57 protein-coding genes and 1 pseudogene (1 of these 58 running past the window's edge) are annotated in these 55,542 nt (G+C 29.1%); 33 read left to right on the forward strand and 25 right to left on the reverse strand.

The features are described 5' to 3' along the window. The 5 genes from mnmE to AC5SLZ_RS06865 form a co-directional block, all read left to right on the forward strand. A protein-coding gene (gene mnmE / locus AC5SLZ_RS06845; RefSeq protein ID WP_494615548.1) for a tRNA uridine-5-carboxymethylaminomethyl(34) synthesis GTPase MnmE crosses the window boundary here: on the forward strand, positions 1-134 show its 3' end. 1,198 nt of this gene lie to the left of the window's left edge; the window shows 134 of its 1,332 coding nt (coding positions 1,199-1,332); its start codon lies off the left edge, out of view; it ends in the stop codon at positions 132-134. Positions 135-251: 117 nt separating this feature from the next. Next, the gene (gene mnmG, locus AC5SLZ_RS06850; RefSeq protein WP_494615550.1) at positions 252-2,123 is read left to right on the forward strand and encodes a tRNA uridine-5-carboxymethylaminomethyl(34) synthesis enzyme MnmG; all 1,872 of its coding nucleotides are present in this window, start codon (positions 252-254) and stop codon (positions 2,121-2,123) included. After that, the gene (locus AC5SLZ_RS06855; RefSeq protein ID WP_494615551.1) at positions 2,123-2,806 is read left to right on the forward strand and encodes a 16S rRNA (guanine(527)-N(7))-methyltransferase RsmG; all 684 of its coding nucleotides are present in this window, start codon (positions 2,123-2,125) and stop codon (positions 2,804-2,806) included. The genes mnmG and AC5SLZ_RS06855 overlap by 1 nt, the downstream gene beginning before the upstream one ends. Continuing rightward, positions 2,788-3,582 (forward strand): ParA family protein, encoded by a 795-nt coding sequence (locus tag AC5SLZ_RS06860; protein WP_494615552.1) that lies wholly within the window; start codon positions 2,788-2,790, stop codon positions 3,580-3,582. The genes AC5SLZ_RS06855 and AC5SLZ_RS06860 overlap by 19 nt, the downstream gene beginning before the upstream one ends. Next, on the forward strand, positions 3,582-4,424 hold the full coding sequence (locus AC5SLZ_RS06865) for a ParB/RepB/Spo0J family partition protein (protein WP_494615554.1): 843 nt from the start codon (positions 3,582-3,584) through the stop codon (positions 4,422-4,424). The genes AC5SLZ_RS06860 and AC5SLZ_RS06865 overlap by 1 nt, the downstream gene beginning before the upstream one ends. Here AC5SLZ_RS06865 and holA read toward each other — a convergent pair. The 4 genes from holA to AC5SLZ_RS06885 are packed head-to-tail and all read right to left on the reverse strand — an operon-like array spanning position 4,414 to position 8,994. Further along, the gene (holA, locus tag AC5SLZ_RS06870; protein WP_494615555.1) at positions 4,414-5,406 is read right to left on the reverse strand and encodes a DNA polymerase III subunit delta; all 993 of its coding nucleotides are present in this window, start codon (positions 5,404-5,406) and stop codon (positions 4,414-4,416) included. The two genes, AC5SLZ_RS06865 and holA, sit on opposite strands and share 11 nt — an antisense overlap. After that, positions 5,406-5,855, reverse strand: coding sequence for a hypothetical protein (locus AC5SLZ_RS06875; RefSeq protein ID WP_494615556.1), 450 nt, complete (start codon positions 5,853-5,855; stop codon positions 5,406-5,408). Before AC5SLZ_RS06875 ends, holA begins: the two co-directional genes overlap by 1 nt. 1 nt (position 5,856) lies before the next feature. Next, entirely contained in the window at positions 5,857-8,391 is a 2,535-nt protein-coding gene (gene leuS, locus AC5SLZ_RS06880; RefSeq protein WP_494615558.1) for a leucine--tRNA ligase, read from the reverse strand. A 42-nt stretch (positions 8,392-8,433) separates the two neighbouring features. Next, entirely contained in the window at positions 8,434-8,994 is a 561-nt protein-coding gene (locus AC5SLZ_RS06885) for a DUF3576 domain-containing protein (protein WP_494615559.1), read from the reverse strand. A gap of 197 nt (positions 8,995-9,191) precedes the next feature. Here AC5SLZ_RS06885 and AC5SLZ_RS06890 point away from each other — a divergent pair, with 197 nt between their 5' ends. Then, entirely contained in the window at positions 9,192-10,163 is a 972-nt protein-coding gene (locus tag AC5SLZ_RS06890) for a porin (protein WP_494615560.1), read from the forward strand. 51 nt (positions 10,164-10,214) lie between these two features. On the opposite strand, the gene AC5SLZ_RS06895 is transcribed toward AC5SLZ_RS06890, so the two are convergent. Continuing rightward, positions 10,215-10,745: a thiamine phosphate synthase gene (locus AC5SLZ_RS06895; RefSeq protein WP_494615561.1), complete on the reverse strand. Its 531-nt coding sequence runs from the start codon at positions 10,743-10,745 to the stop codon at positions 10,215-10,217. Between AC5SLZ_RS06895 and AC5SLZ_RS06900 the strand changes: the two genes are divergently transcribed. Further along, positions 10,740-11,399: a YggS family pyridoxal phosphate-dependent enzyme gene (locus AC5SLZ_RS06900; protein ID WP_494615563.1), complete on the forward strand. Its 660-nt coding sequence runs from the start codon at positions 10,740-10,742 to the stop codon at positions 11,397-11,399. The genes AC5SLZ_RS06895 and AC5SLZ_RS06900 overlap by 6 nt on opposite strands. Here AC5SLZ_RS06900 and AC5SLZ_RS06905 read toward each other — a convergent pair. Further along, positions 11,396-11,890 carry a L,D-transpeptidase family protein gene (locus AC5SLZ_RS06905; protein WP_494615565.1) on the reverse strand — a complete coding sequence of 165 codons (495 nt, stop codon included), beginning with the start codon at positions 11,888-11,890 and terminating at the stop codon, positions 11,396-11,398. The two genes, AC5SLZ_RS06900 and AC5SLZ_RS06905, sit on opposite strands and share 4 nt — an antisense overlap. Positions 11,891-11,968: 78 nt before the next feature. Between AC5SLZ_RS06905 and AC5SLZ_RS06910 the strand changes: the two genes are divergently transcribed. Then, on the forward strand, positions 11,969-12,466 hold the full coding sequence (locus AC5SLZ_RS06910; protein WP_494615566.1) for a winged helix-turn-helix domain-containing protein: 498 nt from the start codon (positions 11,969-11,971) through the stop codon (positions 12,464-12,466). A gap of 101 nt (positions 12,467-12,567) precedes the next feature. Here the strand turns inward: AC5SLZ_RS06910 and AC5SLZ_RS06915 are convergent, their stop codons facing one another. From AC5SLZ_RS06915 to AC5SLZ_RS06945, 7 genes are all read right to left on the reverse strand, one after another. Next, on the reverse strand, positions 12,568-13,170 hold the full coding sequence (locus AC5SLZ_RS06915; RefSeq protein ID WP_494615568.1) for a TIGR02466 family protein: 603 nt from the start codon (positions 13,168-13,170) through the stop codon (positions 12,568-12,570). 35 nt (positions 13,171-13,205) lie between these two features. After that, positions 13,206-14,135 carry an adenosine kinase gene (locus tag AC5SLZ_RS06920; protein WP_494615569.1) on the reverse strand — a complete coding sequence of 310 codons (930 nt, stop codon included), beginning with the start codon at positions 14,133-14,135 and terminating at the stop codon, positions 13,206-13,208. Between the two features lies 1 nt (position 14,136). Further along, positions 14,137-14,790, reverse strand: a complete 654-nt coding sequence (nth, locus tag AC5SLZ_RS06925) for an endonuclease III (RefSeq protein WP_494615570.1) — start codon at positions 14,788-14,790, stop codon at positions 14,137-14,139. Continuing rightward, a complete protein-coding gene (gene dapB / locus AC5SLZ_RS06930; RefSeq protein ID WP_494615572.1) occupies positions 14,790-15,566 on the reverse strand; it encodes a 4-hydroxy-tetrahydrodipicolinate reductase in 777 nt (258 codons plus the stop codon). The genes nth and dapB overlap by 1 nt, the downstream gene beginning before the upstream one ends. Positions 15,567-15,603: 37 nt before the next feature. Then, positions 15,604-16,731, reverse strand: coding sequence for a molecular chaperone DnaJ (dnaJ, locus tag AC5SLZ_RS06935; RefSeq protein WP_494615573.1), 1,128 nt, complete (start codon positions 16,729-16,731; stop codon positions 15,604-15,606). A gap of 32 nt (positions 16,732-16,763) precedes the next feature. Further along, on the reverse strand, positions 16,764-18,710 hold the full coding sequence (dnaK, locus tag AC5SLZ_RS06940; protein ID WP_494615574.1) for a molecular chaperone DnaK: 1,947 nt from the start codon (positions 18,708-18,710) through the stop codon (positions 16,764-16,766). Positions 18,711-18,771: 61 nt separating this feature from the next. Then, a complete protein-coding gene (locus AC5SLZ_RS06945) occupies positions 18,772-19,407 on the reverse strand; it encodes a nucleotide exchange factor GrpE (RefSeq protein ID WP_494615576.1) in 636 nt (211 codons plus the stop codon). Positions 19,408-19,449: 42 nt separating this feature from the next. Between AC5SLZ_RS06945 and rdgB the strand changes: the two genes are divergently transcribed. Next, on the forward strand, positions 19,450-20,046 hold the full coding sequence (gene rdgB, locus AC5SLZ_RS06950; protein ID WP_494615577.1) for an RdgB/HAM1 family non-canonical purine NTP pyrophosphatase: 597 nt from the start codon (positions 19,450-19,452) through the stop codon (positions 20,044-20,046). Here rdgB and AC5SLZ_RS06955 read toward each other — a convergent pair. Continuing rightward, positions 20,030-21,184, reverse strand: a complete 1,155-nt coding sequence (locus AC5SLZ_RS06955) for an ABC transporter substrate-binding protein (RefSeq protein WP_494615578.1) — start codon at positions 21,182-21,184, stop codon at positions 20,030-20,032. The two genes, rdgB and AC5SLZ_RS06955, sit on opposite strands and share 17 nt — an antisense overlap. A gap of 34 nt (positions 21,185-21,218) precedes the next feature. Here AC5SLZ_RS06955 and rsmI point away from each other — a divergent pair, with 34 nt between their 5' ends. Together rsmI and AC5SLZ_RS06965 are read left to right on the forward strand one after the other, a co-directional pair. Beyond that, entirely contained in the window at positions 21,219-22,082 is an 864-nt protein-coding gene (rsmI, locus tag AC5SLZ_RS06960; protein WP_494615579.1) for a 16S rRNA (cytidine(1402)-2'-O)-methyltransferase, read from the forward strand. Then, positions 22,072-22,665 (forward strand): BON domain-containing protein, encoded by a 594-nt coding sequence (locus tag AC5SLZ_RS06965; RefSeq protein ID WP_494615581.1) that lies wholly within the window; start codon positions 22,072-22,074, stop codon positions 22,663-22,665. The genes rsmI and AC5SLZ_RS06965 overlap by 11 nt, the downstream gene beginning before the upstream one ends. 3 nt (positions 22,666-22,668) lie before the next feature. On the opposite strand, the gene AC5SLZ_RS06970 is transcribed toward AC5SLZ_RS06965, so the two are convergent. Then, the gene (locus AC5SLZ_RS06970) at positions 22,669-24,951 is read right to left on the reverse strand and encodes an NADP-dependent malic enzyme (protein ID WP_494615582.1); all 2,283 of its coding nucleotides are present in this window, start codon (positions 24,949-24,951) and stop codon (positions 22,669-22,671) included. Positions 24,952-25,078: 127 nt separating this feature from the next. Between AC5SLZ_RS06970 and murJ the strand changes: the two are divergent. The 4 genes and pseudogenes from murJ to AC5SLZ_RS06990 all read left to right on the forward strand — a co-directional run bounded on the left by murJ (position 25,079) and on the right by AC5SLZ_RS06990 (position 29,350). Further along, a pseudogene (gene murJ, locus AC5SLZ_RS06975) lies at positions 25,079-26,607 on the forward strand (murein biosynthesis integral membrane protein MurJ). Positions 26,608-26,610: 3 nt separating this feature from the next. Continuing rightward, positions 26,611-27,612, forward strand: a complete 1,002-nt coding sequence (trpS, locus tag AC5SLZ_RS06980) for a tryptophan--tRNA ligase (protein WP_494615583.1) — start codon at positions 26,611-26,613, stop codon at positions 27,610-27,612. A 52-nt stretch (positions 27,613-27,664) separates the two neighbouring features. Further along, on the forward strand, positions 27,665-28,204 hold the full coding sequence (locus AC5SLZ_RS06985) for a NifU family protein (protein WP_028036129.1): 540 nt from the start codon (positions 27,665-27,667) through the stop codon (positions 28,202-28,204). A gap of 9 nt (positions 28,205-28,213) precedes the next feature. Next, positions 28,214-29,350 (forward strand): glucosaminidase domain-containing protein, encoded by a 1,137-nt coding sequence (locus AC5SLZ_RS06990; RefSeq protein ID WP_494615585.1) that lies wholly within the window; start codon positions 28,214-28,216, stop codon positions 29,348-29,350. Here AC5SLZ_RS06990 and AC5SLZ_RS06995 read toward each other — a convergent pair. Next, on the reverse strand, positions 29,347-30,363 hold the full coding sequence (locus AC5SLZ_RS06995; RefSeq protein WP_494615586.1) for a polysaccharide deacetylase family protein: 1,017 nt from the start codon (positions 30,361-30,363) through the stop codon (positions 29,347-29,349). The two genes, AC5SLZ_RS06990 and AC5SLZ_RS06995, sit on opposite strands and share 4 nt — an antisense overlap. On the opposite strand from AC5SLZ_RS06995, the gene AC5SLZ_RS07000 reads away from it, so the two are divergent. The 12 genes from AC5SLZ_RS07000 to pnp are packed head-to-tail and all read left to right on the forward strand — an operon-like array spanning position 30,356 to position 43,287. Further along, positions 30,356-30,742: a peptidase M22 gene (locus AC5SLZ_RS07000; protein WP_028036132.1), complete on the forward strand. Its 387-nt coding sequence runs from the start codon at positions 30,356-30,358 to the stop codon at positions 30,740-30,742. The genes AC5SLZ_RS06995 and AC5SLZ_RS07000 overlap by 8 nt on opposite strands. Before the next feature lie 8 nt (positions 30,743-30,750). Then, positions 30,751-31,161, forward strand: coding sequence for a Fur family transcriptional regulator (locus AC5SLZ_RS07005; RefSeq protein WP_028036133.1), 411 nt, complete (start codon positions 30,751-30,753; stop codon positions 31,159-31,161). Between the two features lie 3 nt (positions 31,162-31,164). Beyond that, the gene (gene miaB / locus AC5SLZ_RS07010) at positions 31,165-32,493 is read left to right on the forward strand and encodes a tRNA (N6-isopentenyl adenosine(37)-C2)-methylthiotransferase MiaB (RefSeq protein WP_494615588.1); all 1,329 of its coding nucleotides are present in this window, start codon (positions 31,165-31,167) and stop codon (positions 32,491-32,493) included. 3 nt (positions 32,494-32,496) lie between these two features. Next, entirely contained in the window at positions 32,497-33,492 is a 996-nt protein-coding gene (locus tag AC5SLZ_RS07015; protein ID WP_028036135.1) for a PhoH family protein, read from the forward strand. Beyond that, complete coding sequence (gene ybeY, locus AC5SLZ_RS07020; protein WP_494615590.1) at positions 33,485-33,946, forward strand: rRNA maturation RNase YbeY; 462 nt, start codon at positions 33,485-33,487, stop codon at positions 33,944-33,946. Before AC5SLZ_RS07015 ends, ybeY begins: the two co-directional genes overlap by 8 nt. Before the next feature lies 1 nt (position 33,947). Continuing rightward, the gene (lnt, locus tag AC5SLZ_RS07025) at positions 33,948-35,492 is read left to right on the forward strand and encodes an apolipoprotein N-acyltransferase (protein WP_494615591.1); all 1,545 of its coding nucleotides are present in this window, start codon (positions 33,948-33,950) and stop codon (positions 35,490-35,492) included. After that, the gene (gene metK, locus AC5SLZ_RS07030; protein ID WP_494615592.1) at positions 35,485-36,654 is read left to right on the forward strand and encodes a methionine adenosyltransferase; all 1,170 of its coding nucleotides are present in this window, start codon (positions 35,485-35,487) and stop codon (positions 36,652-36,654) included. The genes lnt and metK overlap by 8 nt, the downstream gene beginning before the upstream one ends. 59 nt (positions 36,655-36,713) lie before the next feature. After that, positions 36,714-38,306 carry a transcription termination factor NusA gene (gene nusA / locus AC5SLZ_RS07035; protein WP_494615593.1) on the forward strand — a complete coding sequence of 531 codons (1,593 nt, stop codon included), beginning with the start codon at positions 36,714-36,716 and terminating at the stop codon, positions 38,304-38,306. Between the two features lie 10 nt (positions 38,307-38,316). Beyond that, positions 38,317-40,533, forward strand: a complete 2,217-nt coding sequence (infB, locus tag AC5SLZ_RS07040; protein ID WP_494615594.1) for a translation initiation factor IF-2 — start codon at positions 38,317-38,319, stop codon at positions 40,531-40,533. After that, positions 40,533-40,901, forward strand: a complete 369-nt coding sequence (rbfA, locus tag AC5SLZ_RS07045; protein WP_028036141.1) for a 30S ribosome-binding factor RbfA — start codon at positions 40,533-40,535, stop codon at positions 40,899-40,901. The genes infB and rbfA overlap by 1 nt, the downstream gene beginning before the upstream one ends. A gap of 12 nt (positions 40,902-40,913) precedes the next feature. Continuing rightward, positions 40,914-41,162, forward strand: a complete 249-nt coding sequence (gene rpsO / locus AC5SLZ_RS07050; protein ID WP_023649167.1) for a 30S ribosomal protein S15 — start codon at positions 40,914-40,916, stop codon at positions 41,160-41,162. A gap of 52 nt (positions 41,163-41,214) precedes the next feature. Further along, positions 41,215-43,287 (forward strand): polyribonucleotide nucleotidyltransferase, encoded by a 2,073-nt coding sequence (pnp, locus tag AC5SLZ_RS07055; RefSeq protein WP_494615596.1) that lies wholly within the window; start codon positions 41,215-41,217, stop codon positions 43,285-43,287. 109 nt (positions 43,288-43,396) lie between these two features. On the opposite strand, the gene AC5SLZ_RS07060 is transcribed toward pnp, so the two are convergent. The 3 genes from AC5SLZ_RS07060 to fabA are packed head-to-tail and all read right to left on the reverse strand — an operon-like array spanning position 43,397 to position 45,897. Continuing rightward, positions 43,397-44,182, reverse strand: a complete 786-nt coding sequence (locus tag AC5SLZ_RS07060) for an enoyl-ACP reductase FabI (protein ID WP_494615597.1) — start codon at positions 44,180-44,182, stop codon at positions 43,397-43,399. A gap of 3 nt (positions 44,183-44,185) precedes the next feature. Beyond that, positions 44,186-45,397 (reverse strand): beta-ketoacyl-ACP synthase I, encoded by a 1,212-nt coding sequence (gene fabB / locus AC5SLZ_RS07065; protein WP_494616232.1) that lies wholly within the window; start codon positions 45,395-45,397, stop codon positions 44,186-44,188. Beyond that, positions 45,397-45,897: a bifunctional 3-hydroxydecanoyl-ACP dehydratase/trans-2-decenoyl-ACP isomerase gene (gene fabA, locus AC5SLZ_RS07070; protein WP_028036145.1), complete on the reverse strand. Its 501-nt coding sequence runs from the start codon at positions 45,895-45,897 to the stop codon at positions 45,397-45,399. The genes fabB and fabA overlap by 1 nt, the downstream gene beginning before the upstream one ends. A 94-nt stretch (positions 45,898-45,991) precedes the next feature. Between fabA and AC5SLZ_RS07075 the strand changes: the two genes are divergently transcribed. The 4 genes from AC5SLZ_RS07075 to AC5SLZ_RS07090 all read left to right on the forward strand — a co-directional run bounded on the left by AC5SLZ_RS07075 (position 45,992) and on the right by AC5SLZ_RS07090 (position 48,936). Then, positions 45,992-46,420 (forward strand): transcriptional repressor, encoded by a 429-nt coding sequence (locus AC5SLZ_RS07075; RefSeq protein WP_028036146.1) that lies wholly within the window; start codon positions 45,992-45,994, stop codon positions 46,418-46,420. A gap of 106 nt (positions 46,421-46,526) precedes the next feature. Next, on the forward strand, positions 46,527-46,943 hold the full coding sequence (locus tag AC5SLZ_RS07080) for a rubrerythrin family protein (RefSeq protein ID WP_028036147.1): 417 nt from the start codon (positions 46,527-46,529) through the stop codon (positions 46,941-46,943). A gap of 65 nt (positions 46,944-47,008) precedes the next feature. Next, complete coding sequence (locus tag AC5SLZ_RS07085) at positions 47,009-48,340, forward strand: heterodisulfide reductase-related iron-sulfur binding cluster (protein WP_028036148.1); 1,332 nt, start codon at positions 47,009-47,011, stop codon at positions 48,338-48,340. 2 nt (positions 48,341-48,342) lie between these two features. Then, positions 48,343-48,936, forward strand: a complete 594-nt coding sequence (locus tag AC5SLZ_RS07090; protein WP_028036149.1) for a DUF3501 family protein — start codon at positions 48,343-48,345, stop codon at positions 48,934-48,936. On the opposite strand, the gene AC5SLZ_RS07095 is transcribed toward AC5SLZ_RS07090, so the two are convergent. The 6 genes from AC5SLZ_RS07095 to ubiE all read right to left on the reverse strand — a co-directional run bounded on the left by AC5SLZ_RS07095 (position 48,929) and on the right by ubiE (position 54,040). Further along, positions 48,929-49,243, reverse strand: coding sequence for an SH3 domain-containing protein (locus tag AC5SLZ_RS07095; RefSeq protein WP_494616233.1), 315 nt, complete (start codon positions 49,241-49,243; stop codon positions 48,929-48,931). The genes AC5SLZ_RS07090 and AC5SLZ_RS07095 overlap by 8 nt on opposite strands. A gap of 127 nt (positions 49,244-49,370) precedes the next feature. Next, positions 49,371-50,126: a HesA/MoeB/ThiF family protein gene (locus AC5SLZ_RS07100; protein WP_028036151.1), complete on the reverse strand. Its 756-nt coding sequence runs from the start codon at positions 50,124-50,126 to the stop codon at positions 49,371-49,373. Beyond that, positions 50,123-50,560: a dUTP diphosphatase gene (gene dut / locus AC5SLZ_RS07105; RefSeq protein WP_028036152.1), complete on the reverse strand. Its 438-nt coding sequence runs from the start codon at positions 50,558-50,560 to the stop codon at positions 50,123-50,125. Before dut ends, AC5SLZ_RS07100 begins: the two co-directional genes overlap by 4 nt. Beyond that, positions 50,560-51,759, reverse strand: coding sequence for a bifunctional phosphopantothenoylcysteine decarboxylase/phosphopantothenate--cysteine ligase CoaBC (gene coaBC / locus AC5SLZ_RS07110; RefSeq protein ID WP_028036153.1), 1,200 nt, complete (start codon positions 51,757-51,759; stop codon positions 50,560-50,562). The genes dut and coaBC overlap by 1 nt, the downstream gene beginning before the upstream one ends. 8 nt (positions 51,760-51,767) lie before the next feature. Next, positions 51,768-53,336, reverse strand: coding sequence for a 2-polyprenylphenol 6-hydroxylase (gene ubiB / locus AC5SLZ_RS07115; protein ID WP_494615599.1), 1,569 nt, complete (start codon positions 53,334-53,336; stop codon positions 51,768-51,770). Continuing rightward, complete coding sequence (gene ubiE, locus AC5SLZ_RS07120) at positions 53,336-54,040, reverse strand: bifunctional demethylmenaquinone methyltransferase/2-methoxy-6-polyprenyl-1,4-benzoquinol methylase UbiE (protein WP_028036155.1); 705 nt, start codon at positions 54,038-54,040, stop codon at positions 53,336-53,338. The genes ubiB and ubiE overlap by 1 nt, the downstream gene beginning before the upstream one ends. A 31-nt stretch (positions 54,041-54,071) precedes the next feature. On the opposite strand from ubiE, the gene mutM reads away from it, so the two are divergent. Beyond that, positions 54,072-54,935 (forward strand): bifunctional DNA-formamidopyrimidine glycosylase/DNA-(apurinic or apyrimidinic site) lyase, encoded by an 864-nt coding sequence (gene mutM, locus AC5SLZ_RS07125; protein WP_494615601.1) that lies wholly within the window; start codon positions 54,072-54,074, stop codon positions 54,933-54,935. A gap of 50 nt (positions 54,936-54,985) precedes the next feature. Further along, positions 54,986-55,246 (forward strand): 30S ribosomal protein S20, encoded by a 261-nt coding sequence (rpsT, locus tag AC5SLZ_RS07130; RefSeq protein WP_028036157.1) that lies wholly within the window; start codon positions 54,986-54,988, stop codon positions 55,244-55,246. Positions 55,247-55,542 lie beyond the last annotated feature (296 nt).

A 55,542-nucleotide genomic window follows, 5' to 3' on the forward strand; every position in this document is an offset into this window, starting at 1 on the left:
ATGAAGCTGAAGATTTTGATAAAGCTGCAGAAGATTTAAGGTTAGCCACTAGACATCTTGGTATGATTGTTGGAAAAGTTGATGTTGAGGAGATATTAGGTAGTATTTTTAACGATTTTTGTATAGGCAAATAATAATCTATTTTCCTTGTTTTTGTACTCTTTTTTTTGCAAAAACGTTAATAATTAAAGTTTATTTAGTCAAAACTATACGACCCTTGTAAATATAATAATCAGTTATAAATTTAGCTTATGAAAAACAATTTATCATTTGATGTTGTGGTAATAGGTGGCGGTCATGCAGGATGTGAAGCAGCCGCAGCGTCTGCAAGACTAGATGTTAACACTGCCCTATTCACTCATAAGATAGAAACAATTGGGGAGATGTCATGTAACCCAGCAATAGGGGGTTTGGGTAAAGGTCATTTGGTAAGAGAAATTGATGCTCTAGATGGTGTCATGGGTGAGGTTGCAGACAAATCAGGTATTCAATTTAGATTATTAAACAGAAGTAGAGGTCCAGCTGTAAGAGGACCAAGAACTCAATCAGATAGATCATTATATCGTAAATATATGCAAAAAAAACTTGCAAATTACTGTAATTTAAGCATTTTTGCTGATCCTGTAACAGAGTTTATTTTTAATAAAAATACAATAAATGGCTTTATAACTAAAGAAGGTAAAAAGGTTCTATGTTCTAAGCTAATTCTAACAACGGGGACTTTTTTAAATGGTTTGATACATATAGGTGATGAAAGAACACCTGCTGGAAGATATGATGAGAAACCTTCAACGGGATTAAGCGAACAATTAAAAAAGTATAATTTTAAAATAGGAAGATTAAAAACAGGAACCCCTCCACGACTTGACTCAAGAACAATTAATTATGAAAATTTAGAAGAACAGTTTGCTGATGACGATCCTTATTTTTTTTCTTTCTTAACTAAAAAAAATATTAACAAACAAGTTTCATGTCGTATGACTTACACTAACGAGAAAGTTCATAAAATTATTAAAAAAAATTTATCTAAGAGTGCCATGTACTCTGGTAGTATACAGGGTGTTGGACCAAGATACTGTCCATCTATAGAAGACAAAATTGTTAAATTTGCTGATAAGGGTCGGCATCAGATATTTTTAGAGCCAGAAGGGCTTAATGATCATACAATTTACCCAAATGGTATTTCAACATCACTTCCATCTGAAGTTCAACAAGAAATATGTAACAATATCAATGGTTTAGAGAATGTATCTATTATACGACCTGGCTATGCCATAGAATATGACTATATAGATCCAAGAGAACTATTTTTAACACTTGAGACTAAGAAAATTAGCAATCTTTACCTAGCTGGACAGATTAATGGAACAACAGGATATGAAGAAGCGGCAGCTCAAGGTCTTATGGCTGGGATAAATGCAGCTTTATCATTTAAAAAATCAGAACCTTTCATTCTTGATAGATCTGATGCTTACATCGGAGTAATGATTGATGATTTAGTAACTAAAGGTGTTGCTGAACCTTATCGAATGTTTACATCAAGAGCAGAATATCGATTAAGTCTTAGGTCAGATAATGCGGATCAAAGATTAACTGCTAAAGGAATAGAGATAGGGTTAATTGCTAATGTTAGAAAAGCTCTATATTTGGATAAATTTAATCAAATTAATCAAATCAAAGTAAAAATGAGTAAATTAACTATATCACCCAATAAAGCTGATAAATTTGGTATAAAAATAGCAAAAGATGGGGTTTTAAGATCTTCTAATGAAATATTAGCTCAAAAAGGGGTTGATATGATTAAAATAAGAGAAATATGGCATGACATACCTTTCTTTAGTAGTGAAATAGATGAGCAAGTTGAAATTAATGCTCACTATAGAGGTTATTTAAAAAAGCAAAAGGCTGATATTTTGGCTTTTAAAAGGGATGAAAATCTCATAATACCTGATAAAATCAATTATGATGGTCTTTCTGGATTATCAAATGAGGTAAAAACTAAATTCAAAGAAATAAGACCGAAAACAATGGGTCAAGCACTGAGAATTGATGGAATTACCCCAGCTGCAGTATATATTTTGTTGTCACACGTTAAAAGAAAGTCTATTAAGCATATAGCTTAATGGATCAAGAAATTTTAAATTCATACTCTAAACTTAATAACTTAAATGTTTCACGTGAAACATTTTTGGACTTTGAAAACTATATATCCATGATTATTGAAAAAAATAAAAAGATCAACATAATCAGCCAAAAATCATCTTTAAAAAAGTCTATAATTGAGCGTCATATTATTGATTCTGCACAAATTATTGATTTTGTTGATTTTAATTGTAATACAACCACAGATTTAGGTTCAGGAGGTGGAATGCCAGGCATTGTAATTGCAATTATACTTAAAAACATGAAAAAAAATATGAATGTGCACCTTTATGAAAAAAGCTATCATAAAAGCCGTTTTTTAGAGGAAGTGTCAGAGAAACTAAATTTAAATACAAAAATTTTTCAAAAAAATATTTTTGAAATTAAAAATTTAGAAACAGGCACCATAATGTCAAGAGCTTTCAAGCCAATGCCGGTAATTTTAGATTTAGTTTTTGAAAATTTTTCAAAATATAAAAATTTAATTTTTTTTATGGGAAAGAGTGGAAAAAAAATATTTGAAAATTCTAAAAATGATTGGAATTTTGAATACATAGAAAAAAAAAGTCTAACAAATGAGGATTCATTTTTATTAAATATAAAAAAAATTACTAAGAAAAATAAAAAAGATATAAGAAAAATTAAATGCAAATTATTTCAGTAATAAATCAAAAGGGTGGGGTCGGAAAAACAACCACGGTTATAAATTTGGCAGCTGGATTAACTAATCTAAATAAAAAAATTTTAGTTATTGATTTAGATCCTCAAGGAAATGCCACAACAGGTCTTGGATTATCTAATGTAGATAACTCAAGCGACACAATCTATGGTGTGTTGAATGGAACTAGGGAGATTAACGATATAATCAAGAAGACACAGTTTGAAAATTTAGATATTGTTACTTCTAATGTTGATTTATCTGGACTTGAAGTTGAAACAGCTGATGATAGTAATAGAGCTTTTATATTAAAAGCTAAATTAGCCGCTTATTTAAAAGATTCTAGACAATCATATGATTATGTTATAATAGATTGTCCTCCTTCCCTAAGTCTTCTTACAGTTATGGCTCTTGTCTGCTCCAATTCACTCTTAGTACCCTTGCAAACAGAATTCTTTGCTCTTGAGGGATTAACCCAATTGATGAAAACCATTGAAAGGGTAAAAGTAAATTTAAATCCAGGCTTAAAAATCCGAGGGATTCTTTTGACCATGTATGACAAAAGAAATAAACTTTCTTCACAAGTTGAAAAGGAAGCTAGAGATTTTTTTAATGAAAAAGTTTACTCAACAGTAATTCCAAGGAATGTGAGATTGTCCGAAGCACCTTCACATGGGATGCCAGTTTTAATTTATGACAAATCTTGTCTTGGCAGTAAATCTTATTTTAGTTTTACTGATGAATTTATAAATCAAGAGTCAACAATTGGAAGCGCTGCTTAATGGAAAAAATTAAAAAGGGTCTTGGAAGAGGTTTGTCATCATTAATTGGTGAAACTAAAGTAGAGGTTCAAAAAAATCAATTACCAGTTAGTGACATAATACCAAACAAATACCAACCAAGAAAAATTTTTGATGAAGCAAATTTAGAAGATTTAACAAATTCTATTAAAGAGAGAGGCGTGATACAGCCGATCATAGTTAGAAAATCAAATAATGAAAAATCAAAATTTGAAATAATTGCAGGTGAACGAAGATGGTTAGCTGCACAAAGAGCAGGAATTCACAATGTTCCTGTTGTAATCACTGAGGCAGATGATTTAAAATCTCTAGAATTTGCAATAGTTGAAAATGTTCAAAGACATGATTTAAATCCACTGGAAGAAGCTCAGGGTTATAAAAAATTGATAGATGAATTTTCTTATGACCAGGAAAAAGTATCTAAATTTATAGGTAAAAGTAGGAGCTATATAACTAATTCATTAAGAATATTAACCCTACCAGTCCAAGTTATAAAACTAATAGAAATACAAAAACTAACTGCTGGCCATGCAAAAATTTTAGTTGGATTAGAAAATGCTTCTTTTGTTGCGAACAAAATTATTGAAAAAAAATTATCTGTAAGACAAGCAGAAAAATTTGTTCAATTGTTTAAAAAGAAAGGTCAAAAATCAAAAACCAAAAAAGATACAAATATTATTGCTCTTGAACTTTCAATATCCAATAAAATTGGATTAAATGTAGAAATACAAAACAATATGAGAAATAAAGGAAAAATTTCTTTTGAGTATAAAGACCTAGATCAGTTAAATAAAATTATAGATATAATCAAATCTAACTATTAAATTCAGCTGAAGATTGGCTTAAAATAAAATCTGTAATTAAATTTATTGAATTATTTATATTTTTTTTAATTTGTAATTCTGTTTCACTTATTGCGTAGATAAGTTGTTTAATATTTTTAGGATTCCATTTTTGAATCTGCTGTTTTGTTATCTCTTTTTCTTTCCAAAATATAGGTGGTTTTGCAGAGGAGATTGTTAGTTCTATATTTTTATTAATTTCAAAAACTGTTGATAATGTAAGTAATTTTTTTGCTTTTATTAGAAAAAATCTAATAATTATCATACAGTCTTCATTACTAAAATTATTTTCGTTTAAAATGTTTATTATTTTCTTTTTGTTTTGAGCAAGACAATTATCAACTAATTCCGATATACTATGATTTTCGCTTAAATTAATTAATTTTGATATGTTATCATTATTAATTCGTTTCCCATTTTTAACAAAGTACTCAATTTTTTGAAGCTCATTGAACAGCGCTTCTCTATCTCCGCTGCATTTATTTACAATCAAGTTTACATTCAAAGGTGAAATTGAAATATTTTTATCTTTTAAAAAATTATATGTTAATTTTGATAATGTTTGATCATTATCAGGATAAAAAGGAACACAAATCAATTCTTTCTCTTTTTCAAAAAAACTTCTTAATTTCGATTTTTTATCTAAATTTTCAGAGTTTAATATAATTGTGACTTCATCTAATTTTTTAAACTGTAAAGTTTGGAGTATATTTAAAATTTTATCTGTAGCTCTTTTAATAACAACAATTTTTTCTAGTTCAAAAAGGGATTTAGATAAAATACTTTCTATAAAATTATTTTCATTATCTAGTATTTCTTTTTCATCATAATTTGAAATATTATTTTTATTTTTTATTAAAGTATGAAGAGCTTCATTTTTTAAACCCTCATTTTTTCCATAAAATAATATAAAATGATTAATATTTTGATTTATTTTATTAATCTCATAATTTTTTAAAATCATTAATTAATAACTAGTTCTGACACAAGTTTTTTGGATATTGATGAAGCAAAGCTTTGTTTAATAGCCTTTTCTTTTCTTGCTTCTTCGAATTTATCATTCATAGTATTTATAACTCTTTCTTCAATAATATTAATTTTTCTATCAGTTGATTTTATTAAAAAAGTCACTTCTGCTATTAGTTTGTAGTTTGTTATTTTACCTGTGGTGTTTTTAGTTAAAATGATTTTTTCATATTTACTTATAGCTTCAATATAAACTTTTTTATTTGTCGCTTCATTCTTGTACTGGTTCAAATTAGTTTTTAAAAAATTATTAAGTTCTCTATCCCCATTATAAATTACATTTTCAATTGAAAAATTATTATTTGTATTCTTCACATATATTGGGCTAAAGCCACAATTTGCTAGTAAAAATATTAAAGATATGAATATAATTTTTATTTTTATCATTTTAGTTAGTTATTATATTAATTAGTTTGTTTGGGATAAATATCTTTTTTTTAATATCTTTATTATCTAAAAACTCATTTAATTTACTATCTTCTTTAATTTTTTTTAATAACAAATCCTCACCAGTACCTTTTTTTGAAATTATAATTTTTCTGGTTTTGCCGTTAAACTGTATTATAAATTTAATATTTTCCTCTAATAAAAATTTTTCGTTTATTTTTGGCCATAATATATTCTCATTGACGTTTAACATTACCATACATTCATTTGAAAAATGAGGTATCACAGGACTCATAGCAATTAATATTTTTTTGTAATTATCAATTAATTTCTCTTTTTCAATTTTATTTAAAATCACTTTATTTAGAGATGAATAAATTTCATGAAAATTAGCAATAATTTTATTGTATGAAAAATTTTCAATATTCTGAGTAATCTCTTTAAGAAATTTATTAGTTATTTTTTCTAAATCATTATCTGAATTAGGTGGATACTTAGCCTCGATCTCTTCAATAATTTTTTTATTCAAAACCCATAATTTTTGAATAAATTTATAAGATGATTTTATTCCTTCATCTGACCACTGAACATCCTTCTCGGGAGGACTGTCAGACAATATAAACAATCTCACAGAGTCAGCCCCATAGTCTTTTATAATTTTTTCTGGATCGATAGTATTTTTTTTTGATTTTGACATTGATTCTGAAGGACCTACTTTAATAGGCTCTTCAGTATCTTTTAAAAATTTTTTTCCATCTTTAGATATTAATTCATCAGGGCTTATCCAATTATTATTTTTATCTTTATATGTTTCATGGCAAACCATACCTTGCGTAAATAAACCACTAAACGGTTCCTTAATATCAAATGTGTCATTTTGATATGATAAAGCTTGCATAAAAAATCTAGAGTACAAAAGATGGAGGATTGCATGTTCAACTCCACCAATATATTGATCTACTGGCATCCAATATTTCACTTCATCAATATTAAATCCGTAGTTTTGATTATGAGGTGAGCAAAATCTTAAAAAATACCATGAAGAATCAACAAATGTGTCAAGAGTATCAGTTTCCCGGGTGTATTTTTTTCCATCAATTATAATATTTTTCCATGCTGGGATTTCATCGAGAGGATTTCCAATAGAATTAAGTTGATCAATTTTTGGTAGTTGTACAGGAAGCATATTTTTTGGGATTTTTACTGGATTGTTGTATTCGTCATAGGCAATTGGAATAGGGCATCCCCAATATCTTTGACGAGATATTCCCCAATCTTTTAATCTATAATTTATTTTTTTTTGACCAATATTATTTTTTTCTAAGTAGTCTATTGCTTTATTTATAGACTCGTCTGGTACTTTTAAATCGTTTAAAAATTTTGAATTAAATAAATAGCCAGATTCTGTAAAAGCTTTTTCATTAATTAAAAAGTCTTTATTTTTTTCAGGCCTAACAACTGGTGTAATATCTAAATTATATTTTTTAGCAAAATCTAGATCTCTTTGATCGTGCGCAGGACAACCAAATACAGCACCTAGGCCGTAATCCATTAAAACAAAGTTAGCAAAATAAACGGGAACTTTAATATTTTCATCTAAAGGATTGACAGCCAATAAATCAGTTTTAAAACCAAGTTTTTCAGCAGCTGCAATCGACTCCTCTGTAGTACCAGTTTTAGAGCATTCTGTCTTAAATTTAATAAATTCTGGATCATTTAAATAAAATTTTGCAATAGGGTGATCAATAGATAGTGCCAGAAAAGACATTCCAAATAAAGTATCTGGTCTTGTGGTGTAACATTTTATTTCATTAATTTTTCTATCAGATTTAATTTTAAATTTAATTTCACAACCATATGATTTTCCAATCCAATTTTTTTGCATGACTTTTACTTTATTTGGCCAATTATTTAGGCTGTCTAAACTTTCTAAAAGTTCCTTGGAAAAATTAGTAATTTTAAAAAACCATTGATTAAGTTTTTTTCGTTCAACTATTGCACCTGAACGCCATCCTTTGCCATCAATTACTTGTTCATTGGCTAGGACTGTTTTATCAACTGGGTCCCAGTTTACGTAACTTTCTTTTCTGTAGACTAATCCTTTATCATAAAGTTCTAAAAAAAATTCTTGTTGATGTTTGTAATAATCAGGTGAACAAGTAGATATTTCTTTATCCCAGTCAATGGATAAACCTAGTTTTTTTAATTGACTTTTCATAACTGAAATATTTTTTTCAGTCCATGTCTTTGGATCTAAATTATTTTGTCTAGCGGCATTTTCGGCGGGCATACCAAAAGAGTCCCATCCCATAGGGTGAAGCACATTAAAATCCTGCAAAGTTTTGTATCTAGCTAATACATCGCCAATAGTATAATTTCTAACATGCCCCATATGAATTTTTCCAGATGGATATGGAAACATTTCGAGGCAGTAAAATTTCTTTTTATTTTTATCTACTCTAGTTGAGAATTTTTTTTCTTTATCCCAAATATTTTGCCATTTAGATTCTATTTCTTTAAAATTATATCTTTCCACAAAATTAATTATTTATTATGACCACTATGATTTAAAATATACCTATTTTTTTTTCTTCTTATTCTCTTTTTCTTCTATTTGATAATTGGTTGCTCTTTTTAATATCTCTTTTTTAAGTTCAGCAACTAACGATTTATTGGTATCAATATATTTACAGTTAATTAAACTCTCTTTACATTTTCTTGTGAAAATCTTAATATTCAAAGCATCTGATCTAATTTCGTTAGTAAGAAAACGAATAGAAATTTTTATACTTTCATTTTGACTTCTTTCATTTGTGTACCAATCTGTAATGATAATCCCTCCACTATAATTTACTGAAGCAAGTGGCATAAAATCAATTACATCCAGAGAAGCTCTCCAAAGTTTGTTCGAGCTTGCAAATTCAAACACTCCTGCTTTAGATCCTGATTTGAGCATATCATTTATTTTAAATCCACGCCCTTCTTCAAGATTTTTTTTAATTCGTAGTTTTGGATCATCTGGAAACTTTCTAGCGTCACCACCAGGAAGTTTTCCATTACAGCCATACTGTAAAAAACCAAATAAAGTTAAAAAACTTAAGATTTTAATGATTTTGATTAAATAGTATTTTGAATTCATTTTTTCTTGCTTATACATCATAAATTTCTAGAGATTAGTAATTTTATACAAATTTATTAAAAAAATTGATGTAAAAATACAACACATTTGAATTTTTTTAGTGAAATAATCAATTTATAACAAAATTTGACTTCTAAATGGTAAATATACTGCGTTTATTATTAATAATAACAATTAAACAATAAGGAGTAATTAATATGAACAACTTTAAAAAAATAGGACTTACTGCATTAGCAGGTTCTTTAGTAGCTACTTCAGTATACGCTGGTGAAATATCAGTTGCTGGTTCTGCTTCATTAAGAATGAGTAACCATGCTGGTACTGACGGTGGTAAAACAATGGCTATGGGTAACCAATTAACTTTCACTGGTTCTGGTGAAATGGATAATGGTATGAATGTAGCTTTATCTTTCATCTTAGACCAAGGTGATAACACTGTAGATGCTGAGGCTGCTACTACTGCTGCAGGAACAGGTGGTCCATTTGATTCACACTCAATCACTATATCTTCAGATGCAATGGGATCAGTTGTATTTGCTGGTGAAGGTGCTTCAAGTGCGCAAAACACTATAGACACTACAGCTGCTGGTGATATCTGGGATAATACATTCACAGGTTACACAGCTGCTACAAATGCAAGTGCTGGTACTAAAACTTTAACTTGGACTTTACCGTCTATGGTTGATGGTTTAGGTGTAGTAACTTCTTACAATGGAAGTTCAGCTGGTGAAGAAGGAACTATCGGTTATGCTTTAACTTATACTGGTGTTGAAGGTTTATCAGTAAGTTATGGTGTTGGTGAAGTTGGAGATACTACTGCCGGTACAGGTGGAAGAGAAGTAACAACTTATAAAGCTTCATACGCTTTTGGTCCAGTTACAGCCGCTATGTCTATGAATGACTATGATATAACTGGTTCAACTGCTAATGAGGAACAAAGTTCTTACAAAATCTCTTACACAGTAAGTGATGAACTTTCAGTTTCTTACGGATCTGAAACTCATGAAACAACTGGTCAAGCTACTGACGAAGAGTTCGACCAAATTTCAGTATCATACACTTCAGGTGGTTTAACAGCTACTGTAAGTCAAACAAATGCTGATAACGTTACAGGGGCTACTCTAACTGAGCAGTCAAAATGGAACGTAGGTCTTTCATTTGCATTCTAATTTAATTTAGATTTAAATAATTAAAAGGGCCCCTTTTTAGGGGCCTTTTTTTTATTCAAAATAAGACATACCTGCAAAATCTGAATGATCTAAAAAACTAAGGATTTTCAGATTACTTTTGGAAATTCCACCTAAAGCAACAATACTTTTTTTGGTTAAATTTGAAAGTATTTTAAATTTATTAATTCCTAAAAAATTTTTGTTTTTTTTAAATAAAGAAGACAAAAAAATTTTTTTAACCCCCTGTTTTTCCTTTATTCTTATTTCTTTAAGGTTGTGTGCAGATCCAATGATATCAAATTTTTTTTTATAAGAGTAAGCCAAGTGTTTTGTATCTTTATTAAAAGAAGGAATGTATGCCCCATCTAAACCAAGTTTAATTGCAAGTTTTATGTTATTAGATACATAAAATTTTACTCTTCTTTTTTTACAATGATTTTTAATTTTTAAAATTAGATCTTCACTTTTTCTGTTTGAAGAATAATTTCTATAGATAATAATAGTTTGCTTGTCTTGTTTATCGATATTATTTGTATCAAATTTATTTATAAAGTAATATTTACTGATTATTTTTGTATGCATAGTACTGTAAAAAATTTATTAGATATTGAGAATAGTATTAATATTCATCTTAATAAATTAAATATTAATAATAATCCTAAAATTATTGCAGTGTCTAAAACTTTTAAAATCGATAAAATTTTGCCACTTATAGACCATGGCCATGTAGATTATGGTGAAAACAAAGTCCAGGAAGCATTTGAAAAATGGACAGAAATTAAAAAAACAAATTCAAATATAAAATTACATATGATTGGTAAATTACAAACAAATAAGGTGAAATTTGCTGTTCAAATATTTGATTATATCCATTCAGTAGATAGTCAAAAGCTTGCCAAAAAAATCGCGGATGAACAAAATAAGATAAATAAAAAAATTAAAATATTTTTACAAGTTAATATTGGTGATGAAAACCAAAAATCAGGTATCAACAAAACTGATATTAACCAACTAGTCTCATACTGTAAGGAGATTGGTTTAGATTTAATTGGACTGATGTGTATTCCTCCAGCAAATATCGATCCAGAAGGCTATTTTGATGAGATGAATAAATTGAATAAGACTTTAGATCTAAATGAATTAAGCATGGGGATGTCTTCAGATTTTCTTATAGCTACGAAATATTTTTCAACGTATGTAAGAATTGGTTCGAGTATTTTTGGTAAGAGGATTTAAAAAATTTTTATTTTTGAGTTTTTTTTAATTAATTTAATCATAATCAAAAAATCTTTTTTCTTTAAAGCAATACACCCAGCGGTGGGTTTATAATCTTTGGTTAAGTGAATAAATATACAGCTTCCTAAATCAGAAATAGGTTTTTTGAAGTTATATTTTATTGGAATTAGTAAATCATACTTATGATCTTTTCTCTTTAGCTTTTCATGTTTGATCTTTTTTTCTATTTTAATGAGTTTGTTATATTTTTTTGGTAAATAAATATCATCACACCAACCCATATCTTTTTTAATTTCAATACATTTGAGAGAAGTTAATGGTTTTTCTAAACGATCTTTCCTATAATAAAGATTTTCAATTCCAAAAGTACCTTTTGGTGTTCTTTTATCCCCTTCTTTTTTATTTGTTGTTAATCCTCTTTTTCCAATACAACATCTGAATTTAAATTGATCCATTTGAAGTGTGTGTTTATTTTTAATTAAAATTGTCATATTCTATTTTCTATGAGTACGCAGAATTTAATAATATATAAGTTTATCCCATTATATCATATTCTTGAAGAACTTAGTTTGAATCTGAACTTCAAGATCAGTTTTATTGATAATGAGAATTCTTTAAGGAATGAAGTAAAAAATTTAAATAATTATTTAATTGTATCCAATAAAAAATATTCAGAATTTAGTAATCAATTTGTTTTAGAAAATAAACCAATTAAAATTTTTAAATTGATAGAAAAAATAAATATTGAGTTTTTAAAACTTCAATTTAACAGTCAATCTCAAGTTAAAGTTAAAACATATACGATAGATTTAAACTCAAGGGAGATATTAAAACAAGAAACAAAACTTAAATTAACTGAAAAAGAAATCAATACAATTACTTACTTATCCAATTCACACAAACCAGTTGGTGTTGAAGAGTTGCAAAAAATGGTATGGAGCTATCAATCTCATATAGAAACTCACACGGTTGAAACTCATATTTATCGATTAAGAAAAAAATTTTTAAATACTTTTGGTGATAATGATTTTATTGTTAGTAAAAAAAATGGTTATCAAATCAAATAAGAAAAATCTAATGACTAAAGACTTTTTTACAAAAAAATTTAAATAAATGTTTATAAAACCAAAAAAGCAAAGGTAGTTTTAAGAGATTAAAAAATCTCAATCTATATTATATCTACATTGAAACTTATTACTATTCTATCGTCGCCCGACTTATTTTTACCTACTTTGTGAGGTAAATAACTTGGAAAGAGTAGTAGGTCACCTTCTTCAATATTTATTCTGGCTGTTTCAACATTTAATTCATTTTTATTTACAATTTCAGGGTAAACATATCTTTTTGCTAAATTTGGGTTTTCAGCAATAAATTCTCCACAATCTTTTGAAGCTTTCACATAATAAGCTGAACTTAAGTAACAGTTAGGATGTATATGTATGACATTAAAATTTTCTTTTTTATTAATTATTGCCCACATTTCTTTAATTCTTATATTTTTATCTTTAATTTTCCACCCCATATTCTGAAAACAATTTAAAACGTATTCCTGAACTTTTATTGCAAATTTTTTTTGTATAGAGTCTTGTTCTAAAAGGTTAAAATTTTCAGAATGCCATCCACCTCTATTTGATCTTTCTAAACCTTTTTTATCCTTTTCATACAAATTATAAATATATTTTTCTAAATCTTTATTAAAATTTTTATAGTCATCCAATTTATATTTTAAAACTGGATCTGGGAAAAGTTTTAAAATTTCATTTTCAATCATTATTTAAATATATTATTTTTTGGAACTAATTCAAATTATATTCTAGCTCCAATTTTTTGTATAATTTTTGAGGATAATTCAGTTCCCTTTATTAAGCATTCTTTAATACTCATTTTATTAATTATTCCATGTAGAAACCCAGAAGCGAATAAATCACCAGCACCTGTAAGGTCAACAATTTCAAGATTTTTTTTAACATCACATTCAAAAATTTCTTCACCATTAATCGCAACCGCTCCTTTTTCACCTCGAGTTACAACTACTAATTTATTAAGTTGTTTTGAAAAATCTATAACTTCGTTAAAATTCTTTGCATCAATTAATGACGTAATTTCTTGCTCATTAGCAAAAGTTATATCGAGTTTGTTTTTCACTAAGTTTAAAAAATGAGGTTTATGTCTATCTACACAAAAAAGATCAGAAAGCGACATAGCTACTTTATTTGCATTATTAATTGCTTTATCAAATGCTTTTTTGGGCCCTCCCTCATCCCACAAGTAACCCTCTAAAAATATAATTTCGCTTCTTTTAATAGCTTCAGAGCTAACATCATTTTCATTAATTTTTCCTGCTGTACCTAGAAATGTACACATTGTTCTTTCAGAATCAGGAGTTACAAATATCAGACAAGTACCTGTCGGCAATTCTTCCTTCTTTTTTGAGTAAAAATACTCTACATTTTCTTTCGCTAAACCTTCCTCGTATTTTCTACCAAAGTTGTCATCAGAAACTTTTCCAATAAAACCTACTTTATCCCCAAGTTGTGATAATCCTACTATGGAATTTGCTACAGAACCTCCAGAAATAGTTTTTTCAATTTTGAGATTAGTTAATAAATTTTTGAATTCTTTTTCATCAAAAAATAATTTCATTGTGCTTTTTGTGAGATTATTTTTATTAATAAAACTATCATCTACTTTACAAATGACATCTACTATTGCATTTCCTATTCCTAAAATTTTCATACTAAGCTTTTTGGGTAATAACAGGTTTCTTTCTATTTGGGTAGCAAGTAGTACATATTTTACATGTTAAACCATGACAATCTCTTGCTTTGCAATATTCTCTTCCATAAAAAATTATTTGTAAATGAAGTTTAGACCAATTTTTTTTAGGAAATATACGTTTTAAATCTTTTTCAGTTTGAACTACATTTTTACCATTTGTTAATCCCCATCTTTGTGCAAGTCTATGAATATGAGTATCAACTGCAAAGGCTGGATACCCAAAACCCTGGGACATTACTACACTAGCTGTTTTATGACCAACACCAGGCAATTCTTCTAATTCTTCGAAGGTTTTAGGCACTTTTCCCTTATGTTTTTCTAAAACTTGTTTTGACATTAAATGAATACTTTTAGCTTTAACTCTAAAAATGCCAATTTTTTTTATTAATTTTTCAATTTTTTTTCTTCCTAATTTGACAAAATGTTCTGGTTTATAATATTTTGGATATATATTTTTTGTTACATTGTTAACATTTACGTCAGTACATTGTGCTGAAAGAAGTACAGAAATCAGCAGTGTAAAAGTATTTTTACTCTTAAGAGGAATTGGTGTTTTGGGATAAATCTTATTTAGAATTTTAATTATTATTTTTGCTTTTAATTCTTCATTCATTATGAAAAATCGAACAAATCTCTCATAGAATATAATCCTGGTCTTTTTTTCATTAACCATTTGGAAGCTGTCAAAGCTCCATCAGAATAAAGCGTTCTATCAAATGCTTCATGGTTTAATGTAATTATTTCTTTACCACTTGAAAATTTAACTTCATGTTCTCCAATAATTTTACCTTTTCTTATTGAATTAAAATTAATTTTTTTTCCATATGGAAAAGATTTTTTATTTAAAAATTTATTACCTATCAAGCTATGTAAGTTTTTATTTTTTCCATCAGCAATTCCTTTTCCAAGCATTAAAGCTGTGCCTGACGGGTAGTCTTTTTTGTGTTTATGGTGTACTTCAAATATTTTACTCAAATATTCATCATTCAGGGATTTAGAAGTAATCTCAGTTAAATACATTAATAAATTCACACCCATGCTCATATTTCCAGCTTTCAAAATTGGTATTTTTTTTGAAAATTTTTTAATTTGATTTTCTTGGTTTCTATTAAAGCCCGTTGTTCCAATTACGACTTTTTTTTTGAGTTTAGATGCTAATTTAAGTATTTCTATGGTGCAATCAGGAACGGTAAAATCAATAATTATATCTGTATTTTTAAATGCTTTATCAGAATTTAATTCTGGCCTAACTCCATTAAATTTTTTGTTTACTAACCAATTTTCTGTAAGTGTTACTAGTTTAAAATTTTTATTTTTTTTAGAAGATTTTATTAGTTGCTGGCCCATTCTTCCCATACAACCTGAAATCGCTAAATTAATTTTTTTCATTTAGATAAATGTTAACCTTTTTTAGAAGATTAGTCTTTTAATTTTTCCAGAAATCTTTTGCTTTTTGAAAAAATTTTTTAATATTCGGATTTGATTTATCGTTTTCAATTTCTCTAAATTGTTCTAGTAATTCTTTTTGTTTTTTATTTAGGTATATAGGTACCTCTGTCTTTACCTGAACATATAAGTCACCAAAATCACCTCTTCTCATGTAGGGCATACCTTTACCCTTTAATCTGAATTGTTTACCATTTTGAGTTCCATCAGGAATTTTTATTTTAGCTTTGCCTCCATCAATAGTAGGAATTTCAATAGTGGTTCCCAATGCAGCATCTGCAAGAGAAATTGGAAATTCAAAGAATAAATTTTCATCAGATCTCTTAAATAAGTCATGGGAGTGAACATTAATAAACAAATACAGATCACCCGTTGCACCACCTCTGCTTCCAGCTTCGCCTTTACCTGTTAATCTAATCCTTGTTCCATCATCAACGCCTTTAGGAATTGTAACTGATATTTTTTTAGATGTTTGTTTCTTTCCTTGTCCATTACAATCATTACAAGGATTTGTAATTTCCTCACCACTACCATTACATTGTGGACACGTTTGTTGTACCGTAAAAAAGCCTTGATTAGATCTGATTTTTCCATTTCCTCCACAGTAAGTGCATCTATCAGGAGAATGACCAGGTTTTGAGCCATTACCTTTACAAGTATTACATTTATCTGTAGTTGAAAATTTTATATCTTGTTTTTTGCCCTGATAAGCTTCTTCAAGTGTAATTGATAAATCATATCTTAGATCTGAGCCTCTGTTATTAGAATTTCTTTTTCTTGATCTTCCACCTCCACCAAAATCTCCAAAAAAATCTTCAAAAATATCTGAAAAATCTGCACCACCAAATCCTCCAAAGCCACCACTTTGTCTTCCACCACCATTTTCAAAGGCGGCGTGTCCAAAGTTATCGTAATTTTGTTTTTTTTCTTTGTCTGATAGAATTCCGTAAGCTTCACTTGCTTCTTTAAACTTATCTTCTGCAACCTTATCTCCTGGATTTTTATCAGGATGATATTTAACAGCCTGTTTTCTATATGCTGATTTTAACTCATCAGGAGATGCATTTTTTCCAACACCTAAAACTTCATAGAAATCTCTTTTAGACATAAATTACCTTGAGATAATTATTGTTAATAGTCTTAAGCGCTTTTTTCTTTATCTTCTTCTTTGCCTTCTTCTTTATTCTCTTCTTTTACTTCCTCAAAATCTGCATCAACTACGTTATCGTCTTTTTTTCCATCATCATTATTTTCATTATTATCAGGTGAATCTGGTTTTTTTTCCTGAGCTTTATAAATAGCTTCACCTAATTTCATTGATGCTTGAACTAACGCTTCTGTCTTTTTCTTAATATCTTCATTATCAGCTCCCTTCAGAGCTTCTTTTAAATCAGATGAAGCATCTTCAATTGCTTTTTTTTCAGCATCTGTAACTTTAGAGCCATGCTCTTTGAGATTCTTTTCAGTTGAATGAATTAAAGTGTCAGCTTGATTTCTAGTGTCTACAGACTCTCTTTTCTTTTTGTCTTCCTCTTTATTAGACTCAGCATCTTTAACCATTTTTTCAATTTCTTCTGCACTCAATCCACCTGAAGCTTGGATTTGAATTTTTTGTTCTTTACCAGTTCCTTTATCTTTTGCTGAAACACTAACTATACCATTAGCGTCTATATCAAAAGTAACTTCAATTTGAGGAACACCTCTTGGTGCTGGAGCAATACCGACTAACTCAAAGTTTCCCAACATTTTATTATCAGTCGCCATTTCTCTTTCACCCTGAAGCACTCTAATAGAAACCGCAGGCTGATTGTCTTCTGCTGTAGAAAATACTTGGCTTTTTTTTGTTGGTATTGTTGTGTTTTTCTCTATTAACTTAGTTGATACACCTCCTAGCGTTTCAATACCAAGAGATAATGGAGTAACATCTAAAAGAAGCACATCTTTTACATCACCCTGAAGTACTCCAGCCTGAATTGCTGCACCCATAGCAACAACTTCATCTGGATTAACACTTTTATTCGGATCTTTTCCAAAAAAGTTTTTAACTTCAGATAAAACTTTTGGCATTCTTGTCATTCCACCAACCATAACAATTTCATCTATATCACTCGCTGATATACCAGCATCACTCAAGGCTGTCTTACAAGGTGGCAATGTTCTAGCGATTAAATCTTCAACAAGAGCTTCGAGTTTAGCTCGAGTCATTTTTAAATTAATATGTTTTGGACCTGTTTTATCTGCAGTAATAAATGGTAAATTTATATCTGTTTGTTCAGCTGAAGAAAGTTCAATTTTAGCCTTTTCAGCAGCTTCTTTTAACCTTTGAAGTGCAAGCTTATCTGATGTTAAATCTATACCATTATCTTTTTTAAACTCTACAATTAAGTATTCAACAATTGTGTTATCAAAATCTTCACCACCTAAAAAAGTATCTCCATTAGTTGACTTAACTTCAAATACACCATCTCCCAATTCAAGAATAGAAACATCAAATGTTCCTCCGCCTAAATCGTATACTGCAATTTTCTTATTTTCTTTTTTATCTAATCCATAAGCAAGTGACGCAGCGGTAGGTTCATTAATAATTCTCAAAACTTCAAGACCTGCAATTTTACCAGCATCTTTTGTTGCTTGTCTTTGTGCATCATTAAAGTACGCAGGAACTGTAATCACAGCTTTAGTTACTTCTTGACCCAGATACTTCTCAGCTGTTTCCTTCATTTTTTGAAGAATGAAAGCAGATATCTGTGAAGGTGAATATTTTTCTCCTTTTGCTTCAATCCAAGCGTCACCTTTTTCAGAGTTAACTATTTTAAAAGGAGCTGCGGCAATATCTTTTTTTACTGTTGGGTCTTCAAAATTTCTTCCGATAAGTCTTTTAACAGCAAAAATTGTGTTTTCAGGATTTGTTACAGCTTGTCTTTTAGCAGGTTGGCCAACTAGTTTTTCTCCATCGTCAGTAAAAGCCACAACAGAAGGAGTTGTTCTTGCACCTTCAGCATTTTCTAATACTTTAGGTTGGCTTCCTTCCATAATTGATACACATGAATTTGTTGTACCTAGATCTATCCCAATAATTTTGCTCATAATTTAAATTCTACCCTTCATATATGTGTTAATATTAATTCTACAAGTTCAACAAATGTATTTATTTGTTTAAATTTTCCTTATTTTCCTCACTTTTATTGTCTTTATTTTCACTTTTTTTAGACACACCAACTAGGGATGGTCTCAGCAATCTATCTTTAATCATAAAACCTTTTTGAACTTCTTGAACGATAGTTCCAGATTCTTTTTGATCATCTTCTATTTCCATCATTGCTTGATGTAAGTTTGGATCTAATTTTTTATTAATACAATCAATTGGTTTAATGTTATTCTTAGTAAAAATAGAGATTAAATCTTTATCAATTATATCAAAATGTTCTAAGGTTTTTTTTAATGCTTCAGTACCTTTAAGGGCCTCATCACTTTCTAAAATTAATTTTGATCTTGCAAGGTTATCAATCAAATTTAAAGCTTCTTTTGCAAATGTAAAACCTCCATAATCAAATGCATCATCTTTTTCTTTTTCAAACCTTCTTCTTTGATTTTCCATTTCAGCAAAAGTTCTTGCTAATTTATCTTCTAATTCTTTTATTTTGTCTTCAGAAGATAATTCTACTTTTTCTTCAGAGTCTTTGATTTCATCTTGCTTATCATCTGGTTGCTTATCAGCTTCATTATTCTCATTTATTACTTCCGGTGAAGTATTCTCTTCGTTTAGGTTTTCTTCTTTTTCCATGAGAGCTTATATGGTAAGAAATTTAAGAATTGCTAGGTATTAATGAAAAAAATTTCAAAATTGCTTATAGGCACTAATAACAAAGGGAAATACAGGGAAATTAAGGATTTATTACCAAAATATATTAAAACATACTCAACATCTGAATTTAAACTTAAAAGCCCAAGAGAAGATGGGCTGACATTTGCAGAAAACTCAATCATAAAATCTAAGTATTTCTCAAAAAAAACAAAAAAATTTTGTCTTGCTGACGACTCGGGGCTTGAGATAGACATTTTAGACAAAAGTCCTGGAATTTATTCAGCTAGATGGGCTGGGAAAAAAGGTAATTTTAAAAAAGCAATAGCAAGAGTGTATAGAGAGTTATCAAAAAAAGACAAAAACTGGAGAGATAAGAAGGTTAAAGCTAGATTTATTTGTGCATTATCAATTTGTTATTTGAACAAAGAAATAGCATCTGTTTTGGGTAAAGTTGAAGGGTATATTTCAGCAAAACCTAAGGGTAAAAATGGTTTTGGTTATGATCCAATTTTTATCCCAAAAGATAAAAGAAAAACTTTTGGTGAGATGAGTTCTTTACAAAAATATAAAGTAGACCATCGTTTTGTTGCATTTAAAAAGATTAAAAAATTTCTGTAATTTTTTTATTTTCAACCTTATAAAAATTTAAACGGTGATTAATTTTATTATTCTTAATATCAAAAATGCCAATCTTACCTTTAAAAGAATTCTTCTTTTTAAAAAGTTTGTTTAAATTAGATAGATCAGCTTTTAATGATAAATAATAGACAAGTCCCACAAGATCGTAACTTAATAAAGCTAAGTGTGAAGGATATTCTTTAAATTCACGAAAAAACTTATCTTTATAATTATCAAAATTATTTTGATTTATTGATGGATAATATAAAGGCTGAATATCTACTTCATTTAAAAGAGTTTTATTAAACCACTGATTTAACGTAATAAAATATTTTTTTTTAGGAGATACATCTGTGTATAACAGTGATGTAGATACACTTTTTAAACTTTCATCAAAATCTGCAATAACTACTGCATCAAAATCTAAGTTCCCTAAAGTATATCTTTGCTCAAGTTTATTAATTTTTTTTTCTTTGTTTGGTTGATTAGACTTTTTTAATTTTAAAATTTCATCTTCTAAGTTTTGCTTTCTAATCCTGTAATTAGTAATTTCTTCAATTTGTTTAGTCAATTTTGTGGGTTCTGTACTATAATCATAACTTTTAAATATTTTAATTTTAGAGTCTTTAATTCCTTTTTTGACTTCAAATTCATAATCTTGAATTGGTGTTAAAAAAATTGTTTTTCTTATATTATTTTTTTCTATAAATTTTTTTATGGTATTGAATTGAGAAGTTGAATTTATTCCTGCAGAAATTACATTTTTTGGAAGATCTAATGTTTTGTTCGTGAAAGATAAAAAAGTTATATCTTTGATTTCATCTAAGTAAGATATGCTTTCATAAAAAACAGGTCCAATTACAATCTTTACACCCATTTGTTTTAACTCAAACGCTGATTTAAGTGATTTGTTTGCCTTAGAAGCTGTGTCTTTTGGAATTATTTCTAGCAAATCATTATCAATATCTTTCACAGCCAACCTAACAGCTTTGATGATTGACTGACCTAAATCTTTATTAGAACCTGTCAATGGAACCATGAGGCCAATCTTAATTTTTTCTGAGGCTTTTGTAGAAAATGAAAATAATAAAGAAAAATTTAATATTACCAAAAAAATAATTTTAATAAATTTACTCATTTTAATGCTAGTATAATATTTTTTAAGCTTAATTATGATCATAAAATCACAATCTCAAATAAAAGATAATGAAAAAGGTCTTTATTTGGTGTCAACACCAATCGGTAACTTAAAAGATATTACCTTAAGGGCAATAGAAATATTAAAAAAATCAACTTACATCCTTTGTGAAGATACAAGAGTTTCTAGAATTTTATTAGATAGATATGAAATAAAATCACGTTTGATTTCAAACCATAAATTCAATGAATCAAAAAATTTAAATAAGATTATAGAACTTCTTAAATCTGGAGAAATAATTTCATTAATTTCAGACGCTGGAACACCCAGCATTTCTGATCCAGGCGCAATACTAGTAAACGAATGTGTTAGAAATAATATTAAAATTATTCCAATTCCAGGACCTTCAGCGGTTGTAACAGCAGTATCAATAAGTGGTTTTTCAGAAAAATTTATTTTTCATGGATTTTTACCTGAAAAAAAACAGGCACTTGTAAGCGTCTTTAATAAAATATCAAAATTTGATGAAACTTGTGTTTTTTTCGTATCTTCTAAAAAGGTGAATAAAATTATTCCTGAATTAAAAAAAAACTTTAGTGGAAGAAAAATAATATTTTGTAGAGAAATTTCAAAAATATATGAAGAATTTATAAGAAAAAATGTGGATGATTTAGAAATATTTAATAAGGAGTTAAAAGGAGAGCTAACCGTAGTAATTTCTGAAAAAAAAATAGAAAAAAATTACTCAAAAGAATTAAGTGAATCAGATATAATGATTATTAAAATGATAATTAATAAATTAACTATAAAAGAAATTACAGAAATTGTTAGTCACAATAGAGATATTTCAAAAAAAAAAATTTATAACTACTGTTTAAAAATAAAAAATGAAATTTAAATTTATATTATTTATTTTATTAAGCGTAATTTTATCTAGCTGTGTTGGCGTTTCTTCAAAAGGTATTTTTGGTACGGGAGTAAGTGTTGCTTTAGATCCACGAACTCTTGGTACTCAAATGGACGACTCGATCATGCAAAAAAATTTAGCTGCACGTATTCTTGTTAAAGATAAAAAATATCTATTATCAGTAAAATCTAAAGTATTAGATGGTAGAATTTTCTTAACAGGAAAAGTTGAAAGTCTAGAGGAAAAATTATTATTAACAAAATTAGCTTGGGAGACAAAAGGTGCTAGATCTGTTCGTAATGATATAAAAATAAAAGAAGAATTTAATTTTAAAAGATCTGCAAAAGATATTTTGATAACCTCTCAACTTAGAACAGCTATAATTTTAAATAAAAATATTAAGGCAACTAATTATGAAATCGACACTTATAAGAAAAAAATTTATATTTATGGAATTGCATTAACCTCTGAGGAAAAAGATTTGGTAATTAGTGAAGCCAAAGAAATATTGAATGTAGATGATGTTATAGCAAGTATTATTCTTGTAGAAGATCTAAGAATTCAAAAAGAATAATTATTATTTATAATCAATCACATCTGCAGAATAAGCAGCAATTGATGCTAAATTAATGAGTTCTGATGTTGAGGATCTTAAAGGAGCTATCTCTATTGGTAATCCGAGCCCAATTAACAAAGGCCCAATAACTTTAGTGTCTCCTAATGTTTTCATCATTTTATAGGATATGGCTGCACTATGTTGACCTGGCATAATCAAAATATTTGCTTTACCAACAATTTTTGAGAAAGGATACAGTTCCTCATACTCGGGATTTAATGCAACATCTGGCTGCATGTCTCCATCAAATTCGAAATCTACTTTTTTTTCTTTTAATATATCCACTGCTTTTCTAATATGTTTTGTTCTACTTGTTAGAGGTTGACCAAATGTAGAGTGAGAAACAAAAGCTACCTTAGGATCAAAGCCAAACAACCTTACCACTCTAGCTGTAGAAATTGCTATTTCAGCCATTTGTTCTGATGTTGGATATTCATGAACACTGGTGTCTCCGACAAAAATAGTTTTGTTTTTGTGAACAACCATATTAAGTCCAAACATGATCTCACCATCTCTTACATCAACTACTTGTTTAATTTTATCTAAAGAGGCGCCAAAACGTCTTGTGTTTCCAGTAACTGCACCATCTGCATCACCGCATGCAACCATGCTTGTTGCCCACACCACTCTATCATTTCTAACTAGTCTATCGCAATCCCTCTCTAATAATCCCTGTTCTCTTTGTAATTTTTGAAATAAATGTTTTACATATTTATTCCTTTTTTCTTCATCTTTAGAGTTAACTATTTCAATGTCAAAATTATCACTGTAACCAATATTTTTAATTTGTTCTTTTATCTTTTCTTCTTTTCCAACAAGGATAGGAGTACCTAATTTTGAATTTTTAAATGCTATCGCAGCTTTGAGTGTATTTTCATCTTCACCATCTGCAAATACTATTCTTTTTTTATTTTTTTTAATGTAAGAGTTTATTCCTTGCATAATAGTCACTGTAGGATCTAATCTCTGTTTGAGTTGATCTTTATAAAGATCAAAGTCATCTATTTTTTTTCTCGCTACCCCACTATCCATTGCAGCTTTTGCAACAGCAGCTGGAATTATACTTATTAATCTTGGATCAAATGTAGAGGGAATAATATATTCTTTACCGTAATGAGGTCTTTCACCCCCCATAGCAGCAACAACTTCATCAGGAACATCTTCTCTTGCAAGTTTTGCAATCGCTTGTGCTGCAGCAACTTTCATTTCTTCATTAATTGTTTTTGATCTAACATCAAGGGCACCTCGAAAAATATAGGGAAAACCAATCAAATTATTTACTTGATTTGGATAATCTGATCTACCAGTTGCTACAATTGCATCATCTCTTACCTCGTTTATTTCTTCAGGAGTAATTTCTGGGTCAGGATTTGCGCATGCAAAAATTATTGGGTTTTTTGCCATTGTTTTAACTAGTTCTTTTTTTAAAGCTCCTTTAGCAGACAAACCTAAAAAAACATCCGCACCATTAATTGCCTCTTCAAGCGTTCTGAGTTTTGTTTCATTTGCGTGTCTTGATTTCCACTGATCCATCCCCTCAGTTCTGCCTTTGTAGATTACACCTTTTCTATCGAGCATGATTACATTTTCATTTGCTACTCCTGAATTTTTAAATAACTCAGTACAAGCTATAGCAGATGCACCAGCCCCATTAACAACTACTTTTATATCTTGAATTGATTTACCACTAATATCTAATGCGTTAATTAAAGCAGCAGTTGTAATAATAGCTGTCCCATGTTGATCATCATGAAATACGGGAATATCTAAAATTTCTTTCAATTTTTGTTCAATTATAAAACAATCAGGAGCTGCTATGTCTTCTAAATTTATCCCTCCAAAACTTGGAGCAAAGTTTTTAATTGAATTAATAATCTCATCTGTATCAGAACAATCTATTTCAAGATCAATAGAGTCGATATCTGCAAATCTTTTAAAAAGCACTGCTTTACCTTCCATTACAGGTTTTGATGCAAGCGCTCCTAAATTACCCATTCCTAAAATAGCAGAACCATTACTAATAACGGCTACTAAATTTCCTTTACTTGTATAATCATATGCAGTTTCAGGATTCTCACTAATCATTCTTACAGGAGCCGCCACACCTGGAGAGTATGCTAGAGCAAGATCTCTCTTAGTGGTCATATTTTTTGAAGAAATGATCTCAATCTTCCCAGGTTTTTTGTATTTATGAAAATCTAGAGCTTCTTTGTCAGTGTAATGATCAATATTTGTTTTTTTCATTTTTATTTAAGTTATAAATTTAATTTTATGTTTACTCTCTTTAAAAATTTGAATTATTTTTATTTTTTGATCTATATATTCTTACAATAAGATTACAATTAGGGTAAAATTAAGACTAATATGATTTATGAACTTACTTAAGTCAACAGGTACATTTGGTTTTTATACAATAATAAGTAGGTTGCTTGGCTATATAAGAGATATTTTAATAGCAATTTTCCTTGGAACAGGAATGTTAGCGGATGCTTTTTTCGTGGCATTTAGAATTCCAAATACTTTTAGAAGATTGTTTGCAGAAGGTACTTTTAATGCAGCATTTGTCCCAAGTTATTCATCAGAAATAAATAGGGGTCAAAAACAGTCAAATAAATTTGCTAATGATATTTTTAATCTTCTTTTTTTAGGGTTGTTATTTCTAACAATAATAATTGAAATCTTTATGCCAGCATTTGTATCAATTATAGCTCCGGGATTTGTTGGTGATTTAGAAAAAATGACGATAGCAATAAATTTAACAAGGATTACTTTCCCTTTCTTGTTTTTTATTTGTTTAGCATCATTTTTCTCCGCAATTTTAAATTCACATAACAAGTTTGCAGCTGCAGCTGCAGCACCAATAATCCTAAACATTGTTTTAATTTTTGTGTTAATTTTTTCTAAATCTCTGGGAGATCAGTCAGTTTATTATTTATCTTATGGTGTTTCTTTAGCTGGTTTTTTACAATTAATATTTTTGTATAAATATGTATCAAAATATTACTCTCTAAAATTTACTTTCAAATTAAAAGCAAGTAATAAGGTTAAATTTTTTTTTAAAAAACTTTTGCCAAGTATTTTTTCATCAGGAGTTACTCAAATTAATATTTTGATTGGAACAATAATTGCATCATTTCAAACAAGTGCAGTTTCCTACTTATATTACGCAGATAGAATTTATCAAATTAACTTAGCTATAGCTGGAATTGCGATTGGTGTTGTTATACTTCCACAACTCTCAAAACATATTCAATCAAAAAAAAAAATAAGATTTTACTCATTCAGAACAAGGCTCTAGAATTAAGTTTATTTCTAAGTTTGCCAGCAACTGTTGCTTTAATTATTGGATCAGAACAAATCATTTCGGCTTTATTTGGATATGGGTCTTTTAATGAAAATTCAGTGAATAACTCAAGTTTAGCTTTATATTATTTTGCTTTAGGCCTTCCTGCTTTTGCTTTGATAAAAGTTTTTTCAAGTTTTTTCTTTGCAAATCATGATACCAAGACTCCATTTTATATTTCTTTGACTTCAGTAATACTAAATATTTTAATTAGTGTTTATTATTTTAGTGATATTGGTTTTATAATAATTCCAATAGCAACTTCTATTTCTTCATGGTTTAATTCAATATTGTTATTTATTTTTTTAAAAAATCGACAATTATTCTATTTTAATAAAATATTTTTTATTAAATTTATTAAAATAATTTTTGCATCAATTCTGATGGGTTTATTTTTTAAGTTTTTATTAAATTTTTTTCATAATGAATTAGTGTTTATTCAATCAATTAAATCTTTATATTTAGTTTTATCTGTTATATTAGGATTGTCGTTCTATTTAATTGTATGTTATTTGATCAAAGCTTTTCAAATGAATGATATTAAATTAAAGTATTAATTTATGGGTAAAAAAATATTCTCTGGAGTTCAGCCTACGGGCAATCTTCATCTAGGAAATTATTTAGGAGCAATAAAAAATTTTGTAGATCTAAACAATGATAGCAAAAATGAATGTATATTTTGTGTAGTAGATTTACATGCAATTACTGTTAAACAAGATCCAAAAGAATTAAAAAACAATATCCAAGAAACTGTTGCTACATTTATTGCGAGTGGAATAAATCCTAAAAAAAGCATAATTTTTAATCAGTCAAGTGTACCTGCTCATGCTGAGGGAGCATGGATATTAAGCTGTGTAGCAAGAATGGGTTGGTTAAATAGAATGACTCAATTTAAAGAGAAAGCTGGCAAAGATAAAGAAAAAGCAAGTGTAGGTCTATATTCTTACCCAGTTCTCATGGCCTCTGACATTCTACTTTATGATGCAACCCACGTTCCAGTTGGAGACGATCAAAAACAGCATTTAGAGCTATGTAGGGATATTGCTCAAAAGTTTAATAGTGATTTTGAAGCAGAGAATTTTTTACAAGTCCCAGAACCCCTAATACAAAAAGATTTTTCAAGAATAATGAGTCTTAAAGATGGTTCAAGAAAAATGAGTAAATCAGAATTATCTGATTTAAGCAGGATAAATTTAACAGACAATAAAGATATGGTTATCAATAAAATTAAAAAAGCAAAAACAGATCCATTACCAATGCCTAGCAACTTAAGAGATCTCGAAGAAAGAGCTGAGGCAAAAAATCTTTTAGGGATATATTCAAGCTTAACAAATTCTTCTTTAGAAAAAAGTATAGAAATATTTGCTGGTAAAAATTTTTCAGAATTTAAGGAAAAATTATCTGAAGTGCTTGTAGATAAAATTCAGCCTATTTCAGAAGAGATAAAAAAATTACTAAATGATAAATTATATTTAGATAATATACTTCTAGAAGGAGTTGAAAGAGCAAATATAATAGCTTCAAAAAAAATCAAAAAAATTAAAGAAATAGTGGGTTTTTAAATAAAATTTACTAACAAGTTTAAATTTTTTAAATATTCACTATAAATACTTTATGTTTATTCAAACTGAAGTGACACCAAACCCTAATTCGCTTAAGTTTCTGCCTGGAAAAAAAGTGTCTAATAGTGGCCCTTATGAAATTACTAACAAAGATGAAACTCAAAATATATTGGTTAGAAATTTACTCTCTATAAATGGTGTTGAGGGAATTTTTTTAGGGGAAGATTTCATTTCTATTAATAAAAAAGACATAACAGATTGGGATGAAATAAAACATATTGTAATTTCATTTATTAATGATTTTTATTCTGAAGGAAAAGAATTTGTCATAGATGAAAATCTAAATGAAAAAAATTCAAATTTAAGTGAACTTGAGGAAAGAATAGTTAAAATTTTAGATCAAAAAATAAGACCAGCTGTAGCAAGAGATGGTGGGGACATAAAATTTAAAGAGTTCAAAGATGGAGTGGTTAAGGTCCAGTTACAAGGAAGTTGTTCTGGGTGTCCGAGTTCAACCATGACCTTGAAACAAGGTGTTCAAAATCTTCTATGTCATTATTTACCTGAGGTAAAAGAAGTAGTCGCAATATAAATCTTGGAAATGAAAATAGTTAAAAAAAGAAAATCAAGACTAAAAAAACAAAACGATAGTCAACTTGAGTTAACATTTGCAGAAAGCTCAAAGAGAAAAAATAAAGATATATCTCCAACCCAAACTATTAATTCTATATCAAGAATATTTCTAAGCAGTTTTGTGTTAGTTTCATTTTTTTATATTGCTCCAATTTTGATTAATTTTGCTGATAAGAATTTTAATACAAAAGAATACACAAATAACTCAAAAAAAATATTAGCCTATACACTTAACAAAAAAGATGAAAATAAAAAAGAAAGTGATGTTTTAAATGAAGAAGATTTACTTTTAGATATTTTTAGTTTGAATAATTTAGAGACTGACTCTGTGAGATTGAGCGCCTCAACAATTAAACAATTATTTGAAGATACCGGTTACGATCTTAACGATGTTCGAAAAAAAAAATTAGTTAAACCGGTTGCACTAACTTTATTACCTCAAGAAATTAAAATGATTGAAAATACAAAAAAAAGGAAGGAATTTTTTATTCAAATTGTCTTACCTTTAATTATTCAAGAGAATAACAATATTAAATTAGATAGAAAAACCCTTTTTAGTATCATTAATAAAAACAACAACTCAAATTCCGAAAAAAAATGGTTAGATAAAAAATACAAACAATATGGTATTAAATCTAAAGACTTATCTACATTAAAAATTAGAATGGATGAAATACCGGTATCTTTAGCAATTGCCCAGGCAGCTAAAGAAACAGGTTGGGGAACTTCTAGATTTGCTCAAGAAGGTAACGCTTTATTTGGACAATGGACCTGGTCGGGAGAGGGTTTGAAACCAAAAGAAGCAAAAGAAGGAGAGGGCCATAAAGTTATGAAATTTAATGTCCTTCAAGCATCAGTTAGGGCTTATCAAAGAAATTTAAATACTCATTCCACTTATAAGGGTTTTAGAAAAGCTAGAGCAAAATTAAGAGACTTAAATAAACCATTAGATAGTATTGAATTATCTAAGCATCTTAATAAGTACGCGGAGACAGGAAATCAATATGTTGAAGTGTTACAAAAAATAATTAAACAGAATAAATTACAAGACTTTGATGATGCTAAATTATTACCCTCAAGTGTTGATCTAGAAAGTCTTATTTAGTTTTTTTCAATTGGAAATTGGACACCAAACCATCTCCATTTTCCATTATCATTTAGAGAACAATTTATTCTACCTCTTCTAGGGTTAAAGGGTCCCCTAAATTTTATGGTTAAAACATTATTGTCAAAAATAACATTAGACTTTTCCCACTTATCTAATTCATTAGAATAACAATTAATGTTTTTAATATTATCTTGTTCTTTAAAAAATCTGACTTTAAAATTAGGTGGATTACTGTCTTCTGATAATTTTTTTTCAAGAGGGAGCAAATAATCATATTCAAGTGGAAAAGAATTTATAATTGAATTAAATCTTTTTAATTCCCCGTAATTTTCATTAATAGGGAATCTGGGCAGTTCAAATTTATCTTTATTTAAATCAATTACTCCAGAATGCTGACCAAAAGCATAATCAAAATTTTGAGAAATATAATCCCTCATGAATTTTGAATACTCACCAAAAGGATAAGAAAATAAATTTGGTATATATCCTAAATTTTTTAAAAATATCTCATTAGCTTTTTTTATATCTGATATAAAAAAATCATTATCTTTATCAATAAGATATCCATGAGAATGTGAGTGGTGCCCTATTGTTGTAAACTTTTCAGCCTCAACTTCCTTAATTTGTTGCCAGGTCATGTATCCTTTCTTCCCAACCGGTTCTGTTGAAACAAATAAGATAAAAGGAATCTTGTTTTTTTTTAAATATGGCCACGCTTTAAGATAAAAGGATAAAAAGGCATCATCAATTGATATAAGAATTTCTTTATTTGCTTTTGGGTAAGTAAAACTTTCTTCAAATTTTTTAGGGTTAGAAAAAGTATAACTTGAGCTTTTTATTATTTCCATTTGTTTTTTAAAAACATTCATTTGAATATTTGTTGACGGATATTTATGTTCATTAAAACGGTGGTACATTAGTGATAAAATACCTTCATCACTAGAATAGTATTTGATATTATTTTCATCTGAAATAGAATTTGAGCTTATAAACAGAATAAAAATGAACAAACTTATTATAGATGCTGCTAATAAAAAAATTTTTCTAACGGTCATTACTAATGCTAGTATTTATAATATCTCACATGAGAATACTAAAATTAATTATGAAAAATTAACTATAATTATTAATGATTTCCTCTTGGCCAAAAATCTTAAAATTTCTGATATTGGCGTAATTTACATCAATCAAGGACTAGGAAGCTTTGCTGGTATAAGAAATTCAATGTCAGTAGTAAAAGCTTTTAATATAGCAAAAAATATTGACTATTACTGTTATAATTTGGATGATTTTAAAAAAGAGAAAGATTTGAGTTATCAAAATATCCCTAATTTATGTAAAAAATATAAAATTAAAAAAAATTTGATTAATCCCATTTATATAAGTTAAAATTAAATATGTCAGAAACTATTGAAGAAAAATGTTTGTCAAAAGGGGTAAAATTAACCGATCAACGTAAAGTAATTGCGCAAGTAATGTCGCAATCATCGGATCATCCCGACGTAGATGAATTATATAATAGAGTTTCTAAAATTGACTCAAAGATAAGCATTGCAACTGTTTACAGAACTGTAAAATTATTTGAAGAGTCGGGAATATTGGCTAAGCATGAATTTAAAGGTGGAAAAGCAAGATATGAAGAATTAAATGAAGGACACCATGATCATTTAATAGATGTTAAGTCGGGTGAAATTATTGAATTTGTAGATGAGGAAATTGAAAAGCTTCAAAAAAAAGTGGCAGAAAAATATGGTTACAAATTAGTAGACCACAAACTAGAATTGTATGGGATAAAAAAAAAATCCTAATTAATGAAGCAAAAAATTTTTATCAAAACATTCGGCTGTCAAATGAATGAGTATGACTCGAATAGAATATATGATTCAGTAAAAAAAATTGGCTATGAAAAAACAGAAAATTATGAGGATGCAGATTGTTATTTGCTAAATACGTGTCATATCCGAGATAAAGCAAAAGAAAAAGTTTATCATGAAATTGGAAGAGTTAAAAAAATTTTTAGATTAAAAAAAAAGCCATTAGTAATCATAGCTGGATGTGTTGCGCAGGCAGAAAATCAGGAAATGCTTAAAAGAGAACCTTATATTGATCTTGTTATTGGACCGCAAGCTTATCATAAAATTAATGATACAATTTTAAATCATATAGAAAAAAACAAAAAAGTTGAAGAAACAGAATTTGATGCAATTTCAAAATTTGAATATTTTAATAAAATTAAAAACGATTCTGGAAAAATTTCCTCATTTTTAACAATTCAAGAAGGTTGTGATAAGTTCTGTCATTTTTGTGTGGTGCCATATACAAGGGGTCCAGAATATTCTAGACCATTTAAACAAATTTTAAATGAAGCTAAATATTTGGCAGACTCAGGTACCCAAGAAATAATTTTGCTTGGACAAAATGTAAATGCTTACAATGATGAAAGCTATAGATTATCAGATTTAATATTAGAGATCGAAAATTATTCTGACATTAAAAGAGTTAGATACACAACATCCCACCCTAAAGATATGTCAGATGATTTAATTGAAGTTTACAAGCATTCAAAAAAACTTATGCCACTGGTTCATTTGCCAGTCCAAAGTGGATCTAATAAAGTTCTAGATCTCATGAACAGAAAACACACTATAAGTGATTATTATAAAATATATGATCAATTAAAAGAAATTAACTCTAATATACAATTTTCTAGCGATTTTATAATAGGTTATCCAGGCGAAGAAGAAGAAGATTTTAACGATACTTTTGAACTAATTCAAAAGATTAATTTTATAAATTCCTATTCTTTTATTTTTAGTCCAAGACCAGGCACAGTTGCTGCAGATTTAAAGTTGATTGATAAGAGTATTTCTATGGAAAGATTAGAAAAAATTCAAAACCAGTTATACGATAATCAGATGCATATGAATAAATCACTAGAGAATAAAACAATTAACGTTTTAGTTGAAAATTTAACAGACGATAAAACCCAAGTTTTTGGTCGATCTGAATATATGACATCAGTTATTTTTAATGGTAAAAAAGATGATATTGGAAAAATTGTGCCTGTGAAAATAAATAAAAGTAATCGAAGTACTTTGTTTGGTGAAAGAGATTTTAGCTCTAATCAAAAGGTGGCATAGAAATTGAGCAGTTTAACAAAAAAAAATAGTGATACTTCATTAAAGTTTGTTTACTCTGATAATAATTCTCTAAGTGTCATTTTCCATGACAATGAACTCTTGATTGGAGTGGTGGGTGAGTTTAACAAAAATTTAAAGGAATTAGAAAAAATTACTAAAACAAGCTTATACTCCAGAGGTAACTCTATTTTAATTAAATCTAATCCTGAAAAAAATGAAATAGTTAAAAATGCTATAAAATTTCTAGCTAATCAATTTATTAACAATGGTAGCATTGAAAACAAGGATATAGTTTCTTCAGTAGATAATTTTATGATTAATGAAAAAGTTAAAAATAATAATGTTACGGATATAATTAAAACTCCAAAAAAATCAATTATTCCTAGATCAGAAAAACAAAAAGATTATGTAAGAGCTTTAAGGCAAAGCGACATAATAATTTCAGCAGGACCCGCAGGAACTGGTAAAACATTTTTAGCTGTAGCTGTAGGACTTACGATGTTATTAGAAAAAAAAATCGAAAGAATAATTTTATCGAGACCTGCTGTTGAAGCGGGAGAAAGGTTAGGATTTTTACCTGGTGATATGAAGGAGAAAGTTGATCCTTATTTAAGGCCTTTATATGATTCTTTGTATGATCTCTTTGATTTTGAAAAAATTCAAAGAATGATTGAAATAGGTGATATTGAAATAGCACCACTTGCTTTTATGAGAGGAAGAACTCTAAAAAATTCATTTGCAATTTTAGACGAGTCGCAAAATGCAACCGATACTCAAATTAAGATGTTTTTAACTAGAATAGGAGAAAACTCTAAAATAGTTGTTAATGGAGACCCAACTCAAATTGATTTACCAAATAAAAATATGTCAGGGTTAGTTAAATCAAAAGAATTATTAGGTCATTTAAATGAAATATCTGTTGTTGATTTTGATCATTCGGATGTAGTTAGGCACCCACTTGTCTCCAAAATAGTTAAAGCCTACTCTAAAAATGATTAGTATTGAAGTTTTCTCAGAAGAGAAAGCTTGGTCAAAAAAAATAAGAAAAAAAGAATTTTTTTTCAAAGAAATTTGCAAGTTATTTCCAAAAAAATATCAATTTCCCACCAAGAAAATAACTCTTACTTTACTTCTTTCAAATAACAGGTGCATTAAAAGATTAAACAAAAACTTTAGAAATAAAAATAAGCCTACAGATATTTTGTCATTTCCGTTCTCTAAAAAAAAATTGATATCTAAAAAAATTTATATTGGAGATATTATAATTAGTTATAACTTCATGGATAAACCTAGATCACAAAACATTAAAAATTTTAAGGAAAAAGTAATAAAAACTTTTATACATGGATTCCTTCATCTACTAGGTTTTGATCATATTAAAGATAAAGATTATAAAAGAATGCTTAGCGAAGAAGAAACAATATATAAATCAGTAATTTCAAAGATTAACTAGATTGATAATAAAAAATTACATTGAAATATTTTTTTTAATTACTTTAGGGGCAGCCTCATCTTTAAGTTTACCCCCTTACAATTATTTAATAATAAATTTTTTTACTTTTAGTGCTTTTTTTGTATTTTTATTTAAAAAATCCAAAATTAATCGAAGTAAAAAGTATTTCTTTTTTTACGGGTGGTTATTTGGATTTGGTTATTTTTTATCAAGCTTATATTGGATATCAATATCATTAACATTTGATCAAAATTTTAAATTTCTAATTCCAGTAACTATTATTTTAATACCTTCATTTTTAGGAATTTTTTATGGATTGGTCACTTTTTGTTTTATAATTTCAAAATCTAAAAAAGTAGTAAGTTCTTTTTTTGTTTTTTCATTATTTTTTGGAGTTTTTGAATTTATAAGAGGTTCAATTTTAACTGGTTTCCCTTGGAATTTAATAGCCTATAGTTTTGTTAATCATTTAGAAATATTAAGTATTACCTCTTTAATAGGAACTTATGGATTTAACTTATTTTGTATTTCACTATTTGCCAGTCCTGCAATTTTTATATTGAGAGAAACAAAAAAAGATATTGGGGTGTGTGTTATATTTTTAATTTTACCATTCCTGTTTTATTTGCATGGATCATTCTACAAAGAAAAATTTAGTTCATCAGAAGTTACAAATTACGATTACAAAATAAGAGCTATAGGTTCAAATATTAGTCTTGATAGATTTTATTCAAATATTGATCCGGTCTCAGTTATAAAAGAATTGATTGATATAAGTGAGCCACAAAAAGATGATAAAACTATATTTATTTGGCCTGAAGGAATTCTCCCTGATATTTCTCAAGAAGAGTTAGTTGAATTTAAGTGGTTATTTGAAGATGTTTTCACCAAAAATCATTTATTATTTATTGGAATTAATAGTCAAAAAACTAACAAAGAAAAAATTAATTATTTCAATTCCTTATCAATTTATGATCATAATTTAGAAATATTAAATTTTTACAATAAAAATAATCTAGTCCCTTTTGGTGAATTTTTACCTTTTGAAAATATTTTCAAAAAATTTGGTTTAAGTGTAATTACAAATAATTATCAATCATTTTCAAACGGTAAAGATAGAAAGATTATAGAGATAAAAAGAGATAAATTTTCTTTAAAGATATTGCCATTGATTTGTTATGAAATAATTTATTCAGGTAAAATTTTTAAAAACCCAAGTTTTGATTTAATAATAAACATCTCTGAAGACGGGTGGTTTGGTGAATCAATAGGACCCAAACAACACTTTGCGCATAGCATTTTTAGATCAATTGAAAGTGGTAAATACTTATTGCGTTCAGCAAATAATGGCATTGCAGCTATTGTTAATCCTTTAGGTATTGTTGAACAAAATGTTGAGTATGGTAAATCAGGTTACATTGACTTTAAAAAGGCTAAAAAAATGCAATCAACATTATTTTCTAAATATGGAAACAAAATTTTTATAACATTAATTTTATTCTATATTTTTTTGATATTTTCATTTAATAGATTTAAAAATGAGTAATTTAAAAAATTTTCTTTTTACAAGTGAGTCGGTATCTGAAGGTCATCCAGATAAAGTTTCAGATAGGATTTCAGATATGGTAGTTGATAGTTTTCTCTCTGGAGATCCATTATCAAGAGTAGCTTGTGAAACACTTACAACAACTAATAAAGTAGTTTTAGCAGGAGAAGTTAGGGGTCCTGAAATAAAACAAAATGAATTAATTGAAAAAGTTAGAAATTGCATAAAAGATATTGGATATGATCAAGAAGGTTTTACTTGGAGAGAAGCAACAAAAATAGAAAGCCATCTTCATTCCCAATCTGCCGATATAGCAATGGGTGTAGACTCGTCTGGAAATAAAGATGAGGGAGCTGGAGATCAAGGTATTATGTTTGGGTATGCTTGTAACGAAACTGATGTTTTAATGCCAGCACCTATTCATTACTCTCATAAAATTTTAAGATTAATGGCCGAAGACAGAAAGTCAGGAAAATTAAAAAATATAGAACCAGACAGTAAGAGCCAAGTTACTTTTGAATATGTAGATGGAAAGCCTGCTAGAGTTAAATCTGTAGTAATATCTTCTCAGCACTCTTCAGATGTTAATCAATCACAAGTTAGAGATTTGTTAAGACCTTACATGCTAAAGTCCATTCCATCAAATTTTCTTGAGGGTTTTAGTGAAGAAGAGTTTTATGTTAATCCAACTGGTAATTTTGTAATTGGAGGTCCAGATGGAGACTGTGGATTAACTGGAAGAAAAATTATAGTAGATACATATGGTGGTGCCGCACCTCATGGTGGAGGAGCTTTTTCAGGAAAAGATCCTACCAAAGTAGATAGATCTGCAGCTTACGCAGCAAGATATATTGCAAAAAATGTTGTTGCTTCCAAAATTGCAGACAAGTGTTTAATTCAATTAGCTTATGCAATTGGTGTTTCAAAACCATTATCAATTTATGTTGATTTATTTGACAATGATTTAGATAAAAATAAATTTGTTATAGATAAGATAAACGAAAATTTTGATCTAAGTCCTCGAGGAATAAGAGAGATGTTAAATTTAAATAAACCGATATATGAGAAAACAGCTGCTTATGGCCACTTTGGAAGAACGCCAGATGATAACGGATCATTTTCTTGGGAAAAAACTGATAAAATAAGACATTTTTCTAAATAGTTTCTGTTGTATTAAAAAAAAACTTTACTATATTGCCCTTACATTATTGAATTTACAAAATGGGCATTAGCCCATTTTTTTTTGGAGCAAACAAAAACATGTTAAATAAAAGAGCAGACAAACTAGAATTATTAAGAATTGCTGAAGCGGTAGCTTTAGAAAAATCTATTGATAAAGAGCTAATTATTAGTTCTATGGAAACAGGAATTGCAAAAGCGGCTAAATCTAAATTTGGTCAAGAAAATGAGATTAAAGTTTCAATTAATAGAGATAATGGTGACATTGAAATCTTTAGAAAATTGATTGTAGCTGAAAATCCTGAAAATTCTAACACAGAGATTAAACTTGAAGATGCCATCAATCTAAACGAAACCAACAAAGATAAAGCTGTTGGAGATGAAGTGCTACAACCATTACCATCATTTGATTTTGGAAGAATCGCGGCCCAAACAGCCAAACAAGTAATTAGTTTTAACGTTAGAGAAGCTGAAAGAGAAAGACAATACAATGACTTTATTGATAAAAAGGACTCAATTTTAAGTGGTATTGTTAAAAGATTAGAATTTGGAAATGTAATTGCTGATCTTGGGCGTACAGAGGCGATCATTCAAAAGAATGAGATGATACCAAGAGAAAATATTAAAGCTGGAGATAGAATTAAAGCTTATTGTTATGATGTTAGAAGAGAGCCAAGAGGACAACAAATTTTCTTATCAAGAGCACACCCAAAATTTATGGAAAAGCTTTTCGTGCAAGAAGTTCCAGAAATCTATGATGGATTAATTGAAATTAAATCATCATCAAGAGATCCAGGAAGTAGAGCAAAAATTTGTGTAAAAGCAGTTGATACATCTCTTGATCCAGTAGGAGCTTGTGTAGGTATGAGAGGTTCTAGGGTTCAAGCTGTTGTAAATGAATTACAAGGAGAAAAAATTGACATTGTAAATTGGTCAGAAGATCCGGCAATTTTAGTATCTAATGCTTTATCACCAGCTGAAGTTCAAAGAGTAAATGTAGACTCAGAAAGAAAAAAATTAGACGTAATTTTAACTGAAGAAAATTTGAGTAAAGCTATTGGAAGAAGAGGTCAGAACGTAAGACTTGCAACCAAGTTATTAAATTATGAAATTAATATAATGACAGATGCAGAAGATTCAGAAAGAAGACAATCTGAATTTAAAGAAAAAACAGAAAACTTTGTAAAAAACTTAGAGTTAGATGAAACATTGGGGCAACTACTTGTTGCCGAAGGTTTTTCATCAATAGATGATATAAAAGATACTACTGCAGAAAGTCTAATGAAAATTGAAGGTATCGAAGAAGATACTGCAAAAGCTCTAATAGAAAGAGCTAAAGAATTTCATCAAAAAGACCAAGAGGATATTTCTGAGAGAATTAAAGAATTAGGTCTTCAAGATGCTTTAATAAGTTTAAAAGGACTAACCCCTGGAATGTTGATGACTTTGGGTGAACAAAAAATTCTTACATTAGAAGATTTTGCTGATTTAGCATCAGATGAGCTAACAGGTGGATTTGATATTGTTAAGGGCGAAAGAGTAAAAATTCAAGGTTACCTTGAAGACTTTGCTTTATCAAAAGAAGAAGCAGATGAGCTAGTTATGTCTGCAAGAAATATTGTCTACAAAGATTGAGTGATGAGCTATGGAAAAGAAAACAAAATTAACAATATCTGGCACAGCCAAAAAATCCTTCAAAAATATTGAGATTGCAAAAACTCAAGGAAAAAACTCTGTAGTAATAGAAAAACAACCAAACAAATTTCCAAGTAGAGGGGGATCTTTTAAACCTGGTGGTTTCAAGCCAAAAACTACCTCAACATTTAACAGAGGTGTTTCAGTTAAACCATCGTTTGCACCTAAGTCACCTCCAATAACAAACGATTTTGAGCGAAGAAAACTGGCAGAGCAAAGAGCTACAAAAAGACTTAAAGGAGATGATAATAAAGATAAGAAAACATTAAAAGCGGGTGCAAAGAAGAGAGAATTAAAATTAACAGTCTCAAGAGCTTTAAGTGATGAAATTGAAGCAAGAGCTAGAAGTGAAGCTTCCGTTAAGAGAGCGAGGCAAAAAGAAAATAAAAATTTAACTAAAGAGGAAGTTCAAGAAAATTTAAAACCTGTTAAGCGAGATGTAAATATTCCAGAAGCTATTACAGTAAGAGAGCTTGCTAATAGAATGGCTGAACAGTCGAGCAATGTTATTAAGTTTTTATTTGGAATGGGTGTCACAGTAACTATCAATCAAACATTAGCTGCTGATACGGCTGAGTACTTAGTAAAAGAATTTGGACACAACCCAGTAAGAGAAGAAAAAGCTGAAGAAATAATTCAGAAGATTAAAGCTACTAGAGTTGAAAATTTAAAAAATAGACCTCCCATTATTACCGTTATGGGTCACGTAGATCATGGTAAAACTTCAGTATTAGATGTTTTAAGAAGTGCGAATGTTGTCTCCGGAGAATTTGGTGGAATTACCCAACACATTGGAGCTTATCAAATAGACAGTCAATCTAACAAACTAACGTTTATTGATACACCGGGTCACGCAGCTTTTACTGAAATGAGAGCAAGAGGGTCAAAATTAACTGATGTGGTTGTTTTAGTTGTTGCGGCTGATGATGGTGTTAAACCGCAAACAGTAGAGTCTATTAAGCATGCAAAAGCTGCAAATGTTCCAATTGTTGTAGCAATTAACAAATGTGATTTGCCAGATGCAGATCCACAAAAAATAAAAAATCAGTTATTAGAACATGAACTTATTGCTGAAGATTTATCTGGTGATACTTTAATGGTTGAAATCTCAGCAACTACTAAAAAGAATTTAGACAAATTAGTTGAAGCAATTGTTTTACAAGCTGAAATATTAGATTTAAAAACTGATTTTGAATCAAAGGCTACAGGAATTGTGTTAGAATCTAAAATTGATGTTGGAAGGGGACCTGTTGCAACAATTATAGTTACCACAGGAACTTTAAAAAAAGGTGACTTTTTCGTAAGTGGTTTGAAATGGGGAAAAGTTAGGGCAATAATTGATGATAAAGGAAAAAATATCAATGAAGCACCTCCATCAGCCCCTGTGGAAATTTTAGGAATTAATGGCGCAGCAAAATCAGGAGATGATTTTATTGTTGTTGATAATGAAAAAGAGGCAAAAACTTTAAGTGAAAACAGAGCGCAAGAAAGTAAAGAAGCTAAAAATCCACTAACATTTGCAACTCAAGACTCTGCTTTTTCAGATAATTCAGCAGAGGAATTAAATTTGATAATAAAATCAGATGTACATGGATCATCTGAGGCAATCAAAAATGCAATCAGTCAAATTAAACATGATGAAGTAAAACCTAAAATAATTTTAGCAGACATTGGAATGGTAACCGAAACAGATGTTACGTTAGCAAAAGCTTCAAATGCAATTTTAATAGCGTTCAATGTTAAACCAAGTAAGGAAGCAAAAAAATTAGCAGAAAATGAAAAAATAAAAATTTCATCTTATAATATTATCTATGAAGTTTTAGATTATATTAAGCAAAAGATGTCAGGATTATTATCTCCTGATATTCAAGAGACAGTTACAGGTACAGCTCAAATCTTAGAAATATTTAAAGTTTCAGGAGCTGGAAAAGTGGCAGGATCAAAAGTGATGGAAGGAGAAATTACTACTGCATCAGATGTTAGAATAATAAGAGATGGAGCAATCATTTATACTGGAAAAGTTGGAACTCTTTTTAGAGAAAAAAACCAAGTAAAACAGGTCAGTAACGGTCAAGAATGTGGAATTACTGTAAAAGATTATATGGATTTCCAAAAAAACGACACAATAGAAGCGTTTAGTATAACATCAACTGATAGAATGATTTAATGACTGATAGAATTGGAAAACCGATATCACAAAGACAGCTAAGAGTTGGGGAAATGATTAAACAGTCTTTAAGCATGATTTTTATAAAAAATGAGGCTAAGGTCCCGAATTTAGAAACTAACACTATAACGGTTACTGAGGTGAGAATGAGTCAAGATTTGAAAATAGCTAAAGCATACGTACTTCCACTTGGGGGAAAAAATGCTGAGGAAGTTATTACTGTGTTAAAAAAATATTCATTTTTAATCAGAAAAATATTATCACAAAAAGTGGTTATGAAATTTTTACCAAAATTACTCTTTAGAAAAGATGAATCTTTTGAATATGCGGAAAAAATAGAAAACTTAATAAAACAAACAAATAAATAGGAAAAAAGAGGCATGAATAAAAAGGCACAAGAATTAGCAATGCACGAAAAAGATACTGGATCTTCAGAGGTTCAGATTGCTTTGTTAACAGAGAAAATTGAAACTCTCTCTACACATATTAAACAATTCAAAAAAGATAAACATTCATCTGTTGGATTATTGAGAGCGGTAAATAGAAGAAAGAAATTGTTAGAATACCTAAAAAATACAAAAATGGATTCTTACAAAAATGTACTGTCGAAATTGGGATTAAGAAAATAAAGATCAAGATAGATAGAATGGAACGAAACGAACGAAACGAAATGGAAATGAAATGTTTAAAGTACACAAGAAAGAAATAGAAGTAGCAGGAAAGAAAATAAGTTTAGAAACAGGTAAAGTAGCAAGACAGGCAGACGGAGCAATCATTGCTTCATGTGGTGAAACAGTTATTCTAGCAACAGTGGTAGGAGCAAAGAAAGTAAATCCAGATATGGATTATTTTCCATTATCAGTAAACTACCAAGAAAAATATTATGCCGGTGGAAAAATTCCAGGTGGATTTTTTAAGAGAGAAGCAAGACCAACTGAAAGTGAACAATTAATATCAAGATTAATAGATAGACCTATCAGACCTTTGTTTCCTGGTGAATTTAAAAATGAGGTTCAGTTATTACCAACAGTAATTTCATATGATAAAGAAAATCAACCAGATATCTTAGCAATCACTGCTTCTTCAGCAGCGTTAGCTATTTCAGGAATGCCATTTATGGGCCCTGTAGGAGCGTCTAGAGTAGGTTATATTGATGGTAAGTTCATTCTTAACCCATCAAAAACTGAATTAGAAAACTCTACTTTAGATTTAGTTGTAGCAGGTACTAAAGATGCTGTGCTTATGGTTGAATCTGAAACATCAGGTTTAACAGAAGAAGTAATGTTAGATGCAGTTAAATTTGGTCATGAGGGATTTGTTCCTGTAATCGAAATGATTGAGGAACTTGCAAAAGAATGCAGAAAACCTGAGTGGACTATTGAAAAGAAAGATTTATCTGAAGTTAAGCAAAAACTTGAGAGTGAATTCACCGAAGGTCTAACTAAAGCTTTTGGAACAATAGATAAGCAAGATAGATCAAATCAAATTTCAGAAATATCTGAAAAAGCTAAGCAGCTTTTTGCTGATAATGAAAATTATTCTGATTTTAATGTTAATGATGAGTTAAAAAATCTTGAAAAGAAAATTGTTAGAACTGATATTCTTAAAAACAAAAAAAGAATTGATGGTAGAGGTTTAGCTGATGTAAGAGCTATTGAGTGTGAAGTTGGTGTTTTACCAAGAACTCATGGTTCAGCATTATTTACTAGAGGGGAAACACAAGCAATTGTAGTTACTACTTTAGGGACTTCTGATGATGAACAAAGAATAGAAAGTCTTGATGGTCAGTCCAGAGAAAGATTTATGCTTCATTACAACTTTCCTCCTTTTTCAGTTGGTGAAACTGGAAGAATTGGAACTGGAAGACGTGAAGTTGGTCATGGAAAATTAGCATGGAGAGCAATCAATTCTTCACTACCTTCAAAAGAGGCGTTTCCATACACTTTTAGAATAGTATCAGAGATTACAGAATCCAATGGTTCTTCTTCAATGGCTACTGTTTGTGGAGCATCTCTTGCGTTAATGGATGCTGGTGTACCGATTAAAGAGCCAGTTGCAGGTATTGCAATGGGTTTAATTAAAGAAGGCGATGATTTTAGTGTCCTATCAGATATTTTAGGTGATGAAGATCACTTGGGAGACATGGACTTTAAAGTTGCTGGAACTAAAGATGGAATTACTTCACTTCAAATGGATATCAAAATTACTGGTATTACTTTTGAAATCATGGAGCAGGCTTTAAAGCAAGCTAAAGATGGAAGAGTTCATATTTTAGGTGAAATGAATAAAGCTTTAAGTGAATCAAGAGCTGATGTTGGACAACACACTCCAAAAATGGAACAAATTACAGTAGATAAAAAAGATATCGCTGCTGTGATTGGAAAAGGTGGTGCAACGATCAGAGAGATAGTTGAAAAATCAGGTGCAAAAGTTGATGTAAATGATGAAGGGGTTGTAACAGTTGCTGCTCCAGATGAAGAATCTAGAAACATCGCTATGCAGTTTATTAAAGACATCACCGCAAAAGCTGAACTGAATAAAATTTATTCAGGTAAAGTTATGAAGATTATGGAATTTGGTGCATTTGTAAATTTCTTAGGAAAACAAGATGGACTTGTTCATATTTCTGAACTAGCAGATAAAAGAGTTGCTAAAGTAACTGACGTTGTCAAAGAAGGTGACGAAGTAAAAGTTAAAGTGATTGGTTTCGATAGAGGTAAAGTTAAACTTTCTATGAAACAAGCTGCTGAATAATACTAAAAATTAAAATTATAAACCCTTGGAATGAAAGTTCTGGGGGTTTTTTTATGGGTCACCTGGCAACAGAGCGCCCCTAATATTTTTAACTAAATTTAACTATAATTTAAGAGATATTTTTAGGATCTGGCATCCCAACCTTGTTATATCCAGCATCCACGTAGTGAATTTCACCAGTAACACCGTTTGCAAGGTCACTTAGTAAATATAATGCTGAATTTCCAACATCATGGATATCTACGTTTCTTTTTAGGAAAGAATGGTCTTCATTCCATTTATATAGGAATTTTGCATCTCCAATAGCAGAAGCAGCTAACGTTTTAATAGGTCCTGCACTAATTGCATTTACTCTCATGCCTTTAGCGCCCAAATCTCTAGCTAAGTACTTAACACTAGATTCTAAAGCTGCCTTACATACACCCATTACATTGTAATTTGGAATAGCTTTGCTTGCTTCATAGCTTAAGGTAATTAAACTTCCACCTTTCTTCATTACTTTAGAAGCTTCTTTTGCAACTTCTGTAAATGAAAAACATGAAATTAACATGCTTCTTAAAAAGTTTTCTCTTGTTGTATTTAAATATTCTCCAGATAATTCTGACTTATCTGAAAATGCAATTGCATGAACCACAAAATCAATTTCACCCCATTGAGATTTAACATCTTCGAATAATTTGGTAACATCCTCTTTTTTTTCAACATCACAGCTAAATGTAGTTTTCGAATTTAATTTTTCTGCTAAAGGAATTACTCTTTTTTTTAAAGCATCACCCAAATAAGTAAATGCAAGTTCAGCACCTGCTTCAGCAAGTTTTTGTGAAATTCCCCAAGCAATAGATCTCTCATTGGCAACACCCATGATTAATCCTTTTTTACCTTTCATCAAACTCATAATTTAAACCTTTTCAAAGATTAAAGCAGCGTTAGTTCCACCAAAACCAAAACTGTTAGACATGACTGTGTTTAAAGTTACACCTGTTTCTGTCTTAGTTACAATTGGAAATTTTTTAGCCTCTTCATCCATATCTACAATGTTTGCTGAGCCAGTAATGAAACTATTTTTCATCATAATTAAACAATAGATCGCTTCATGAACTGATGCAGCACCCAATGGATGACCAGATAGAGATTTAGTTGAACTTATCTTCGGAACATCAGTTCCAAAGGTTTCTCCAACACCTTTTAGCTCGGTAATATCTCCTACTGGAGTAGAAGTTCCATGAGTATTTATGTAATCGATTTTATTTTTAGCTGTTGCAAGAGCCATTTTCATACATCTTACAGCTCCTTCACCAGATGGGGCTACCATATCGTAACCATCTGACGTTGCTCCATAACCTGTTAATTCTGCATATATTTGAGCGCCTCTAGCTTTGGCATGTTCATATTCTTCAAGCACTAGCACTCCACCACCACCAGCAATTACAAAACCATCTCTAGTTTTATCATATGCACGTGAAGCTTTTTCTGGTGTATCGTTATACTTAGATGATAATGCTGTCATTGCATCAAACATAGCTGTCATTGCCCAGTGAAGCTCTTCACTACCACCTGCAAAAACAATATCTTGCTTACCCATTTGAATTAATTCACTTGCATGACCAATACAGTGACCACTAGTAGCACATGCAGAACTCATTGTGTAGTTCACACCTTTAATTTTAAAAGGTACAGCAAGTGTAGCTGATGCTGTGCTTGCCATTGTTCTTGGAACAATAAATGGTCCCATAAGTTTTGGAGTTTTTGCTCTTGTTTTATCTACTGATAAAACTACATTTTCAATTGAAGGTCCACCTGAACCCATCACAATTCCAGTTTTAAAATTACTTACATCTTTTTCTTCAAGCCCCGAGTCTTTAATTGCTTCATTCATTGCTATGTAATTATAGGCTGAACCTGAACCCATAAATCTAATAGTTTTTCTATCAACATGGTCTGCAAGATTAATGTTTGGTTTGCCATGGATGTTACTTCTCAAATTATGTTCTTTATACTCCTCACTAAATGAAATTCCTGATTTAGAATTTAATAGTGATTGATGGACTTCTTCTTGATTATTACCCAGACAAGACACAATCCCTAAGCCTGTAACAACAACTCTTCTCATCATTTAAATAACCCCACTTTTAAACTTTCCGCTGAATATATTTTTTTGTCATCTGCAAACACTAAGCCATTTGCTAAACCAACAGTGGTTCCTCCAGGTGACATAATTTTTTTCATATCAATTTCATACCTTACGTTTTTTACACTTTTAATAACTTCACCTGTAAATTTTACTGTACCAACTCCTAGAGCTCTTCCTCTGCCTGGGTTTCCAAGCCATCCCAAATAGAACCCAACTAGTTGCCACATAGCATCAAGGCCTAAGCATCCTGGCATGACAGGATCTTCTTTGAAATGACATTCAAAAAACCAAAGCTCATCCTTAATATCCAGCTCAGCTTTCAAAGAGCCTTTGTTAAAAATACCGTTATTTTCGTTAATATCAGTTATCCTATCAAACATTAGCATTGGAGGAAGTGGTAATTTGGCGTTTCCTGGACCAAAAAGCTCACCATTTCCACATGTTATGAGATCATCGTATGAATAAGAATTTTTTTTCATAAATTTTGAAGACCCTTAATACTTGATTTAATGACAATATAATATAATAAAACAGTATAATTTTAGCTTTAGTTTAGAATTATTATAATAAACCATGAAAAAAGATTGTAATTTTGTTAATAAATTGAGAGAAATCGGGCTCAGACCAACAAAACAGAGAGTAAAGATCTGTGAATTACTTTTTTTAAGAGAAAAAACTTTTCATTTTACAATTAATGATCTTGCTAAAAAGATTTCTGATGAGATGAATGAAAAAATATCACTAGCTACAGTTTATAACACAGTCCATGCTTTTCAAAAAAAAGGGCATTTAAAGGAAATCGCAATAAATTCAGATAAAACTTACTATGACACCAACAATTCAGTCCACCATCATTTTTACGATGAAGATACTCACGAATTAATAGATTGTGATCAAAATGATATAGATATTGTTAATGTTAAAAATAACATTACTGGAAAAAAAATAAATTCAGTTGAAATTTTGATTAAAGTTGCGAGTGATAATCAAAATCAAAATTAATATAATAAAATCAATTACTTAAATAATACATTATAATTATTCTAAACTGTTGACATTTACTAGAGAGCTATTATATGTCTGACATCATTAAATTAAGGAGAATAATATGTCATTAAAAGGAACAAAGACAAAAGAAAATCTAGAAGCAGCATTTGCTGGGGAAAGCCAAGCAAATAGAAGATATCTTTACTTCGCTCAAAAAGCAGACATCGAAGGATACAACGATGTTGCATCAGTATTTAGATCAACAGCAGAAGGTGAAACAGGCCACGCACACGGTCACCTAGAATACTTAGAAGAAGTAGGTGATCCAGCTACTGGTTTACCAATTGGTGAAACTAAAGCTAATCTAGAATCAGCAGTACAAGGTGAAACACACGAATATACAGACATGTACCCTGGTATGGCTAAAACAGCTAGAGAAGAAGGTTTTGAAGAAATAGCTGATTGGTTTGAAACTTTAGCAAAAGCTGAAAAATCTCACGCTGGTAAATTTCAAAAAACATTAGAGTCTATTAGCTAATAAATTATTTTGGTGGGCATTAATTTGCCCACCAAATACCCAAAAAAATATTTCAATTAAAAACTATGAGTAAAGAAGGAAGTTTAGACGCCCCTATTCGACACCCAATAGATTTTGAACATCCTGATTTTTTAAACCCTGAAAAATTAGATGCTGAAATGAGAAGAGCATTTGATATTTGTCATGGTTGCAGAAGATGTTTTAATTTATGTGACTCATTTCCAAAGTTATTTGACATGATTGATGAGTCTGAAAATGAGGATGTTGAAAGTTTAAAAAGCGAACAATTTGAACCAGTTGTTGATGCGTGCACTTTGTGCGATATGTGTTTTATGACTAAATGCCCTTATGTGCCTCCTCATGATTTTGATTTAGATTTTCCTCACTTAATGTTGAGATATAGAACAGCTCAAAAAAAATTAGGAAAATTGCTAACTGTTCCAACACAATTAGCTCAAATAGATAGAAACGCAAAAATTGGTGTTATGTTTTCAAAATTAGTTAACTGGGCCTCTAGTATTAAAAACAAATTTTTTAGAAAAATTTTAGAAGTTGTTGCTGGAATTGACAAAAGAGTTCAGTTGCCAAAATATAATTCAGAAACATTTTCAAATTTTTTTAAAAAAAATAAAGATCAAATAAATTTTGAAACTCCAAACAAAGATAGAAAGGTTGTGATCTACACAACTTGTTTTGTGAATTTTAATAAAAAAAATACAGGAGTTGCTGCTCTAAAAGTTTTAAAAAAGAATGGAGTTGAGGTTCAAGAGGCTTATCCAGGATGTTGTGGTATGCCTTTTTTAGAACAAGCTGATCTACCTAAGGTGGTTGAGCAAGCAAAGAAAGTATCTAAAGATTTATTAGAGTGGGTTGATAAAGGTTATAAAGTACTTACTCTAACAGCCAGTTGTGGTTTGATGTTAAAATTTGAATGGCCTCTGCTGTTGCCTAAGGATGAAAATATTAAAAGATTATCTTCAAATATAATGGATATTGATGAGTATGTTGTTGATATAGCAAACAATGAAGGATTGGCAGAGGGATTACAGGAAATAGACGGTGGAGTTACAGTTCACAATGCATGTCATGCAAGAGCTCAAAACATGGGTATCAAATCAAGAGATATGTTAAAACTTATTCCAAACGTTAAGCTAGACGTTGTTGAAAGATGTGCTGGTCATGGAGGTACGTTTGGTGTTATGAAAGATACTCATGATTTAGCAAATAAAGTTGGAAGACCAACAGCTAGACAAATTAAGAATAAAAATAATAAATACATGGCCTCAGATTGCCCATTAGCTGGTAAACATTTAAAGCAATTGGAAGTGGATACAAATATATCTAATGATGAGGCGTTACATCCTATCGAATTAATGGCAAAAAGTTATAGATTATAATCATGCCTAAAGAAAAAAGAGAAATTCTAAAAGAAGATATCATGCCTTTAGATGTTTATACAAAAAACAGAAAAGAGCTTAGAAAAAATATTGTAAACCTTAAAAAAGATAGAAGAATTGCACTCGGCCCATATGCTACTTTTTATTTTGAAAGTTATGAAACAATGTTGGCTCAAGTCCAAGAGATGCTTTACATTGAAAAAGGTGGTGACGAACAATTAAAAGATGAACTGGTAGCTTACAATCCTTTAATACCAAATGGAAAAGAACTTACAGCTACGTTAATGTTTGAAATTGATAACCCAGTTTCAAGAGCTGCATTTCTAAGCAAAGCTGGAGGAATTGAAGAAAAAGTCTTTATTAAAATTGATGGCCAATCAATAAAAGCTATTCCCGAAGAAGATGTTGATAGAACTTCTGCAGAAGGTAAGGCTTCTTCAGTTCAATTTATTCATTTTAAGTTGAATGATGAACAAATTGAAAAATTTAAATCAGATAGTGTGGAAGTTGAGATTGGGATTGATCACAAAGAATATTCACATACTACAAAGCTAAGTTCAGCAAATTTAAGCTCTTTAGTGGCTGATTTTAGTTAATTAAGCCCCAGATATTATTAGTTTTAATCCACCCCACATAATCCTCAGATTTAATTTTACACCATTTTTCCTGACACTTATCGATAATTAATAGTCTTCCCTTTTCAATTTGGGCTATAGGTTTTGCAAATGAAGATGGTTTCTTAAACAAAACTTTATTTTGAAGTGCGATAACTGAATTATTTTTCTTTAATTGTGAAATGTGTATCCAGCCACTATTGTTTTTTAAATCAATTATTCTTCTAAAATTTTCTTTTTTATCAATTTGTTTCAAGGGCAAGTTAATCTTTTTATAAACAAATTTAATATCTGATTCAAAACTTGGGCCATAACGAACATTTACTTTTTTTTTTTTAAGGAAACAAAAGTTTCTTCAGCTATGGAAGAAGATATAAAAATTGTTAGGCAAATTAGTGTGCAAATAATTTTATACATTAATTACATATACATTTTTTTCTTTTATCAAATTTTACTTTTCTAAAATTTAAATTTAACAAATCGAAAATTAAAATATATCCATTTAAATTTTTTCCAATATTTAAAATTCTTTTTAAGATTTCGTTAGCCTGCATGGTGCCAATAATGCCAGCAATAGTACCAAGTATTCCTTCATATTCACAGTTTAGAATGTCATCAGAGATAGTTTCTTCTTGATAAAAACATCTTAAACAAGGATCTTTTTTATTGCTAAAATTAAAAGTAAATATGTGGCCATCAAACTTACTTATAGCTCCTGTTACTAAAAATTTTTTATATTTTAAACTTATATCGTTAATTAAAAATTTTGTTTCAAAATTATCTGTTCCATCAACGATATAATCATATTTTTTAATAATCTTTATAAATTTTTTTTTATCTAATTTAAAATTATGAATATTAATTTTAGTTTTAGAATTAATACTAACTAATTTTTTTTTGGCAGCTTTAACTTTTAATTTCCCTAAATCTTTTTCATCATACAAAGTTTGTCGATGGATATTAGAAAGACCAACTATATCGTGATCTACAATTCCTAGAGATCCAACCCCTGATCTGGTTAAAAATTCTGCAACAGGGCAACCCAATCCCCCCATACCAATTATTAATACTCTTGAGTTTAAAATTCTTTTTTGACCTAAAATACCGATATTTTTTAAAATAATTTGTCTTGAGAACTTTTCGAGTTGATTTTTATTTAATTTTGAACTCATTTTCCAGTTGAGCCAAATCCACCTTCTCCTCTAACTGTTGCAGGTAAAGTATCTGTTTCTTCTAAATTCATCTTAATAACAGGAGTTAAAATCATTTGAGCAATTCTATCTTTATTATTTATTAAAAAATCAGTATCACCATGATTGTAAAGAATAACTTTAATCTCACCTCTATAATCGCTGTCTACTGTTCCTGGAGTGTTCAATACACTAATATTATTTTTAGCAGCTAAACCAGATCTTGGTCTGATTTGAATTTCAAATTCACTAGGAAACGCAACAGAAATACCCGTTGGAACCAAACAAGAATTTTTTGGTTTTAGTGTAATTGCTTTATTTAAAAAGGCCATTAAATCCATACCTGATGCCCCGCTTGTTTTATACGCTGGTAACTCAACAGATGAGTCTAATTTTTTTATAAGAACTTTTGTCATTAATTTAATTGATTTATTATTCTATCAACTATTTCATCAGATATTTCAGATTTTTTTTTATAAGAAAGTTTCTCTTTTTTTTTGTCACTGTAGTAAACCGTTACTTCATTGAAATCAGAACTAAAACCAATTTTATTATTGGATACATCGTTTGCGATGATCCAATCACAATTTTTAGTACTTAATTTTTTTTCAGCATTCTTTTCAACATTATCTGTTTCTGCTGCAAACCCTATAACAAGATCTGGTCTCATAGAATTATGGTTTGAAACATAACTTAATATATCTACATTTTTTTCTAAATTTAAATTAAGCGAGTCTTGTTTTTTTATTTTGTATTCGTATTTTTTATTAATTTTAAAATCAGCTACAGCTGCAGAGAAAACAGCTACATTTGCTGGCAAGTTTTTTTGAGTTTCTAACAACATTTCATCTGCTGTTTCAACCTCTATAAGTTTTATATTGGCGTCAATTGTTAAATTAGTTGGACCAGAAATAAGGGTGGTATCAAAACCTTTTTTAGATAAAGATTTAGCAATTTCATACCCTTGTTTACCACTAGATTTATTTGTAATAAATCTTACAGGATCAATATATTCATTTGTTGGACCAGCTGTAACTAATGCTTTTAATTTTTTACTATTTTTAAGATTTAAGAAATAATTATTTATTTCATTGGAAATTTTATTTGGCTCAGACATTTTTCCTTCACCATATTCACCGCAAGCCATTTCTCCAATTTCTGGGCCAATAAGTTTATACCCATAACTCACTAGTTTTTTTAAATTTTGTTTTGTAGATTGATGCTCCCACATTCTAATATTCATTGCAGGTGCTATATAAATTTCTTTATTTGATGCCAGTACTACAGTTGAAGCCAAGTCATCAGTAGTTCCTTGAGCTAATTTTGAAATAGTGTTTGCTGTAGCTGGAGCAATTAAAATAACATCTGCCCATCTTGATAAAGCGATATGATCCATTTCTGTCTCGTTTTCAACATCAAATAGATCGCTATAAACTTTGCCTTGTGAAAGAGATACAACTGAAAGAGGAGTTATAAATTGTTTAGCACTATTGGTTAAAATAGTTTTTATTTGTGCTCCATTCTTTTTAAAAAGTCTAATTGTTTCAAGACTTTTATAAGCAGATATTCCACCACAAACTATATAGAGAATTTTTTTGTCTATTAGATTTTTCATTTGCCGAATTAAAATACCAATAACCCTATAATTACAAGAACTAATAAACCAATAATAGATTGATTTCTAAAAGTCGTCATTTCAGATTTTTTATTATTTAAGGCTGTATAAGAATTTGAGCTTTGTGGAATTTGGCCACTAGCTAAAAATGTTAATGCTTGATTAGCTTTATCCATAATCTCGGGTAATTCTGGTAATTTTTTTAAAACTTCTGAGGTGTTGTTTAATGTATCCGTTATAGTATTTATTGGATCTTTTGTTTCTCTTAACCAATTCTCAAGCACCGGTTTAGATGTTGTCCATATATTTGTGTTAGGATTTAATTTTCTTGCAACACCTTCAACTACCACCATAGTTTTTTGCAACATTAATAATTGAGGCTGAGTTTGCATATTAAATTTTTCAGTTACATCAAACAATTGTTTTAGCAACTTACCACCAGATATATCTTTGACTGATTGTCCAAATATAGGTTCTCCTATTGATCTTAAAGCTTGAGCCAAATCATCAATTGGAACATTATTTGAAACCAATCCAGCTACCAAATGTACTTCTGCAACTTTTCTATAATCCCTTTGAATAAAGCCATACAAAATTTCAGCTAAAAATCTCTTGCTAACCTTATCTAATCTACCCATTATACCAAAATCGATAGGAGCTATTTGACCACTATTATCAATAAAGATATTTCCTTGATGCATATCTGCATGAAAAAAACCATCCCTTACAGCATGTCTTAAAAAATGTTGAATAATGTCTTCAGCAATTTTATTTGTATCTAAGTTTCTATTCTTTAATTCTTCAGTCTCTCTTATGGATACCCCATCAACCCAATCAAGGGTCATTACATTTTCACTAGTAAAATTCCAATAAATTTGAGGAACTTTAAAACCAGCATCATTTTTTGTATTTTCTGCATATTCATTAGCTGCTGCTGCTTCAAATCTTAAATCCATTTCAAGGTTTGTTATTTCTTTTAATAAAAATACAACTTCTACAAGTTTTAATCTTTTTGTTTTTTTTACAAATGATTCAATAAAGAAAGCAAACAACATCATAGCATCAATTTCTTCATTAAATATTTTTTTGATATCTGGTCTTAGAATTTTTATTGCTACATCCTTAATAGTTCCATTATCATTAATTTTAGCTTTATGAACTTGAGCTATGGAGGCCGCTGCAACAGGTTCGCTTAAGTCTATTATTGAATTATATGTTTCTTCACCAAGGTCTTTTTTGATTATTTCTTGTGCTTGTTTAATAGAAAAGGGTGGAAGACGATCTTGTAAATTTTCTAGTTTAGCTGATAGTTCTTCTCCAATAATATCAGGTCTAGTTGCTAAAAATTGTCCAAGTTTTATAAATGTCGTACCCATAGACTCTAAAGAACTAGACAATCTTTCTCCTTCATTTGTATTTAATTTTTGCAGATTATTTTTAGAAAACGAAATTGAGAGTAATTGAAATAATATTGTTATTGCGATAGGTGGTTTTTTAAATTTTGAAGCAATACTTAAAATGTCTGACTTTGCAACTTTTCTCCCTAATTTAAATAAGGTTATAAGTTTTTTGATCATTAATATTTCCATCCACTATGAATTGAAACAATCCCTCCAGAAAAGTTTCTGTAAGAGCAATTTTGAAATTTATTATCTTTCATCAATTGAATTAACTCTTCCTGGTTAATAAATTGCTCTATGCTTTTAATTAAATATTCATATGGTTCTTTTTCGCCAATAACAAATTGACCAATAATTGGAATTAATTTTGAATAATTTTTATATATAAAATCAAGATTTGAGTTTTGTATTTTAGAAAATTCCAAACATAAGTATCTTCCACCTGGCTTTAAAACTCTGTACGCTTCGGAAAGAGCCTTATTCAAATTTTTTGTATTTCTTAGTCCAAAACTAATAGTATAAAAATCAAATTTGTTATCCTCAAAAGGTAATTTTTCTGCAGGAGAAATAACCCAATTAATATTTTTGTAACTAGAGAGCTTTCGTTTACCTTGGCTTATCATTCCTTTGTTAGGATCCACGCAGGTAATTTTGCTATTTTTATTAGTACTGTCTAAATACAATTTACCAATGTCACCTGTTCCACAAGCTACATCAATTAAGTTTTTATCCAGAGATGGGTTCATCATATTTATAAGACTTTTTTTCCAAAATCTATGAACACCAAGTGACATAAAATCATTCATAAGGTCATATTTACTGTAGACTCGATCGAATACTCCTTCTACAAGCCCTTTTTTATTTTGAAGATATTGTTGCATAAAAAAAAATATATATTCAATATAGTGTGAAATGCCAGAATTACCAGAAGTAGAAATTGTAAGACAATCTCTTGATAAAAAGATTAAACAAAAAAAGGTTAAAAAAGTAATAATAAGAAATAGGAACTTAAGATTAAAAATTCCATCTAATTTTAATACCTATTTTCTAAATAAAAAAATAATTAAAGTAGATAGATTTTCTAAATACATAATTATATATTTACCAAAAGATAATTACTGCTTAATCCATCTTGGTATGTCCGGAACAATACATGTCGTTAACAAAAAATTAGTTAATAAACATACTAATGCTAGTTTCTATAATTCACCTTTTTTACCAAAAAAACACAATCATGTGGAATTAGTTTTTGAAAATTTTAAAATTATTTATAATGATCCAAGAAGATTTGGTTTTTTTCAGATTATTAAAAATAATGCAGATCTAATTAAAAGATTTAGTCACTTGGGTCCTGAGCCTTTTGATAAGAGTTTCAATCTAAAATATGTTCATAATTTTTTTAAAGACAAAAATAGGGATATAAAAAATTTTTTACTTGATCAAAAATTTGTATCTGGAATTGGAAACATTTATGCTAGTGAAATTTTATTTACGAGTAAAATTAATCCATTTAAAAAAGTAAAATTATTAAGCAAGAAGGAATGTAAAGAAATTATAATTAATAGCAGAAAAATTCTGCTTAAAGCAATTAGTAAGGGAGGTTCAAGTATAAGAGACTTTAAAGATACATCAGGTTCAAAAGGTGGTTTCCAAAATGAATTTAAAGTTTATCATCTAGAGGGAGTGCGCTGCAAAAATATAGGGTGTACTGATTTCATAAAAAAAAAAATAATCTCCAATAGATCAACTTTTTTTTGTGATTCTTGTCAAAAATAGCCAATTATTTTATTGACCACCATAAATTCTCAAGCTATACCCCTGCGAATATGGCAAATACAAAATCAGCAATTAAGAGAATTAGAAGAATTTCTAAGCAAACAACAGTCAATAAGGCCAGAAAAAGCAGATTTAGAAATGCTCTAAAAAAAATGAATATATTAATTGATGACAAAAAAAAAGATGAAGCCCTTAAATTCTTGCCAAAATTAAATTCTGAATTGATGAAAATAGCAAAAACAGGGATTATTAAGAAACAAAACGCCTCAAGAAATGTTTCTAGAATAACAAAAAAGATATCTGCAATTTAAAACTTAAGACCCTAACAAAAGCTAATAAACAACCTCGAGTACTCACATTATATATTAGTATTACTTTTATAATTTACCACATCTAGACTTGGTAAATAAAAATAACTTTTTGATTCAATCTATGAACGATTCAATCTGTGTTTGATTCAAAATAAAAGTTTTTAATAAAAGATAAATTAATTTTTTTTTAATTTAGAATTAAATCTACAATCATAGATTTTATTTTTTTTTTAAAAAAAATATTATGTAGTTGCAAATTTTTTTATTTCGTTCTAACTGAGATTTCCTTAAACGTT

This window comes from Candidatus Pelagibacter sp. PS_06, from assembly GCF_059418045.1.

Coding starts and splice junctions, on each gene's coding strand:
- nusA (WP_494615593.1), top strand. CDS start 36,714: ATGGGCATTAGCCCATTTTTTTTTGGAGCAAACAAAAACATGTTAAAT.
- AC5SLZ_RS06965 (WP_494615581.1), top strand. CDS start 22,072: ATGAAATTTAAATTTATATTATTTATTTTATTAAGCGTAATTTTATCT.
- ubiE (WP_028036155.1), bottom strand. CDS start 54,040: ATGCAACAATATCTTCAAAATAAAAAAGGGCTTGTAGAAGGAGTATTC.
- AC5SLZ_RS07100 (WP_028036151.1), bottom strand. CDS start 50,126: ATGAGTTCAAAATTAAATAAAAATCAACTCGAAAAGTTCTCAAGACAA.
- AC5SLZ_RS06900 (WP_494615563.1), top strand. CDS start 10,740: ATGCATAGTACTGTAAAAAATTTATTAGATATTGAGAATAGTATTAAT.
- ubiB (WP_494615599.1), bottom strand. CDS start 53,336: ATGATCAAAAAACTTATAACCTTATTTAAATTAGGGAGAAAAGTTGCA.
- infB (WP_494615594.1), top strand. CDS start 38,317: ATGGAAAAGAAAACAAAATTAACAATATCTGGCACAGCCAAAAAATCC.
- AC5SLZ_RS06955 (WP_494615578.1), bottom strand. CDS start 21,184: ATGAGTAAATTTATTAAAATTATTTTTTTGGTAATATTAAATTTTTCT.
- AC5SLZ_RS07080 (WP_028036147.1), top strand. CDS start 46,527: ATGTCATTAAAAGGAACAAAGACAAAAGAAAATCTAGAAGCAGCATTT.
- AC5SLZ_RS07090 (WP_028036149.1), top strand. CDS start 48,343: ATGCCTAAAGAAAAAAGAGAAATTCTAAAAGAAGATATCATGCCTTTA.
- rpsT (WP_028036157.1), top strand. CDS start 54,986: ATGGCAAATACAAAATCAGCAATTAAGAGAATTAGAAGAATTTCTAAG.
- AC5SLZ_RS07005 (WP_028036133.1), top strand. CDS start 30,751: ATGTCAGAAACTATTGAAGAAAAATGTTTGTCAAAAGGGGTAAAATTA.
- dapB (WP_494615572.1), bottom strand. CDS start 15,566: ATGAAAAAAATTAATTTAGCGATTTCAGGTTGTATGGGAAGAATGGGC.
- nth (WP_494615570.1), bottom strand. CDS start 14,790: ATGAATGAAGAATTAAAAGCAAAAATAATAATTAAAATTCTAAATAAG.
- fabA (WP_028036145.1), bottom strand. CDS start 45,897: ATGAAAAAAAATTCTTATTCATACGATGATCTCATAACATGTGGAAAT.
- AC5SLZ_RS06915 (WP_494615568.1), bottom strand. CDS start 13,170: ATGATTGAAAATGAAATTTTAAAACTTTTCCCAGATCCAGTTTTAAAA.
- mnmG (WP_494615550.1), top strand. CDS start 252: ATGAAAAACAATTTATCATTTGATGTTGTGGTAATAGGTGGCGGTCAT.
- AC5SLZ_RS06885 (WP_494615559.1), bottom strand. CDS start 8,994: ATGAATTCAAAATACTATTTAATCAAAATCATTAAAATCTTAAGTTTT.
- ybeY (WP_494615590.1), top strand. CDS start 33,485: ATGATTAGTATTGAAGTTTTCTCAGAAGAGAAAGCTTGGTCAAAAAAA.
- AC5SLZ_RS06860 (WP_494615552.1), top strand. CDS start 2,788: ATGCAAATTATTTCAGTAATAAATCAAAAGGGTGGGGTCGGAAAAACA.
- AC5SLZ_RS06970 (WP_494615582.1), bottom strand. CDS start 24,951: ATGAAAAAAACAAATATTGATCATTACACTGACAAAGAAGCTCTAGAT.
- AC5SLZ_RS07075 (WP_028036146.1), top strand. CDS start 45,992: ATGAAAAAAGATTGTAATTTTGTTAATAAATTGAGAGAAATCGGGCTC.
- fabB (WP_494616232.1), bottom strand. CDS start 45,397: ATGAGAAGAGTTGTTGTTACAGGCTTAGGGATTGTGTCTTGTCTGGGT.
- AC5SLZ_RS06855 (WP_494615551.1), top strand. CDS start 2,123: ATGGATCAAGAAATTTTAAATTCATACTCTAAACTTAATAACTTAAAT.
- trpS (WP_494615583.1), top strand. CDS start 26,611: ATGGGTAAAAAAATATTCTCTGGAGTTCAGCCTACGGGCAATCTTCAT.
- mutM (WP_494615601.1), top strand. CDS start 54,072: ATGCCAGAATTACCAGAAGTAGAAATTGTAAGACAATCTCTTGATAAA.
- AC5SLZ_RS06990 (WP_494615585.1), top strand. CDS start 28,214: ATGAAAATAGTTAAAAAAAGAAAATCAAGACTAAAAAAACAAAACGAT.
- AC5SLZ_RS06890 (WP_494615560.1), top strand. CDS start 9,192: ATGAACAACTTTAAAAAAATAGGACTTACTGCATTAGCAGGTTCTTTA.
- dut (WP_028036152.1), bottom strand. CDS start 50,560: ATGACAAAAGTTCTTATAAAAAAATTAGACTCATCTGTTGAGTTACCA.
- coaBC (WP_028036153.1), bottom strand. CDS start 51,759: ATGAAAAATCTAATAGACAAAAAAATTCTCTATATAGTTTGTGGTGGA.
- pnp (WP_494615596.1), top strand. CDS start 41,215: ATGTTTAAAGTACACAAGAAAGAAATAGAAGTAGCAGGAAAGAAAATA.
- AC5SLZ_RS06920 (WP_494615569.1), bottom strand. CDS start 14,135: ATGAAAATTTTAGGAATAGGAAATGCAATAGTAGATGTCATTTGTAAA.
- AC5SLZ_RS07085 (WP_028036148.1), top strand. CDS start 47,009: ATGAGTAAAGAAGGAAGTTTAGACGCCCCTATTCGACACCCAATAGAT.
- AC5SLZ_RS06905 (WP_494615565.1), bottom strand. CDS start 11,890: ATGACAATTTTAATTAAAAATAAACACACACTTCAAATGGATCAATTT.
- miaB (WP_494615588.1), top strand. CDS start 31,165: ATGAAGCAAAAAATTTTTATCAAAACATTCGGCTGTCAAATGAATGAG.
- rdgB (WP_494615577.1), top strand. CDS start 19,450: ATGAAAAAAATTTCAAAATTGCTTATAGGCACTAATAACAAAGGGAAA.
- AC5SLZ_RS06895 (WP_494615561.1), bottom strand. CDS start 10,745: ATGCATACAAAAATAATCAGTAAATATTACTTTATAAATAAATTTGAT.
- holA (WP_494615555.1), bottom strand. CDS start 5,406: ATGATTTTAAAAAATTATGAGATTAATAAAATAAATCAAAATATTAAT.
- AC5SLZ_RS06865 (WP_494615554.1), top strand. CDS start 3,582: ATGGAAAAAATTAAAAAGGGTCTTGGAAGAGGTTTGTCATCATTAATT.
- metK (WP_494615592.1), top strand. CDS start 35,485: ATGAGTAATTTAAAAAATTTTCTTTTTACAAGTGAGTCGGTATCTGAA.
- dnaJ (WP_494615573.1), bottom strand. CDS start 16,731: ATGTCTAAAAGAGATTTCTATGAAGTTTTAGGTGTTGGAAAAAATGCA.
- rbfA (WP_028036141.1), top strand. CDS start 40,533: ATGACTGATAGAATTGGAAAACCGATATCACAAAGACAGCTAAGAGTT.
- AC5SLZ_RS06945 (WP_494615576.1), bottom strand. CDS start 19,407: ATGGAAAAAGAAGAAAACCTAAACGAAGAGAATACTTCACCGGAAGTA.
- rpsO (WP_023649167.1), top strand. CDS start 40,914: ATGAATAAAAAGGCACAAGAATTAGCAATGCACGAAAAAGATACTGGA.
- dnaK (WP_494615574.1), bottom strand. CDS start 18,710: ATGAGCAAAATTATTGGGATAGATCTAGGTACAACAAATTCATGTGTA.
- AC5SLZ_RS07060 (WP_494615597.1), bottom strand. CDS start 44,182: ATGAGTTTGATGAAAGGTAAAAAAGGATTAATCATGGGTGTTGCCAAT.
- rsmI (WP_494615579.1), top strand. CDS start 21,219: ATGATCATAAAATCACAATCTCAAATAAAAGATAATGAAAAAGGTCTT.
- AC5SLZ_RS06985 (WP_028036129.1), top strand. CDS start 27,665: ATGTTTATTCAAACTGAAGTGACACCAAACCCTAATTCGCTTAAGTTT.
- AC5SLZ_RS06875 (WP_494615556.1), bottom strand. CDS start 5,855: ATGATAAAAATAAAAATTATATTCATATCTTTAATATTTTTACTAGCA.
- AC5SLZ_RS07000 (WP_028036132.1), top strand. CDS start 30,356: ATGAACAAACTTATTATAGATGCTGCTAATAAAAAAATTTTTCTAACG.